This window comes from Pseudomonas sp. GW456-E7 (assembly GCF_059424105.1).
In genome coordinates this window covers 56,143-113,031 of record NZ_JBWKZB010000004.1, presented here as the reverse complement: position 1 = coordinate 113,031, position 56,889 = coordinate 56,143, and the positions used below count along the sequence as shown (strand labels likewise).

The window sequence follows — 56,889 nt, the reverse complement described above, 5'->3', positions numbered from 1 at the left end:
GCTTCGAACTCTACGGCCACTATCAAGCCTTGATGCCGTTCGCCTCCCTGGGCATGAACAACGACTTCGGCTGGAGCATCACCATGTTCCAGAACGACGACCTCGACCTGATCGCCGAGAAGGTCAACCCTGAAAATCCCAATCAGGTCTGGTATCGCGGCAAGTGGGTGGACATGGTCACCAGCGAACAGAAGATTGCGGTCAAGGGCCAGGAACCGGTGACGCTGGTGCTGCGCCAGTCGCCCCACGGCCCGATCGTCAACGATGCCTTGGGCAGCGGTGTCGGCAAGACCCCAATTGCCATGTGGTGGGCGTTTCTCGAAAGCCAGAACCCGATTCTGGACGGTTTCTACCAGCTCAACCGCGCCGACACCCTGGTCAAGGCTCGCAGTGCCGCGGCAAAAATCCAGGCACCGGGCCTGAACGTCGTATGGGCCAATGCCAAGGGTGACATCGGCTGGTGGGCGGCGGCGCAACTGCCGAAACGTCCGGCGGGTGTACGCCCATGGTTCATCCTCGACGGCAGCACCGCCGAGGCCGACAAGGATGGCTTCTACCCGTTCAGCGCCAACCCTCAGGAAGAAAACCCGGCGCGGGGCTACATCGTCTCGGCCAACTTCCAGCCAGTGTCGCCGACCGGCATGGAGATTCCCGGCTATTACAACCTTGCCGATCGCGGCCAGCAGCTCAATCGCCAGCTCAGCGACAAAGCCGTGAAATGGGACCTGGAAAACAGCCAGAAACTGCAGCTGGGCACTACCACCGCCTACGGCCCGCGCTTGTTGGCGCCGCTGCTGCCGGTGTTGCGCGAAATGGTGAGCGACCCCGCCGAACTCAAACTGGTGGAGCAACTGGCCCAGTGGAAAGGCGACTACCCGCTCGAATCCACCAGCGCCACGCTGTTCAACCAGTTGCTGTTCAACCTGGCTGACGCGACGATGCACGATGAACTGGGTAACGACTTTTTCGAAACACTGCTCTCGACCCGGGTGATCGACGCCGCGCTCCCCCGCCTGGCCGCCAGCGCCGATTCACCGTGGTGGGACAACCGCAGCACCCTCGGCAAGGAAACCCGCGCCGACACGGTGAAGACCGCCTGGCAAGCCAGCCTCGCCCACCTCAAGAGCACCCTCGGCGCAGACGCCTCGCAATGGCAGTGGGGTCGCGCGCACACCTTGACCCATGGTCATCCGCTGGGACAGCAAAAGCCGCTGGACCTGGTCTTCAATGTCGGCCCCTTCGCCGCACCCGGCAGCCATGAAGTGCCGAACAACCTCTCGGCGAAGATTGGCCCGGCACCCTGGCCCGTCACCTACGGCCCTTCGACCCGGCGCCTGATCGACTTCGCCGACCCGGCCCACAGCCTGACCGTCAACCCGGTTGGCCAGAGCGGTGTAGTGTTCGACAGTCATTATGATGATCAGGCTGAGGCCTATATCGAGGGGATGTATTTCCAGGCGCATCTCAATGATGAAGAGGTCACGGCCAATACGCGCAGTACGTTGAAGCTGTTGCCGGCGCGGGTGGCGCCATAGACTTTTGCTGACTGGACTGGCCCCTTCGCGAGCAGGCTCGCTCCCACAGGTTTTGCTGGTGTTCACGAAATTTGTGTTCAACAAGGATCCCTGTGGGAGCGAGCCTGCTCGCGAAGGGGCCCTGACAGACACCCAAAAAATCATTTCAAACCATCGCCGCAAAATTCAACCTGAACTGCTGCGGCGTCACCCCCAATCTGCGATTGAACACACTGCGCATGTGCTGGGCATCGCGAAATCCGCATTGATAGGCCACCGTCTTGAGCGGCGCACGAGTGCTTTCGAGCATCACCCGCGCCGCATCGACCCGTGCGCGTTCGACGAACTCGGCCGGGGTGATTTTCGCTTCCCTGGCAAACACCCTGGAAAAATTTCGCGCGCTCATGTTGGCTGCATTGGCCAGGTCAGCGATGGCTAAATCGCCCGTCAGGTTGGCCAGCACGTAATGCTGGACCATCGCCACCGCTGAGTCCGGTTCGGCGTGGGGCGTGAGGAACGGGCTGAACTGCGACTGCCCGCCCGAACGCTGGGTGAACACCACCAGCCGCTTGGCGACATTCAGTGCCACTTCCGGCCCGTGATCCCGGCCCAATAGATACAACGACAGATCGATCCCCGCCGTGACCCCGGCCGAGGTAAACAGGTCGCCGTCCTCAACGTACAGTCGATCCGCTTCCACCCGGGACGAGGGACACAGCGCCGCCAGATTCGATGCGTCCTGCCAATGCGTGGTGACCGTGCGCCCCTCCAGCAACCCGGCGCGGGCGAGCATGAACGCACCATTGCAGATCGAGCCAAACCGTTGCGCCCGCCCGCAGGCCCCGCGCAGCCAGGTGTCGAACGCCACGCCGAAACTCATGAACGGCAATTGCGGCCCGCCAGCCACCAACAACAAGTCGTACACCTCGAGCGCTTCGCTGAAATGCCGATGGGCATTGAGTGCCAAACCGTTGGAGCACGCCATCATCCCGTGCTCGACGCCGATCACCTCCAGCCGATAGTGATCCTGCGGGGCAAGGAATCGATTGGCCTCGGAAAACACATCCATGGGGCCGGTGACATCCAGCGACTGGACGCCGGCGAAGACCACGATGGCGATGGTTTTACTCATGACGTGAATCGCCTCCTTTGGATCTGATTGCACCTTCCCTTTGTAGGAGCGAGCTTGCTCGCGATGAAATCAAAGACGCCGCGGGGTATCAGGTTCCCCGCGTTATCGTTGACGACCATCGCGAGCAAACGGAGCGCCGCCCGGCTGCTCCTACAGGGTCTGCATGCACCCTAGCCAAACCAGGCGCAACAAGCGAGGTTGGCGCGATATGCATGCTCATTGGCCGGGATCGCAGCCATGGCGCGATTGTCCGGTTTCGGGGGGCGGAACAGACTGAAACCCTCAGCGCCACCCAGGCGTTCACGACGAGGAAAACTCCATGAGCACCACTATCGCCGGCATCAGGATCCCCGACAGCGCGCTGGCCAAGGCCACCACCGAATACATCCGTGACATCGAGTCGGACCTGCTCTACCACCACTCGCGTCGGGTATTCCTGTTCGGCGCCCTGAGCGGTGAGCGCAAGCAATTGGCCTACAACCCGGAGTTGCTGTACGTCGGCGCGATGTTCCATGACCTGGGCCTGGTGGAGGGTCACCGCAGCGACAACGAGCGCTTCGAAGTCGATGGCGCCAATGCGGCAGCCGCATTTCTCAAGCCTTACGGGCTGAGCGACGACGATATCGAGCAGGTCTGGCTATCGATTGCCCTGCACACCACACCGGGCGTTCCTCAACACTTGCGACCCACCGTGGCACTGGTAACGGCGGGTGTCGAGATGGACGTGCTGGGCATGGACTACGCGGCGTTCTCCAGCGTGCAGCGTGAAGCGGTGGTGCATGCGCACCCACGGGGCGAGGGGTTCAAGGAGTGCATCATCTGCGCGTTTGCCGATGGCTTGCGTCATCGTCCGCAGACTACGTTCGGGAATGTGAAAACGGATGTGCTGGTGGATCAGGAGCCGGGATTCAAGCCGATGAATTTCGTCGAGGTCATTCGCCAATCCCCGTGGATTGCCTGACCGCCAAAGAACCTGTGGGAGCGAGCTTGCTCGCGATGGCGGCATCACAGTCAACATCGATGTTGAATGTCAGTCCGCTATCGCGAGCAAGCTCGCTCCCACAGGGGGTCGGGTTGGCCACAAAGTTGTGGTCAACCCGATTTCAGGCTCAGGCCGCTTCCGGTGCCTGTGCGCGACGCACGTCCGGTTGCTTCCACGAATCGGCGGCCGCTTCTTCGATCGCTTGCTGGATCGCACGTTTGCGGCTTTCTTCGGCGCGACGGCTGAAGAACCAGACCAGGAAGGTCACGATCGACACCGCCAACAGGATCAGGCTGGCCACGGCGTTGATCTCGGGCTTCACGCCCAGACGTACCGCCGAGAACACTTCCATCGGCAGGGTCGTGGACCCCGGGCCCGACACGAAGCTCGCCAGCACCAGGTCATCCAGCGACAGGGCGAACGACATCATGCCGCCGGCCGCCAGCGACGGCGCGATCATCGGGATGGTGATCAGGAAGAACACCTTCCACGGCTTCGCGCCCAGGTCCATGGCCGCTTCTTCGATGGACAGGTCCAGCTCGCGCAAGCGCGCCGAAACCACCACCGCCACATAAGCGGCACAGAACGTGGTGTGGGCGATCCAGATGGTGACGATGCCGCGTTCCTGCGGCCAGCCGATCATCTGCGCCATGGCCACGAACAGCAGCAACAGCGACAGACCGGTGATCACCTCAGGCATCACCAGCGGCGCGGTGACCAGGCCACCGAACAGGGTACGGCCCTTGAAGCGCGTAATACGCGTCAGGACGAACGCCGCCAGGGTACCCAGTGCCACCGCCGCGACGGCCGTGTAGCAGGCGATTTCCAGCGAGCGCACCACCGAGCCCATCAGTTGCGAGTTGTCGAGCAGGCCGACGTACCACTTGATCGACCAGCCGCCCCACACCGTCACCAGTTTCGAGGCGTTGAACGAATAGATCACCAGGATCAGCATCGGCAGGTAGATGAACAACAGGCCCACTACCAGCATCAGGCTGGAGAAACGGAAGCGCTTCATTCTTTACCCTCCATTTCCTTGGCCTGACTGCGGTTGAACAGGATGATCGGCACAATCAGGATCGCCAGCATCACCACCGCCAGGGCAGACGCCACCGGCCAGTCACGGTTGTTGAAGAACTCTTGCCAGAGCACTTTACCGATCATCAGGGTTTCCGGGCCGCCGAGCAGTTCCGGGATCACGAACTCGCCCACCACCGGGATGAACACCAGCATGCAGCCGGCTATGATGCCGTTTTTCGACAGCGGCACGGTGATTTTCCAGAAGCTGTTGAAGGTGCTCGAACCCAGGTCGGACGCGGCTTCCAGCAGGCTCTGGTCATGCTTCACCAGGTTGGCGTACAGCGGCAGGATCATGAACGGCAGGTAGGAATAAACCACACCGATGTAGACCGCCAGGTTGGTGTTGAGGATCTGCAGCGGCTCGCTGATCCAGCCCATGCTCATCAGGAAACCGTTGAGCAGGCCGTTGTTGCTGAGGATGCCCATCCACGCATACACGCGGATCAGGATCGCGGTCCAGGTCGGCATCATGATCAGCAGCACCAGCACCGTCTGCACTTCCTTGCGGGCAACGGAGATGCCGTAGGCCATCGGGTAGCCGATCAGCAGGCAGAGAATGGTGCTGAACAGCGCCATCTTCAACGAGCCGAGATAAGCGGCGATGTACAGCTCGTCACCGGCCAGCATCGCGTAGTTGCCCAGGTTAAGCAGCAACTGCAGCTTCTGCTCGGCGTAGCTGTAGATTTCGGTGTAGGGAGGAATGGCCACGTCCGCTTCGGCGAAGCTGATCTTCAAGACGATGAAGAACGGCAGCATGAAGAACAGGAACAGCCAGATGAAGGGAACCCCGATGACCATCTGACGGCCACCGGGAATTATTCGATTGAGTCGACGCTTGAATTTGCGCATGTTCATGAGCGGAGCACCACGCCGCTGTCGTCTTCCCAGTACACGTAGACCTGATCACCCCAGGTCGGACGCTGCCCGCGACGTTCGGCGTTGGCCACGAACGACTGCACCAGCTTGCCGCTTGGCAGCTCGACGTAGAACACCGAGTGCCCGCCCAGGTAGGCGATGTCGTGCACCTTGCCGCTGGACCAGTTGTACTGGCAGGTCGGCATGTCGGCGGTGACCAGCAGTTTTTCCGGACGGATCGCGTAGGTGACCGACTTGTCCTGCACCGAAGTGCTGATGCCGTGGCCGACGTAGATCTGACGATCCAGGTCTTTGCAGGTAATGATCGCATGGCCTTCGGCGTCGTCGATCACTTCGCCTTCGAAGATGTTCACGTTACCGATGAATTCACAGACCAGGCGGCTGGTCGGGGTTTCGTAGATGTCGATCGGGCTGCCGATCTGGGCGATCCAGCCCAGGTGCATGATCGCGATGCGCTCGGCCATGGTCATGGCCTCTTCCTGGTCGTGGGTCACCATGACGCAGGTCACGCCCACGCGCTCGATGATCTCCACCAGCTCCAGCTGCATTTGCGAACGCAGCTTCTTGTCCAGGGCGCCCATCGGTTCGTCGAGCAGCAGCAGCTTCGGTCGCTTGGCCAGGGAACGGGCCAGGGCCACACGCTGACGCTGGCCGCCGGACAACTGATGCGGCTTGCGCTTGGCGTACTGGCTCATCTGCACCAGCTTGAGCATGTCGGCCACCCGCGCATCGACTTCGGCGGCAGGCAGTTTGTCCTGCTTGAGGCCGAACGCGATGTTCTGCGCCACGGTCATGTGCGGGAACAAGGCGTAGGACTGGAACATCATGTTGATCGGCCGCTCGTAGGGCGGCATGTCGGTGATGTCTACGCCATCGAGGAAAATGCGCCCCTCCGTGGGCCGTTCGAAACCTGCGAGCATGCGCAGCAATGTGGACTTGCCCGATCCCGAGCCGCCGAGCAGGGCGAAGATCTCGCCCTTCTTGATTTCCAGGGACACGTCGTCCACGGCAATCGTCTCGTCGAACTTCTTCGTGACCCGGTCGATTTTGACCAGCACCTGTTTAGGTTGCTGGTCGCCCTCGAGGGCTTTCTTATAGGCGCCGGAGGCAACTGCCATTTACGAAACTCCCAAAAAAAAGAGTGCAGGTCGCTCAAGGTGAGCCAACCTTGGATAGTTTGAGCCTTGAAGCTATTTACCCGACTTGACCTTGGTCCAGCTGCGGGTCATCAAGCGTTGAATATTCGGCGGTAACTCGACCGACACGTAGGTCTTGTCGAGCACCTCTTGCGGTGGATAAACCGCTTCATCGGTGCGAATGGACTGTTCCATCAGTTTGTCCGACCCGGGGTTCGGGTTGGCGTAGCCGACGTAATCACTGACCTGAGCGATGACCTCAGGCTTCAGCAAATAGTTGATGAAGGCGTGAGCCTGCTTGACGTTGGCCGAGTCCTTCGGAATCGCCAGCATGTCGAACCAGAGCGCACCGCCCTCTTTCGGGATCGAGTAGGCGATGTTCACGCCTTTCTTGGCTTCTTCGGCGCGGTTCTTGGCCTGGAAGATGTCGCCGGAGAAACCGATCGCCACGCAGATATCGCCGTTGGCCAGGTCCGCGATGTACTTGGAGGAGTGGAAGTAGGTCACGTAAGGGCGCACGGCAAGCAACTTGGCGGTGGCCTTTTCGTAATCCTTGGGATCAGTGCTGTTAGCGTTCAGGCCCATGTAGTTGAGCACTGTCGGCATCATTTCATCGGCGGAATCGAGGAACGCGACGCCACAACTTTGCAGTTTCTTGATGTTCTCCGGCTCGAACAGCACGCCCCACGAATCAATCGTATCGACGCCCAGCACAGCCTTGACCTTGTCGACGTTGTAACCGATGCCGTTGGTGCCCCACAGGTACGGCACGGCGTACAGGTTGCCCGGATCGTTCTGCTCCAGGCGCTTGAGCAGCACCGGGTCGAGGTTCGAATAGTTCGGCAGCTGCGACTTGTCGAGCTTCTGGAATGCCCCGGCCTTGATCTGTTTGCCGAGGAAGTGGTTCGACGGCACGACCACGTCGTAGCCGGTACGCCCGGCCAGCAACTTGCCTTCCAGGGTTTCGTTGGAATCGAAAACGTCATAAACCGGCTTGATCCCGGTCTCTTTCTGGAAGTCGGCCAGGGTGGTCTCGCCGATGTAGTCCGACCAGTTATAAATATGCACGGTACCGGCGGCCTGGACACTGACGGCAATCGTCAGCCCGGCGCCGACCAGCATGGCATTGCGCAACAAAGAAAAAATAGGCACGTGGAGGTCCTCTGAAATTAGTTGGGCCCAAGTTGCCCCGCGTTACATGACAACCGTGGTTGCCCGGCAACAAAACCGGCGCGCAACTTACCCTCGAAAAACCGTTCCAGCAAAACTTTTGTACAGATATCTGTAGGAGCGAGCCTGCTCGCGATGTCGTCAACGATGACGCGGGGTGCCTGACACCCCGCGGTGCTCTCCGGTTCATCGCGAGCAGGCTCGCTCCTACAGGGTTTTACTTATTTACCCGATTTGATCTTGGTCCAGCTGCGGGTCATGATCCGCTGGGTCGCGGCCGGCAAGTCGGCAATCGCGTACAGCTTGGCCAGCACGTCCGCCGGCGGGTAAACGCCCGGGTCGCTGGTGATGTCTTTGTCGACCAGCGCAGTTGCAGCCGCGTTACCGTTCGGGAAACGTACGGCGTTGGTGATTTCAGCCATGATTTCCGGCTTCTGCAGGAAGGTCATGAACTTGTAGGCGCCTTCGACGTTTTCGGCATCTTTAGGGATGGCGACCATGTCGTAGAAGCTGCCGGCACCTTCTTTCGGAATGTTGTAGCTGACCTTCACCTTGTCACCGGCTTCGGCAGCGCGGGATTTGGCCTGGTAAATGTCACCCGAGTAACCCACGGCCACACAGATGTTGCCGTTGGCCAGGTCGGAGATGTACTTGGAGGAGTGGAAGTAGGCGATCGAAGGACGGACCTTCATGATCAGCGCTTCAGCCTTGTCGATGTCTTCTTTCTTCTGGCTGTCGGTTGGCAGGCCCAGGTAGTGCAGCGCCACCGGAATCATCTCGGTTGGCGAGTCCAGCAGGCTGATACCACACGCTTTCAGCTTGGCGGCGTTTTCAGGCTTGAAGATCAGGTCCCAGGAATCGACCGGTGCGTCGGCACCCAGTGCCGCCTTGACCTTCTCGGCGTTGAAACCAATACCGATCGAACCCCACATGTACGGGAAGGCGTGTTCGTTGCCCGGGTCGCTCACGGAAACGGCCTTGAGCAGGTCGGTGTTCAGGTTCTTCCAGTTAGGCAACTTGGACTTGTCCAGCTTCTGGTAGACGCCAGCCTTGATCTGCTTGGCCAGGAAGTTGTTCGACGGTACGACGATGTCGTAGCCGGACTTGCCTGCCAGCAACTTGGCTTCCAGGGTTTCGTTGCTGTCGAAGACGTCATAGACAACCTTGATGCCCGACTCGTCTTCAAACTTCTTGACGGTGTCCGGTGCGATGTAGTCGGACCAGTTGTACACGTGCAGTACTTTGTCATCGGCCTGAACCGCGCCCGCCATCAAACCCATCACGGACATGGCAAGCAGAGTCTTGCCAGCGAGCTTTTTACCTAGTGCCTTCATGCGTAATGCTCCAAATTTTTCTTTTTTGAACCACTTGTTCAGCGACCGAACCCGGGCAACTGGAACCGCGGCTAGTCTGGCAAGATCCACATCGGTCTTTCAAGGAAACGGCCACGCTTTCTGACAGTTCTGAGCGAAAGTTCCTACTTCATATGCAGAACTTCGGACTTCCGCTCAGAGCCTAGCACTTAGCCCTGCAATGCACTCAGGGTCAGGTCAAGACACTTGCGAGCCTTGGTCACCAGTTCATCGATTTCCGCCGGTGTAATCACCAGTGGCGGAGCGATGATCATGGTGTCGCCGACGGCGCGCATGATCAGGCCGTTGTCGAAGCAGAACTGACGGCAGATCATGCCGACGCCCTTGCCCTCGTAACGCTTGCGCGTGGCCTTGTCCTGGACCAGTTCGATGGCCCCCAACAAACCGACCCCGCGAACTTCACCCACCAGCGGGTGATCGTTCAGTTCCCGCAGACGCTTTTGCAAATACGGTGCCGTTTCTGCATGGACGCGCTCGATAATTTTCTCGTCGCGCATGATGCGGATGTTTTCCAGCGCCACCGCAGCCGCCACCGGGTGACCGGAGTACGTGAAGCCGTGGTTGAAGTCGCCGCCTTCGTTGAGCACGTCCACCACTTCATCACGCACGATCAGGCCGCCCATCGGGATGTAGCCCGAGGTCAGGCCCTTGGCGATGGTCATCATGTCGGGCTTGAGGCCGTAGAAATCGCTGCCGAACCACTCGCCGGTACGACCGAAACCGCAAATCACTTCGTCAGCCACGAACAGGATGTCGTACTTGGCGAGGATTTCCTTGATGCGCGGCCAGTAGGTGTCTGGCGGAATGATCACGCCACCGGCGCCCTGGATCGGCTCGGCAATAAAGGCACCGACGTTGTCGACGCCGACTTCCAGAATCTTTTCTTCCAGCTGATTGGCCGCCCACACACCGAATTCTTCCGGGGTCATGTCGCCGCCTTCGGCGAACCAGTACGGCTGGGCAATGTGGACGATACCCGGGATCGGCAAGTCGCCCTGTTCATGCATGTACGTCATGCCACCCAGGCTCGCGCCGGCCACGGTGGAACCGTGATAGCCGTTCTTGCGGCTGATGATGACTTTTTTCTTCGGCTGGCCCTTGATCGCCCAATAGTGACGAACCATGCGCAGCATGGTGTCGTTGCCTTCAGAGCCGGAACCGGTGAAGAACACATGGTTCATGCCTTGCGGCGCGATGTCGGCGATGGCCTTGGCCAGTTCCAGTACCGGCGGGTGCGCCGTCTGGAAGAACAGGTTGTAGTAAGGCAGCTCGCGCATCTGCTTACTGGCGGCATCGGCCAGTTCATCGCGACCATAACCAATCGCGACACACCACAGGCCGGCCATGCCGTCGAGGATCTTGTTGCCTTCGCTGTCCCAGAGGTAAACGCCCTTGGCATTGGTGATGATCCGCGGGCCTTTCTCTTTCAGCTGCTTGAAGTCGCTGAACGGGGCCAGGTGGTGATCGTTGCTCAGGGTTTGCCATTCACGGGTTTGCGGGTTGTTGCTGGTCATGTGAATCTCCTAAAAAAAATCAGGTGAAGGCGCCGCTCAACTGCGGCGGCGCCCGGCGTATCAGACGGCAAAGAGCAGGAATTCCCTTTCCCACGAACTGATCACGCGCTTGAAGTTTTCATGCTCGGCCCGCTTGACCGCGACGTAGCCAGTGATGAAATTTTTGCCCAGGTAGCGCTCGATGATCGCGCTGTTTTCCATGCGCTCCAGTGCGTCTTCGATGGTCAGGGGCAGGCGCAGGTTGCGGCGTTCATAGCCACGCCCTACCACCGGCGCACTCGGGTTCAGGCCTTCGACCATACCGATGTACCCGCAGAGCAGGCTCGCGGCAATCGCCAGGTACGGGTTGGCATCGGCGCCCGGCAGGCGGTTTTCCACCCGACGGTTATTCGGCCCGGCATCCGGGACCCGCAGGCCCACGGTGCGGTTCTCTTCGCCCCACTCCACGTTCACCGGCGCCGAGGTATCGGGCAGGAAGCGGCGGAACGAGTTGACGTTGGGGGCGAACAGCGGCAACAGCTCGGGAATGAGTTTCTGCAAGCCACCGATGTGGTGCAGGAACAACTGGCTCATGGTCCCGTCTTCATTGGAGAAAATGTTCCTGCCGGTCTCGATGTCGATGATGCTCTGGTGCAAGTGCATGGCGCTGCCCGGCTCGCCGGTCATCGGCTTGGCCATGAAGGTCGCGGCCACGTTGTGCTTGAGCGCGGCCTCGCGCATGGTGCGCTTGAACACCAGGATCTGGTCGGCCAGGGACAGGGCATCGCCGTGACGGAAGTTGATTTCCATCTGCGCCGTGCCGTCCTCGTGGATCAGCGTGTCGAGGTCCAGGTCCTGCAGTTCACACCAGTCGTAGACGTCTTCGAACAGCGGATCGAACTCGTTCGCCGCTTCAATGGAGAACGACTGGCGACCGGTTTCCGGGCGACCGGAGCGGCCGATCGGCGGCTGCAGCGGGTAGTCCGGGTCGTCACTGCGCTTGGTCAGGTAAAACTCCATTTCCGGCGCCACGATGGGCTGCCAGCCTTTGTCGGAATAGAGTTTCAGGACTTTCTTGAGCACATTGCGCGGCGACAGCTCGATCGGGTTGCCTTGCTTGTCGTAGGTATCGTGGATAACGATGGCGGTCGGCTCGATGGCCCACGGCACCAGGTACACCGCACTCTGGTCGGGACGGCAGATCATGTCGATGTCGGCCGGGTCGAGCAGTTCGTAATAGATGTCGTCTTCGACGTAATCGCCGGTCACGGTCTGCAGCAGAACGCTTTCTGGCAGGCGCATGCCTTTTTCGGCGATGAATTTGTTGGTCGGCGAAATCTTGCCCCGGGTAATCCCGGTCAAGTCGGCGATCATGCATTCGACTTCTGTGATCTTGTGGTTTTTCAACCAATCGGTGAGCTGGTCGAGGTTGTTACTCATAAATGCCTCTAGGCTTGAGTTGTCTGACCCTTTTAAGGTCAGGCGTTGTTTGACGCATCGGCGTCGCGTTGTAGAGCGTTTGCGCGGCAGATTATCGTGTTTGCCAACACTGCCGCAGAGGCCGGGCGTGCAGAACCACGAGCGATGCCCCGAACGATGGTCAGGCCGCTATTGTGAATCGGTTCTATATTGAATGGAGTAACCGTAATGGGGGTGCCATCGCGACCGTCCAGAATATCGGACGGGGACGGTTGAACCGTCGCGGATGGGAGGATCACCGCAAGCGCCGAGACCACGGAACGGACGGTCGTGTCATCACTGATGTGATAAACATGCCGACCGAGCTGTCTTGAGCAGTCGGTGACGCCGATTATCGGCAGGCGAGACATGAAGCACCCCGGTATTATTGCTGTTATGGGTTTGATTCGAGCTTAGCCTTGTTCATTTTTTTACACAACACCCCCGTAAAAAATACAACACGGCCCGCTCAAGCCTGCGGGCGCCATAGAGGCCAAGGGCATAAAAACGCCCCAAAGTGCCTCAAAAAAGCCACACGGGTGCTTTTTTAGGGCAAAAAAGGCCTCGCTTGACTTCGGCATGCCGTTCGGGTTGACTGAAACCAGAAAAGATCAATGATTGATATTTTTAACAACAAAGGTGTTGCATCATGTCGGTACCCCCGCGTGCCGTTCAGCTTAACGAAGCGAACGCGTTCCTTAAGGAACATCCTGAGGTTCTGTACGTTGACCTTCTGATTGCGGATATGAATGGTGTGGTGCGCGGCAAGCGCATCGAACGCACCAGCCTCCACAAGGTTTACGAGAAAGGCATCAACCTGCCGGCCTCTCTATTTGCTCTGGATATCAACGGCTCGACGGTGGAAAGCACCGGCCTGGGCCTGGACATCGGTGATGCTGACCGAATCTGCTATCCAATCCCCGATACCCTGTGCAACGAGCCATGGCAGAAGCGCCCGACCGCGCAACTGTTGATGACCATGCACGAACTCGAAGGCGAACCCTTCTTCGCCGACCCGCGTGAAGTGCTGGCCAATGTGGTGCGCAAGTTCGACGAAATGGGCCTGACCATCTGCGCCGCGTTCGAACTGGAGTTCTACCTGATCGATCAGGAGAACGTGAACGGTCGTCCGCAACCACCTCGCTCGCCGGTTTCCGGCAAACGTCCGCACTCGACCCAGGTCTACCTGATCGACGACCTCGACGAATACGTCGACTGCCTCCAGGACATTCTGGAAGGTGCCAAAGAGCAAGGCATTCCGGCCGACGCCATCGTCAAGGAAAGTGCCCCGGCGCAGTTCGAAGTGAACCTGCACCACGTGGCCGATCCGATCAAGGCCTGCGACTACGCGGTCCTGCTCAAGCGCCTGATCAAGAACATCGCCTACGACCATGAAATGGACACCACCTTCATGGCCAAGCCTTACCCAGGCCAGGCGGGTAATGGTCTGCACGTCCACATCTCGATTCTCGACAAAGACGGCAAGAACATTTTTGCCAGCGAGGATCCCGAGCAGAACGCCGCACTGCGTCACGCGATCGGCGGTGTGCTCGAGACCCTACCGGCGCAGATGGCTTTCCTCTGCCCGAACGTCAACTCCTACCGTCGTTTCGGCGCACAGTTCTACGTGCCGAACTCGCCGTGCTGGGGCCTGGACAACCGTACCGTAGCGATTCGCGTGCCGACCGGTTCCGCCGATGCCGTACGCATCGAACACCGTGTGGCCGGCGCCGATGCCAACCCGTACCTGCTGATGGCTTCGGTCCTGGCAGGCGTGCACCACGGTCTGGTCAACAAGGTCGAACCTGGCGCTCCGGTCGAAGGCAACAGCTACGAGCAAAACGAGCAAAGCCTGCCGAACAACCTGCGTGATGCACTGCGCGAGCTGGACGACAGCGAAGTCATGGCCAAGTACATCGATCCGAAATACATCGATATCTTCGTGGCCTGTAAAGAGAGCGAGCTGGAGGAGTTCGAACACTCCATCTCCGACCTCGAGTACAACTGGTACCTGCATACCGTGTAAGCGGTTGCAGTAAACACAACGCCGCCGGCTGCTGAAGCCTGCGGCGTTTTTTTATGGGTAATTTCAGTTGGACCGAGTCGCCTGCTTCGCGAGCAAGCCCGCTCCCACACTGGAGCTGCGCTGTACACAAACTCATGTTCACCAAGGGCCAAATGTGGGAGCGGGCTTGCTCGCGAAGGCGTCCGGGCAGACAACACACAACCCGACTCGTACAATGCCCCCTGCCCCGCAGGAGACTCCAATGACACGCGTAGCCACCCCCCGCAAACCCCGCGCACGCAGCCAGGCCCGGATCGATTCGATACTCGATGCGGCCCGCACGCTGTTGGCCGCCGAGGGCGTGGCCAGTCTGTCGATCTACAGTGTCGCCGAGCGCGCGGATATTCCGCCCTCCTCGGTCTACCATTTCTTCGCCAGCGTGCCGGCATTACTCGAAGCCTTGACCGCCGACGTCCATGCGGCCTTCCGCGCCTGCCTGCAAGCACCCATCGATCATCACGCCCTCGGCAGCTGGCGCGACCTGTCACGCCTGGTGGAACAACGCATGCTCGACATCTACGCAGAGGACGCCGCCGCCCGCCAACTCATTCTGGCCCAGCACGGCCTGACCGAAGTCACCCAGGCCGACCGCCAGCACGACCTCGAACTGGGCGAGTTGATGCACAAGCTGTTCGATCACCACTTCGAACTGCCGACGCTGCCGGGTGATGTCGATGTGTTCGCCCTGGCCATGGAGCTTGGCGACCGGGTGTATGCGCGCTCGGTGCAGCAGCACGGGCAGATTACGCCGCGCATGGCCGAGGAAGGGATGCGGGTGTTTGATGCTTATGTGGGGCTTTATCTACCGCCATACTTGCCCAAGCGCGGCATTCCATCCTGATTTCTTGATTGGCCTTACTGGCCTGCTCGCGAAGGCCGCACCACCGATCCCGATGAATCACACGCACAAAAAAACCCGAAGGGCTCAAACCCTTCGGGGTTGTTGTTTACGCATGTGACTTACAACTTGGCGATCGACACCTCGGTGGATTTCACAAACGCAATCACTTCACTGCCCACCGCCAGTTCCAGCTCTTTCACCGAGCGCGTGGTGATCACCGAAGTGACGATGCCGGAAGCGGTCTGCACGTCGATTTCCGACAGCACGTCGCCGAGGACGATTTCCTTGATGGAGCCTTTGAACTGGTTGCGAACGTTGATGGCCTTGATAGTCATGATGTTGATTCCTGTCGTTGGGTAAGACTTGAGTTATTGAGCCCAGCGCAATTGCGTAGGCAAGGGTGAAACAGGTTCCGGCTCCGGTGGCTGGCCGGGCAGTGCCAGCACGCGATTGAGGACTTCGGTTTCCAGCGCCGCCAGCCGATGGGAGCCGCGCACTCGAGGGCGCGGCAGTTCCACGTGCAGGTCGAGGCCGACTTCACCGTCTTCGATCAGGATCACCCGATCGGCAATCGCCACCGCTTCACTGACGTCATGGGTCACCAGCAACACCGTAAAGCCGTGCTGCTGCCAGAGCCGTTCGATCAGTTGCTGCATTTCAATTCGGGTCAGGGCATCCAGCGCACCCAAGGGTTCGTCGAGCAACAGCAGGCGCGGCTGATGAATCAACGCACGGGCCAAAGCCACGCGTTGCTTCTGTCCACCGGACAACGCTGCCGGCCACTCGTTGGCGCGGTCGGCCAGGCCCACCGCGTCCAAGGCTTCAAGCGCTTGCGGCCGCCAGTTGCCCTTGAGGCCCAGACCGACGTTGTCGATGATCTTTTTCCACGGCAGCAAACGCGCTTCCTGGAACATCAGCCGCGTGTCCTCCCGCGCATCGCTCAATGGGGCGGCACCGGCGAGCAATTCACCACCGGTGGGCCGGTCAAGGCCGGCGAGCAATCGCAGCAAGGTGCTTTTGCCGCAACCGCTACGCCCCACCACGGCGACAAACTGGCCCGCCGGAATGTGCAGGTCGATCTCGCGCAGCACCTGCCGCGAGCCAAAGGTTTTTTGCAGCTTGCGTACCGCGAGCGGAATGCCGCGCAGCAGGCGTGGAGGTTGTTCCGCGATCATGCCGCACCTCCCTTGGCAACCTGATACGCCGGGTGCCAGCGCAACCACACACGCTCAAGTCCACGGGCCGCGAGGTCGGCCAGTTTGCCGAGCACCGCGTAGAGCAAAATCGCCAGCACCACCACGTCGGTCTGTAAGAACTCCCGGGCATTCATCGCCAGATAACCGATGCCGGAACTGGCGGAGATGGTTTCCGCGACGATCAACGTCAGCCACATGAAGCCCAGGGCGAAGCGAACGCCAACCAGAATCGAAGGCAGCGCCCCCGGCAGGATCACCTGCCAGAACAGGCTGAAGCCGGTCAGGCCATAGCTGCGTGCCATCTCCACCAGCGCCGGGTCGACGTTGCGGATGCCGTGATAGGTGTTGAGGTAAATCGGGAACAGCGTGCCCAGCGCCACCAGGAAAATCTTTGCCGACTCATCGATGCCGAACCACAGGATCACCAGCGGAATCAGCGCCAGGTGCGGCACGTTGCGGATCATCTGCACCGAACTGTCGAGCAAGCGTTCGCCCCACTTCGACAGGCCAGTGATGAAACCCAAGGTCAAACCGATGCCGCCACCGATGGTGAAGCCCAGCGCGGCACGCCAGCCACTGATCGCCAGGTGCGTCCAGATTTCGCCGCTGCGCACCAGGCTCACGCCAGCTTCGATCACGGCAACCGGCGCCGGCAGAATCCGTGTCGACAACCAGCCCGCCGACACACTCAACTGCCACACCGCCAGCAACAACACCGGCAACGCCCAGGGCGCGAGACTGTGGATGATTTTCTTCATGACCGCGCCTCAGCTCTGGGACGCGGCTTTGGGCAGAATGTCGTTGGCGACCATCTCGCCGAACGGACTCACGTAGCCCGCACTTTTCGGCAGTTCAGGACGCTCGACATCGAGGTGCGGGAACAGCAGTTCGGCGACTCGGTACGACTCTTCCAGGTGTGGATAACCGGAGAAAATAAAGGTGTCGATGCCGAGGTCCGCGTACTCCTTCACGCGGGCGGCCACCGTCGGGCCATCGCCCACCAGCGCCGTACCGGCACCGCCACGCACCAGGCCGACACCGGCCCACAGGTTCGGGCTGACTTCCAGCTTGTCGCGGCTGCCGCCATGCAATGCGGCCATGCGTTGTTGACCGACCGAATCGAAGCGCGCCAGCGACGCCTGGGCACGAGCGATGGTGTCGTCGTCGAGATGGGAGATCAGTCGATCCGCGGCTTTCCAGGCCTCATCGTTGGTTTCACGCACGATCACATGCAGGCGAATGCCAAAGCGCACGGTGCGTCCGAGCTTCGCGGCCTTGGCGCGGACCTGTTCGATTTTTTCCGCCACGGCGGCCGGCGGCTCGCCCCAGGTCAGGACCATTTCCACTTGTTCGGCAGCCAGGTCTTGCGCGGCATCCGAAGAGCCGCCGAAGTACAGCGGCGGGCGCGGCTGCTGGATCGGTGGATAGAGCAGTTTCGCGCCCTTCACGCTGATGTGCTGGCCGTCGTAATCAACAGTTTCGCCTTCCAGCACGCGGCGCCAGATACGGGTGAACTCCACGGAAGCCTGGTAGCGTTCTTCGTGGCTGAGGAACAGACCATCGCCGGCCAACTCTTCCGGATCACCGCCGGTCACCAGGTTGAACAGCGCGCGGCCGCCAGACAGACGATCCAGGGTCGCGGCCTGACGCGCCGCTACCGTCGGGGAAATGATCCCGGGGCGCAGGGCGACAAGGAATTTCAAACGCTGGGTCACCGGGATCAGCGACGCCGCCACCAGCCACGAATCTTCGCAGGAGCGGCCGGTGGGAATCAGCACACCGCCGAAACCCAGTCGGTCCGCCGCTTGCGCGACTTGTTGCAGGTAACCGTGGTCAACGGCGCGTGCGCCTTCAGCGGTGCCAAGGTAATGGCCGTCGCCGTGGGTAGGCAGGAACCAGAAGATATTGAGGCTCATGGAGTGGTCTCCTTGGGGGATAGAATTATTGGGCTTTCGCAACGGCTGCCGGCGGCGTCCAGATCACGTCTTTGATGCTCAATTGCTTTGGAATCAGCTTGAGCTGGTAGAAGGTGTCGGCGATTTTCTGCTGCGCCGCGACCACTTCCGGAGTCAGGAACAACGCGCCGTAGCCCTGGCGTTTCACCGAAGTGCGGGTGATGTCCGCCGACAGGCCGAGCAGTGGCGAGACTTGCTGGGTCACGTCTTCAGGATTGGCCCTGGACCACTCGCCGACCGCGCGCACTTCTTCCACCAGGGTCTTGATCACCTCGGGATTTTTTTGCGCGTAGGGTTTGGTCGCCAGGTAGAACTGATGGTTGTCGACGATGCCCTGGCCATCGCGCAGGGTGCGCGCTTGCAACTGTTGTTCGGCGGCGGCCTGGTACGGGTCCCAGATGACCCAGGCGTCGACACTGCCACGCTCGAACGCAGCGCGGGCATCGGCTGGCGGCAGGAATACGGTCTGGATGTCGGTGTACTTGAGGCCGGCGTCTTCCAGTGCACGCACCAGCAGGTAGTGCACGTTGGAGCCCTTGTTGAGCACGACCTTCTTGCCCTTGAGCTCTGCCACCGACTTGATCGGCGAGCCCTTCGGCACAAGGATCGCCTCACTGTGCGGCGCTGGCGGTTCGTAGGCGACGTAAAGCAGATCGGCGCCGGCCGCTTGGGCGAACACGGGAGGGGTTTCGCCGGTAACGCCGAAGTCGATGGAGCCGACGTTCAAGCCTTCCAGCAGTTGCGGGCCACCGGGGAACTCAGTCCATTGCACGTCCACGCCTTGGGCGGCGAGACGTTTTTCCAGGGTGCCCTTGGCTTTGAGCAGCACCAGGGTGCCGTATTTCTGATAACCGATTCGTAGCGTCTCGGCCTGGGCTTGAGTAATGGCGCCGAAGGTGACAGCCGCAGCAAACAGAGCGACCAGACCACGACGCAAAATGACAGGGCGCATGGCGCTCTCCTTTTTGCAGTTGGGTTTTGGCTGCACCTGCTTGCCCGTTGGCGGGCGAGTAAGGCCAGTACTTCAATTTTCGGGTGGGGCTAATGTTCAGTGGAGCTCATATGCTCCAGCGAGCACTCAACAAACGTTCATTCAACAGGTTCGGATCAAGCGGCTTGGGCCGTCGTGCCATGGCGCTGAGAAACAGCTCCAGCGATTCATTCAGCCGTTGCTCCAGCTCCGGCGCCAACTGCGCCAGGGCGCTGCCTTCGCCGTAAGCGATCTGGCTGTCGACGGCGAAAATCCCGTGGAGCATTTCCTGGGCTTTCAACGCCGACAGCACCGGCTTGAGCGCGTAGTCCACCGCCAGCATGTGGGCGATGCTGCCGCCGGTTGCCATCGGCAACACCACCTTGTGGCTCAGGGCGCGTTCGGGCAGCAGATCCAGCACGGTTTTCAATGCGCCGGAGAACGAAGCCTTGTACACCGGTGTAGCGATCAGCAGGCCATCGGCGTTTTCAATCTGCTGCAGCAGGTCAATGACCTTCGGGCTGTCGAAGCGTGCATGCAGCAAGTCTTCGGCCGGGAAGTCCCGTACCTGATAACTCACCACCTCCACGCCCTGTTCTTGCAACCAACGCTTGGAGCGGTCCAGCAGCACCCCGGAACGGGAGCGCTGACTGGGACTGCCTCCGAGTGAGACGACCAACATTCAGACGATTCCTTGAGCGGTGTTGGCGATTCGCGGTTTGCGATCTCGCTTCGATGGAGTGACCTTAACAGCAGATTCATATATCCATAAATCATATTTATTCATTTGGTTATGCTTTATAGAGATATACAAATCGACTTCATTCGGGCAAAAAAAAAGGCCGTCGAAACGGCCTGAAATCCCCTGCTCTGTGGGTATCTTGAAAAGATCGCAGCCTGCGGCAGCTCCTACAGGGATTGGCGGCGATCTTTTGATCTTCAACGGTTCGGCTGCGGCGTCAGGCGCAAGTAAGGCTTGACGGCACGATAGCCCTTGGGAAAACGCTGTTTGATTTCCTCTTCATCCTTGAGTGATGGCACGATCACCACTTCATCACCGTCCTGCCAGTTGGCCGGCGTGGCCACCTTGTAGTTGTCGGTGAGTTGCAGCGAGTCGATCACCCGCAGGATTTCATTGAAATTGCGCCCGGTGCTCGCCGGGTAGGTAATCGTCAACCGAACCTTTTTGTTCGGATCGATCACGAACAGCGAACGCACGGTCAGGGTGTCGTTGGCGTTGGGATGGATCAGGTCGTAGAGGTCCGAGACCTTGCGGTCGGCGTCATCCAGGATCGGAAAGTTGACCACGGTACTCTGCGTCTCATTGATGTCCTCGATCCATCTGTGATGCGACTCCACAGGGTCCACGGACAGTGCGATAGCCTTGACACCGCGTGCCGCGAACTCATCCTTGAGTCTGGCGGTGAAACCCAGTTCGGTGGTGCATACCGGCGTGAAATCCGCCGGATGGGAAAACAGCACGCCCCAGCTATCGCCCAGCCACTGGTGGAAACGGATGATGCCGGCGCTGGAGTTCTGTTCGAAATCGGGGGCGATATCGCCAAGTCTGAGACCCATGGTGCTGCTCCTTGTGAGTGCTTGATGGGTTCAACTGTGCCTGTGTTTTTTATCTATGAAAAAGAATAAATATCGATTTATTTAGATCATTAAGAAATATTAAAGATCTGTTCACTGGACGAGCACGCACAACCCGTCGAAGATCGACCACGAGGTTCGAGAAGGCCTTGAGTTGCTGCAAAGAGGGAACTTCAGGACGGGATTACGGGGGTGAACCCGTCCTGAACATGTAAAAGCCCCGCCCGGTGCAATACCGGGCGGGGCTTTTTTGCATCGGTTACGCGAGCGCTATTACAGCAGCGGAATCGAATAGCTGACGATCAGGCGGTTTTCGTCCTGCGAACGGGTGTTCGGCAGATCGGTGCGCCAGGTCGCGTTTTTCCACGCCAGACCCAGGTTCTTCAACGGACCTTCCTGCACCACGTAGGCAACACTCAGGTCACGCTCCCACTCGGAAGCACCGTTGGCCGCCTGGCCACCTTTGGCGTTGACGGTATCGATGCTGTCGCCGTGCAGATACACCAGACCCGCGGTCAGGCCAGGCACGCCGACCTTGGCGAAGTCGAACGAGTAACGTGCTTGCCAGGTTTTCTCGCCGGCACGGCCGAACTTCTGGATTTGCGAATCGGTGATGGTGTAGTTCGACGAACCGTCACCCTGATTCAGCCAAGGGAAGTCACTGCTGCCGTTGCTGACCTGGTAACCGCCACCGAAGGTATGACCGGCAACCGAATACAGGAACAGGCCGCTGTACAGGTTGTTGTCGACCTTGCCTTTGCCGTTTGGCGCGTTGTAGTTGCCAGTGGTGAAGTACAGCGGGTCGTGACCGTTGGCACCATCATCAGAGCTGTTGAAATAACGGAAATCCGACTTCAACACGCCCGGGCCGATTGCCCAGTTGTGAACCAGACCCAGGAAGTGCTGCTTGTAGAACTCTTCCAGCTTGCCGTAGTAGTACTGGGCCGTCAGGTCCTTGGTGATCTTGTAGTCGCCGCCGGCATAGATGAACTTGTTGCTGTCGCGGAACTTGGTACCGCGAGTGTTCGCACCGGAAATCGACATTTGATCGTTGTTGCTGGAGTTACGGCCTTTAACGGCTTCGATCTGACCACCGACCAGCGACAGGTCCTTGATCTCGGCGGAAGTGATCTGGCCACCCTGCCAGGTTTGCGGCAGCAGGCGACCATCGTTGGTCACGATTACCGGGTTTTTCGGCTGCAGGGTGCCCAGCTTCAGTTCAGTCTGGGAAACCTTGGCTTTGGCGGTCAGGCCCAGGCTGGAGAAATCATCTACCGCCTCGCCATTGGATTTGCTCGGGAAAACCGTGCCGCCGTAAGAGGTCGCCGTGGCGCCGTTGGTACCGCCGCCCGAATCCAGCTTGACGCCCAACAGGCCGATCGCATCGATACCGAAACCGACGGTGCCTTGGGTGTAACCGGAGATGAAACGCAGATCGAAGCCTTGGCCCCACTCTTCGTTTTTGTTGGGACCGGTACCGTCGCGGTAGTCGGTGTTGATGTAGAAGTTACGCAGCCCCAGTGTTGCCTTGCTGTCTTCGATGAAACCCGCGGCGTTTGCCTGCTGGGCCAATACCCCGACGGCCACAGCCATGGCCAAGGTGGACTTGTTCATGTTTCGCTCCTCTCGTTTCTAGTTCTGATGTTCCTGGTCCCGAATCGATTGCCCGGGATCCTGAATGCATAAATTCGCGGCAAACCGTCTAGGCCGGTCGTTTGGCGGGCCGCAGGATACATGGCCTTAAAGCCAAAAAGAATTTCTTTGGTTTTTTTAATATCACTGTGGAATATGACTTCCCACGGCAGATCCGAGGTATCGGCGGCAAGGCCGATTCCTGAAACTGATCAATTGTCGAGGGATGAAGCTGCCAAATCCGAGCTCAGGGATGAGTGTCGGACAGGCGCACTTTAAGCGGGATGAATAAAAACTAAAAAGAATAATAAATAATCAACAAAGATCATTATGGAATATAAAAATCAGCTCAAAAAAACCCCGCCAACCGGCGAGGCTTTTTCACAAGGCTTGTTACAGGAAGCTGTAGGTGTAGTTGAAGATCAGGCGAGTCTGGTCAACATCAGGGTTGTTGGAGACTTCACTGCCACGGTAGACGCCGTTACGCAGCGTTACGCCGAAACCTTTGAGTGCACCTTGCTGGATGGTGTAGTCGATCCGCATGTCGCGCTCCCACTCGGAGCTGTCAGGGCCGCTGCCGCTGGTAGCCTTGATGTCATCGCCGTGCAGGTAGGCGATCGACGTTTTCAGGCCCGGCACACCCAGTGCCGCGAAGTCATAGGAGTACTGGCCGAAAGTGGTGTTTTCACCGGCACGAACAAATCCGTTGATCATGGAGTCGGTGAACAGGTAGAAGCTGGCGCCGCCGTTCCCTTCCGGACGGCCATTGCCATCGACCACGTTGCCTTGGTTCAAGTAGACAAAACCACCGTCATCGCTGACGCGTTGATGACCGAGCAGGAAGGCGTTGCCACCCAGGGTGTAGGTGAACATGGCGCTCCAGGTCTTGTTATCGACCTCGCCCGGGTTCTTGGCGAAACCGTTGTTGTTGTTGAAACGGAAACCCGGATCACCGTTCCTGCCGTCGGAGCTGCTGTCGAAGTAACGAATATCCGTCTTGAAGGACTGGTTGGCGCTGATCGGTAGCACGTGGATCAAGCCCAGGAAATCCTGCTTGTAGTAGTCCTTCAGATTCGAGTGGTAGTACTGCAGGGTCAGGTCCTTGGTGACCTTCCAGTCAGCACCACCGTAGTAGAACTTGTTGCTGCCCTCTGTACCGCCAGCCACGGCCAGGCCGGTGGAGTTCGAAGAGGCGCGACCTGCCGAATGCTCCAACTGACCTGCGTTGAAGGTCACGTTGTCGATTTCTTTCGAAGTGATGGTGCCGCCGTCAAAGGTCTGTGGCAGCAGACGGCTGTCGTTCGCGACCAGGATCGGCAAGTTGGGTGCCAGAGCGCCACCCAGGTGGGCTTCGGTCTTCGAGAAGCGCGCCTTGACGTTAGCGGCTGCACGGCTCCATTCGGACACGGCCGAACCATCGCTGTCGCTTGGGAAGAAGGTGTTGTTGTCTGGGTGGTGACCCTTGCCGCCGTCCAGGTGGATACCCAGCAGTGCCTGGGCGTCGATACCGAAACCGACGGTGCCTTGGGTGAATCCGGACAGATAATCGAGTTTCAGGCCTTCTGCGGACTCTCTCTGATCCGCACCGCCTTCACGGTTATCGTTGTTGTAATACATGGTCCGGGAACTGATGGACGCCTTGCTGTCTTCCAGGAAACCTGCGGCGCCTGCCTGCTGCGCCAAAACCCCAACGGCCACGGCCAAAGCCAAGGTGGACTTGTTCATTGTGTAGCTCCTCTCGATTCTAATTCTTGTATTCCTGGTCTCGAGTCGTCGCCCGAAATCCTAAGATGCGCGATTAGCGCCAGACCGTGACCCACAAGTCAATCGTAACCATGTGTGTCTACGACCATAGTCTAACCCCCCGTTTTTTGGTCCCTGCAGGGTCATGAATTCGTCATGAACCTGAAAAGAATTACCCGATTCTTTTCTAATACCGTTTAGGAATTTAGCTCCCAGCTCCCCGCCACCCCCTGAATATAGGGTTTGGCTCATAAGCTAATTCCTAATCGGTATTTATTTTTGCTTTTTTAGATCGCTTAGTTTTTGACGCAATTCGGAAACAAATCCTTTACCGAAAGGCGGCCCCATGACGACCAAACGCGCACTATCCGGATCAATTGTTACAGTTTGTGTATCACTCGCACTTTCCTTCACCGCTCAGGCGGCGAACCTCACCGTCGGTTATCAAACCGGAATCGACCCCAGCAAAGTCCCCCAGGCAGAGGGTCTTTATGAAAAAACCATCGGCCAGCCCATCGACTGGCGGCGCTTCAACAGCGGCCCGGAAGTGGTCACGGCGATTGCCTCGGGCGATGTGCAAATCGGCAATCTCGGCTCCAGCCCACTGGCCGCTGCCGCCTCGCGCAATCTGCCGATTGTCGCGTTCATCGTCTCGGCCCAGATCAATGCCGCCGAAGCGCTGGTCGTGCGTAACGGCAGCGGCATCGAAAAACCGCAAGATCTGATCGGAAAGACCATCGCAACACCGTTCGTTTCAACCTCCCACTACAGCCTGCTCGGTGCGCTGAAGCACTGGGGCCTGGATGGTTCGAAAGTCAAAGTGGTGAACCTTCAGCCAGCAGAAATCGCGGCGGCCTGGAAGCGTGGTGATATTGACGGAGCGTTTGTCTGGTCGCCCGCACTGGGGGAAATCCGCAAGACTGGCAAGACCCTGACCGACGCTGCACAGGTCGGCCAATGGGGCGCGCCAACCTTCGAAGTCTGGGTAGCGCGCAAGGATTACGCAGAGAAGCACCCAGAGGTGGTGGCCAAATTCGCCAAGGTCACCCTCGACTCCTTTGCTGATTACGCCGCGCATAAAGCCAACTGGACGGTCGACTCGGAGCCCGTTCAGAAAATCGCCAAACTGACCGGTGCCAACGCCGCCGACGTGCCGGAGTTACTGGCCGGTTCCGCATTCCCGGATGCCAAGGCGCAACAGAGCACCGCGCTGCTGGACGGCGGCACGGCCAAGGCCATTGGCGAGACGGCGAAATTCCTGAAGGATCAAGGGAAGGTAGAGACGGTGCTGCCGGACTATTCGCCGTATGTCAGCGCGAAGTTTGTCCAGGAGTAACACAAGGTTCCTGTAGGAGCTGCCGCAGGCTGCGATCTTTTGATCTTGAAAAGCAGAATCAAAAGATCGCAGCCTGCGGCAGCTCCTACAACCTCAAAGGGCTTTTTCGAAGATCTTCGAATTACGCTGATAGTTGTACAGCGACGCCCGCGCCGACGGCAGCCGGTCGACGCTGCTGGGTTCGAAACCACGCTCGCGGAACCAGTGCGCGGTGCGGGTGGTGAGGACGAACAAGGTTTTCAATCCCTGCGCCCGTGCGCGGGTTTCAATACGCTCCAGCAGCTCATCACCGCGACCGCCATGGCGGTACTCCGGATTCACCGCCAGACACGCAAGTTCACCCGCGTCCGAATCGGCAATCTGATACAGCGCCGCACAGGCGATGATCATGCCTTCGCGTTCGACCACGCTGAACTGCTCGATTTCGCGCTCCAGCACCTCGCGGGAACGGCGCACCAGGATGCCCTGCTCTTCCAGCGGACTGATCAAATCCAGCAAACCACCGACGTCTTCAATGGCCGCTTCGCGTACCACTTCGAACTGTTCCTGGGCCACAAGGGTGCCGCCGCCGTCGCGAGTGAACAGCTCGGTCAGCAACGCACCGTCTTCGGCGTAACTGACGATATGGCTGCGGGCCACGCCGCCACGGCAAGCCTCGGCAGCGGCATCGAGCAACTCTGCCTGATAGTTACTGCCCAGGCGTTGCAGATGCGCCGGCACTTGCTGCGGACGCAGTTCGCGCACCAGGCGCCCGTGTTCATCGATCAGGCCCAGGTCGGCGCCGAACAGCAGCAGCTTGTCCGCACCCAGGTCGATGGCCGCGCGGGTGGCGACGTCTTCGCAGGCCAGGTTGAAAATCTCGCCGGTCGGCGAATAGCCAAGCGGCGAAAGCAGCACGATGGAGCGCTCGTCCAGCAGACGGTTGATGCCCTTGCGGTCGACCCGGCGCACTTCGCCGGTGTGGTGATAGTCGACGCCTTCAAGCACGCCGATCGGCCGTGCCGTCACCAGGTTGCCGCTGGCCACCCGCAGGCGCGAGCCCTGCATGGGCGACGAAGCCATGTCCATCGACAGGCGAGCCTCAATGGCAATGCGCAACTGGCCGACCGCGTCGATCACGCACTCCAGGGTCGCGGCATCGGTGATACGCATGCCGTGATGGTAATGCGGGGTCAGGCCGCGGGCCGCGAGGCGCGCTTCGATTTGCGGCCGGGAACCGTGGACCAGCACCAGGCGCACGCCCAGGCTGTGCAACAGCACCAGGTCGTGGACGATATTGCCGAAGTTCGGGTGTTCAACGCCGTCGCCGGGCAGCATGACGACAAAGGTGCAATCGCGGTGGGCGTTGATGTAAGGCGAAGCGTGACGAAGCCAATTGACGTATTCGGGCATGAACCTGGGCCTGTAATAAATAGCAGCCGAAAAAAGGGCGAAACTGAAAACGCACAGCGGGCTGATGGTTATCGTCGGAACAGGCTTGGCGACACGCGCGCTCTCCTCATGAATACGGGTTGGGACATCGGCAATTTATACGGCTTGTCAGGCAAATCACAGCCCCTGTAGGAGCGAGCTTGCTCGCGATGGACTTCAACGATTACGCGACCTGTCTGAATGGACGCGTGGCCCTTGCGTTCATCGCGAGCAAGCTCGCTCCTACAGGGCCTCAGTTTGGGCCGGTGTCAGGCAATAGTGTTCGATCAGCTGCCTTAATAGATGCACCGTAGGCTGCAAACGTGACATTTCGAGGTATTCCCCCGGCTGATGGGCGCAAGCGATATCACCCGGGCCAAGCACCAGCGTTTCACAGCCAAGGCGCTGAAGATAAGGTGCTTCGGTGCCGAACGCCACTGCTTCGGCACTGTGACCGGTGAGCTTTTCGGCAAGGCGCACCAGCTCGGCGTCCTCGGCCTGTTCGAACGACGGCACGTCGGGGAACAACGGCGCGTAATCGATCTTGACCTGATGCCGCTCGGCAACCGGCTTGAGCTTCTGCAGGATCTCGGCGCGCAGGACCTTGGGGTCCATGCCGGGCAGCGGTCGCAAATCGAATTCCAGCGAACACTGGCCGCAGATGCGGTTGGGATTGTCGCCGCCATGGATGCAGCCGAAGTTCATCGTCGGCATCGGCACGCCAAACTGTGGATTGCGGAATTCGCGCTGCCACAACAAGCGCAGGCCCCGCAGTTCGCCGATGGCATCGTGCATGGCCTCCAGGGCGCTGTGGCCCAGGCGCGGGTCGGAAGAGTGACCGCTCTGCCCGAGGATGTCGATGCGCTCCATCATGATGCCTTTGTGCATGCGGATCGGCTTGAGCCCGGTCGGCTCGCCGATCACCGCCGCCCGTCCCAGCGGCCGCCCCGCTTCGGCCAGCGCGCGGGCACCGGACATCGAGCTTTCTTCATCGCAGGTGGCGAGAATCAGCAATGGTTGTTTGAACGGCTGATCGAGCAGCGGGATGACCGCCTCGATCGCCAGGGCGAAAAAGCCCTTCATGTCGCAACTGCCCAGGCCGACCCAACGACCGTCGACTTCCGTCAGCTTCAGCGGGTCGGTTTGCCACAGCGCACCGTCGAACGGCACGGTGTCGCTGTGCCCGGCCAGCACCAGGCCGCCGGGGCCGGAGCCGAAACTGGCCAGCAGGTTGAACTTGCCAGGGTTGACCTGCTGGATCTCGCAGGTAAAACCCAACTCACCGAGCCACGTCGCCAGCAGATCGATGACCGGGCGGTTGCTTTGATCGAGTCTGGGTTGGGTGCAACTGACAGACGGCGCGGCGATCAGCGCAGCGAACTGTTCTTTCATCGACGGCAATGGCATCGCTGACTCCCGGCACCCGAATTGAGGTTCATCATAGAACCAACCGATGACAGGAATAAACCGTCTCGGCGCGTACTAACCTTGAGTCCTGTACACTGCACGACCTTGGCAGCCACACATTCCCCCGGCTGCGCTCCCGATCCTGGATTTTCCGGCCATGCAGAAAGAAACCGAAATCAAACTCCGCGTCAGCCGCGAAACCCTCGCCGCCCTGCGCGAGCACCCCTTACTGAAAAAACGCAACAAAAGTGGCTGGGAACGCCGTGAGTTGATGAATCAGTACTTCGACACCCCAGAGCGCGATCTGGCCCAGGCCAAAGTCGCCCTGCGCCTGCGCAAGGATGGCGAAGAAGTGATCCAGACCCTCAAGACCCGCGGCCAGAGCGTCGCCGGCCTGTCGGTGCGTAACGAGTACGACTGGAACCTGCCCAAAGCCAAGCTCGACCTGAAGAAACTCGACGGCGAATGCTGGCCCGAGGAACTGGCCGAGCTCGACAAGAAGACCCTGAAGCCGATCTTCACCACCGACTTCGTCCGCGAACGCGCGGAAATCGCCTGGGGCCGCGGCAAGACCAAGGTGGTCATCGAAGCCGCCCTGGACCTTGGCCACGTAGTGGTCGGCAAGCAGAAAGAAGAAATCTGCGAGCTGGAGCTGGAGCTGCGCGAAGGCGAGCCGGCCGCATTGCTGGAGCTGGCCGCCGAGCTGGCCGAGAAACTGGCGCTGATGCCATGCGATATCAGCAAGGCCGAGCGCGGTTATCGCCTGTACGACGCCCACAGCTATTCGTTGAGCCTGCCGGCGCCGCAGATCACGGCCGAAACGCCGCTGGACGACGCGTTCGCCGCGCTGAGCTGGCACTTGCTCGGCAGCAGCCAGCGCCTGGCCGAGCAGTATCGCTTCAACGGTCACTGGCGCCTGTTGCAGGACTGGGTCGAGTGCCTGGCCGAAATGCGCGCGCTGATCAGCAGCCTGGGTCAAGCCGCACCCCGTCAGTCCACTCACGATCTGCGCATCGCCCTTGATGCCTTGCTGGAAGACTGGCGTCCGCTGGTCCAGGCCGGCCTGGACGATGAAGACGTGCGCAAAGCCGCGCCCGAGCAGTTCCTTGAAGAACTCGAAGACCCGCGCTGGGGCCTGTTCTCCCTGACCACCTCACGCTGGCTGCTGGCCCGCACCTGGGCCGCCGACCGCAACACCCGTGGCAATCGCCAGGGCGCTGCGCAACTGGGCAGCTGGTTGCCACGCCTGCTGGGCGAAGAAGCCAACTCGCTGCAATTGCAACGCTATCAGCAACAACCGGAAGACCTGGCCGAGCAACTGCCGCGCATCGAACGCATCCAGGTCTGGCTGCACCATGCGCGTAACGTGCTGGAGATCCCGGAAATGGATCGCCTGTACGGCGAGCTGAACAAACTGGCGCAACTGGCCAACGAATCGATCACCGACGAAGTCCTGGATGCGCGCAAGCAGCAGGCGATTGCGGTGTATCAGAACCGTGCCTGGAAGATGCTGCTGCGTCTGTAATACCGTCATCGCGAGCAAGCTCGCTCCCACAAGGGTTGTGGTGTACGCATTTCCCCTGTGGGAGCGAGCTTGCTCGCGATGAGGCCAGCAGACTCACCACAAAATTCAGACCGGCAAACTGGTAGTCGACTTGATCTCCGACAACGCCACGATCGAGTTGACCTCCTGAATCCCCGGCACCATCGACAGCTTCTCGAAGAAGAAGCGCTCGTACGCCTCGATGTCCGCCGTGACAATCCGCAGCAGAAAATCCACCGACCCCATCAGCACGTAACACTCCAGCACCTCCGGAAAGCCGCGAATCGCCTCGGTGAATTCGGTGAAGTTCGAACGCCCGTGGGCATTGAGTTTCACCTCCGCGAAGATCTGCGTGTTCAGGCCGATTTTCTTGCGGTCGAGCAAGGTCACCTGGCCGCGAATGATGCCCTCCTCCTTCATCCGCTGGATCCGCCGCCAGCAAGGCGATTGCGAGAGCCCCACCTGCTCGGCGATCTGCGCGCTGGAGAGCGAAGCGTCCTCTTGCAGCAAGGCGAGGATCTTGCGGTCGTAGCTGTCCAGCTCGCTCTGCATAAAAAAACCTTTAATTTCTGTATATGTGAATTGATTAAGTCTGCATTCCTGCCATTGGGCCAATCATAGAGAAGAAATACCCGGCACAGGATGTAAATATTTCTCCAGTAATTCTGGAGCCTGACCATGCCGTATCTCGAAGCCGTGAACACCCCACCTGCCCGCGCCGATGTCTGGAACGTCAGCAATGCCCATTGCCGGGCTCACTATCAAATGCTGGCCGAGGCCGAACCGGACCTGCTGTGTCGCGCCCTCAATCTGTTCGCCTTGCAATTGCTCACGCCGGAACAGGTCAACGTGCAGCGCCAGGACGACTGGCTGACCATCGAGATCGTCATCGACGGTTTGAGCTGGCACCGCGCGCAAGTGATCGCGGAAAAACTTCGTAACCTGATCTGCGTCTGCTCGGTAGAGCTGCAGGAAGCTGACTCCGCCTGGGCCGAAACGGTACAGGCGGCGGGCTGAAAAACGCCGAAACGGCTTCGTCGGGTAGTGGCCCAGCGGTCAGCCGGGCCACGGCTATCCTTTGCGCACTGTCGTTCAAAAGGAGCCCGCATGTCCGTACAACTCGCCTTTCAGGACCGCTGGCTGGATCTCAATGATGTGCTGCGCGAACTGGTCGCGCAGGGCTTTATCAGCCAGGATTCGGCCGAACACGCGCTCAATGCCCGCCGCCGCAACGCCACCCACGGCCAAATGCATCCGCTGGAGTTCATCGCCAGCCAACAGTTGGGCGACCTCAGCCGCCCCGGCAAACTGCTGGACCTGGAAAGCCTGACCCTGTGGCTTTCCCGGCAGGCCGGGCAGCCTTATCTGCGCATCGATCCGTTGAAAATCAACGTCGCGGCCGTGACCCCGCTGATGTCCTATGCCTTCGCCCAGCGTCACAAGATCCTCGCGGTAGCGATCGACCGTGATGCAGTGACCGTGGCCAGCGCCCAGCCTTATGTCAGCGGCTGGGAGGCTGACCTGACCCACGTGCTCAAATTGCCGATCAAGCGCGTGGTGGCCAACCCGGTGGACATCCAGCGCTTCAGCGTCGAATTTTTCCGTCTGGCCAAATCGGTCACCGGGGCCAACAGCGCCGACCCGCACGTCAGCACCCTCGGCAATTTCGAACAGTTGCTCAACCTCGGCGCCAGCGACCAGGAGCCGGACGCCAACGATGCCCACATCGTCAACATCGTCGACTGGCTGTTCCAGTACGCGTTCCAGCAACGCGCCAGCGACATCCACATCGAGCCCCGTCGCGAGCAAGGCACGGTGCGCTTTCGCATCGACGGCGTGCTGCACAACGTCTACCAGTTCCCGCCCCAGGTCACCATGGCCATCGTCAGTCGCCTGAAAACCCTGGGGCGCATGAACGTCGCGGAGAAACGCAAACCCCAGGACGGCCGTGTGAAAACCAAGACCCCGGACGGCGGCGAAGTTGAACTGCGTTTGTCGACACTGCCCACCGCCTTCGGCGAAAAAATGGTCATGCGGATCTTCGACCCGGACGTCCTGCTCAAGGACTTCGACCAACTCGGTTTCTCCACCGACGACCTGCGCCGCTGGCAGGACATGACCCGCCAGCCCCACGGCATCATCCTCGTCACCGGGCCGACGGGGTCGGGCAAGACCACCACCCTCTACACCACCCTGAAAAAACTGGCGACGCCGGAGGTCAACCTCTGCACCATCGAAGATCCGATTGAAATGGTCGAGCCGGCCTTCAACCAGATGCAGGTCCAGCACAACATCGACCTGACTTTCGCCGCCGGCGTGCGTGCGCTGATGCGACAAGACCCGGACATCATCATGATCGGCGAGATCCGCGACCTCGAAACTGCGGAGATGGCGATCCAGGCGGCGCTCACCGGGCACCTGGTGCTGTCGACCCTGCACACCAACGATGCGCCCGGCGCCATCAGCCGCCTGCTGGAACTCGGCGTGCCGCATTACCTGATCAAGGCCACGGTGCTTGGCGTCATGGCCCAGCGACTGGTGCGAACCCTGTGCCCGCACTGCAAGGCGCCGCTGGTGCTGGGCGAAGATGACTGGCAAACCCTGACCCGCCCCTGGCAGGCCCCGCTGCCAGGCAATGCCCAGCGTGCCGTCGGTTGCGTGGAGTGTCGCGACACCGGTTATCGCGGCCGTGCCGGGGTCTACGAAATCATGCAACTCAGCGATGGCATCAAGGCGTTGATCAGTCCCGATACCGATCTGCTGGCCGTGCGGCGCCAGGCATTCAAGGAAGGCATGCGCAGCCTGCGGCTGTCGGGGGCGCAAAAGGTCGCCGCCGGGCTGACAACCATCGAGGAGGTTCTGCGCGTGACGCCCCAGAGCGAGCAGAACTGAACCCGGCTGTTCTTATCCGCCATCGGCACCGCTACACTCCAACGATTGCTACTCCACAGATCCACACATCAACAAGGAATCGTTATGCAGATCGGTAGTGTGCTTTTGCTTTTTGTCGGCCTGGTGGTCGCCATTCTGTTCATGGGCTTCAAGGTCGTGCCCCAGGGTTTTGAATGGACCGTCGAGCGTTTCGGGCGCTACACCAACACGCTCAAGCCGGGGCTGAACGTGATCGTTCCGGTGATGGACCGCATCGGGCGCAAGATGAATGTGATGGAAAGCGTGCTGGATATTCCGCCGCAGGAAGTCATCACCGCCGACAACGCCACGGTGCAAATCGACGCCGTGTGCTTCTTCCAGGTGGTCAACACGGCCCAGGCAGCCTACGAGGTGAACAACCTCGAGCACGCCATCCGCAACCTGTTGCAAACCAACATCCGCACGGTGCTCGGCTCGATGGAGCTCGACGCCATGCTCAGCCAGCGGGACGGCATCAACGAAAAACTGCTGCGCACCGTCGATGAAGCGACCGCGCCGTGGGGCATCAAGATCACCCGGATCGAGATCAAGGACATCAGCCCACCCGCCGACCTGATGGCGGCGATGAGTGGGCAGATGAAAGCCGAGCGGATCAAGCGTGCACAGATCCTCGAAGCCGAAGGCCTGCGTGCCGCAGCGATCCTGACCGCCGAAGGCAAGAAGCAGGCGCAGATCCTCGAAGCCGAAGGCAGCCGGCAGGCCGCCTTCCTGGAGTCCGAAGCCCGGGAGCGGCAAGCCGCGGCAGAAGCCCAGGCCACCAAGGTGGTGTCCGAAGCGATCGCCAGCGGTAACGTGCAAGCGGTCAACTACTTCGTGGCGCAGAAGTACATCGACGCGCTGGGCATGTTGGCTTCGGCCAACAACAGCAAAGTGATCCTGATGCCGCTGGAGGCCAGTTCGATGATCGGCGCGGTGGGCGGCATTGGCGAAATCGTCAAAGCCACTTTCGATAACAAGAAAGCCTGAGGCGCGCCATGTGGGCATTTTTGCAGCATCTTTCATTCTGGGACTGGTTGGCGCTGGGCACGGTGCTGTTGATTCTTGAAGTGTTCGGTGCCGGCGGCTACCTGCTGTGGATCGGTATGGCAGCGGCTGCCGTGGGCGTCTTGACCTTCTTCCTGCCGGGTCTGTCGTGGGAATGGCAATTTCTGTTGTTCGGCCTGCTGTCGATCGCCACCGCCTTGTACTGGTGGCGGCGTCAGCACACGGCGACTCGCCTGAGCGATCAGCCGCACCTGAACCTGCGTGGTCAGGAGCTGATCGGCAAGACGTTCGTGGTGCATGAAGCAATTGTCGACGGTCGCGGCAAAATCAAGGTGGCCGATGGCGTGTGGATGGCCCGCGGGCCGGACGTTGCCATTGGCAGCCGCGTGCGGGTGGTCGGCCAGCAAGGCGCGATCCTGTTGGTCGAAGCGGCGGAATAGGCAGCCACGGAACTCGATTGGGGGTTGGCAATCCAACCGCGTAGTCAACCCAGTGGAGTCACCCTGTCATGCGTTTCAAACTTGCTGTCGCTACCGTCGCGCTGTTGTCCCTGCCTGTCGGTTCGGCGATGGCCGATACTTTTTGGCGTAACGTTCTTACGTCCGGTGCAACCACCGGTTCGAGCTATCTGACATCCAAGGATCACAAACTGGTCGTCGCGGCCCAGGACGATGCCAGCAGCTTCGTCGCCAGCGACGGCAGCATCCGCGGTCCGTACCTGGAAGCGGCCATGCAGAAAGTCCGCGCCGACAACCCGGGCCTGCAAGCCACGGACATGGAGTTGGCGAATGCGATCCTGGCGAAGAATGCCGTGGCTTCGGAATAAGCGTTGCGAATGAAAAATGCCGCTCACATGAGCGGCATTTTTTTGCCCGGCGAACACAAATCCCACGTTCACCGAGCTTCCCTGTGGGAGCGGGCTTGCTCGCGAAGGCGTCGTGTCAGCCACATTTATGCTGATTGACACACCGGCTTCGCGAGCAAGCCCGCTCCCACAGGGGTTATGTGCAGCCTGAAATGTCAGCGGTAGTCATCCACCGGCACACACGCGCAAAACAGGTTCCGGTCCCCATACACATTGTCCACCCGGTTCACCACCGGCCAGTATTTGTGAGCCTTGGTATGCGCGTCCGGCGTGACGGCTTGCTCGATGCTGTACGGCCGCGCCCATACGCCGGTGATATCGGCCAACGTATGCGGCGCACCTTTCAACGGGTTTTCTTCCGCCGGCCAATTACCGTTCTGCACCTCGTTGATTTCCGCGCGGATGCTCAGCATTGCGCCGATAAACCTGTCCAGCTCCGCCTTCGATTCACTTTCGGTCGGTTCGACCATCAGCGTCCCCGGCACCGGGAACGACATGGTCGGAGCATGGAAGCCGTAGTCCATCAGGCGCTTGGCGACGTCCTCTTCGGTGATGCCGGTCAACGTCTTGAGCGGTCGCAGGTCGAGGATGCATTCGTGGGCTACCCGTTCATTACGCCCGGTGTAGAGCACCGGAAAGGCACCGGACAAATGCCGCGCCAGGTAATTCGCAGCCAGGATCGCCACTTCGCTGGCGTCCGCCAGTTGCGGCCCCATCATGGCGATGTACATCCAGCTGATCGGCAGAATGCTTGCGCTGCCCCAGGGCGCCGCGCTGACGGCGCCATTTTGCGGCTGCGGCCCGTCGATCGGCACCACCGGATGGTTGGCCACGAACGGCGCCAGATGTGCCCGAACACCAATCGGCCCCATGCCCGGACCGCCGCCACCATGGGGAATGCAGAAGGTCTTGTGCAGGTTCATGTGCGAGACATCGGCGCCAATATCCGCCGGCCGCGCCAGCCCGACCTGGGCGTTTAGGTTGGCGCCATCCATGTACACCTGACCGCCGTGATGGTGGATCACCTCGCAAATTTCACTGATGCCTTCCTCATACACACCATGAGTCGAAGGATAGGTCGCCATCAGGCAGGCGAGTTTGTCGGCGGCCTGTGCGGCTTTTTCCTTGAGGTCATCCAGGTCGACATTGCCCGCCTCGTCACACTCGACGATCACCACGCGCATCCCGGCCATTTGCGCCGACGCGGGATTGGTGCCGTGCGCCGACGAAGGAATCAGGCAGATATCGCGGCCGCCCTGTTGTCGGCTCTCATGGTATTTGCGGATCGCCAGCAGCCCGGCGTATTCGCCTTGGGCACCGGAGTTGGGCTGCATGCAGATGGCATCGAAACCGGTGATCGCGCACAACCAGCGCTCCAGTTCCTCGATCATCAGCCCGTACCCGACGACCTGCTCTTTCGGCACGAACGGGTGCAGGTTGGCGAACTGCGGCCAGGTGATCGGGATCATCTCGCTGGTGGCGTTGAGTTTCATGGTGCAGGAGCCCAGCGGGATCATCGATTGATTGAGCGCCAGGTCCTTGTTTTCCAGTTGCTTGAGGTAGCGCAGCATCTCGGTTTCGCTGTGATGGGCGCTGAACACCGGATGACGCAGATAAGGTGAAGTTCGCAGCAACCCTTGGGGAATTCCGCCAGGCAGGACTTCGGCATCCAGGTCCTCGATACTGAGCCCGTGATCGGCCCCCAGAAACACGTCGAACAGCCTCTCCACGGTGGTTTCGTCGCAGACCTCGTCGAGGCTCAAGCCCAGTTGGCCGCGCCCGAGAATGCGCAGGTTGATCTGCGCGGCCCGGGCACTTTCGATGATCGCGGTCTGGGTGCCGCCGACTTCCAGCGTCAGGGTGTCGAAGAAGTGCCGGTTGACCCGGGTGATACCCTTGCGCTCAAGCCCGGCGGCCAGGATGCAGGTCAGCCGGTGAACCCGCTGGGCGATCCGCTTGAGCCCTTCCGGGCCGTGGTAGACCGCATAGAAACTGGCGATATTGGCCAGCAGCACCTGGGCCGTGCAGATGTTGGAGTTGGCCTTCTCCCGGCGGATGTGTTGTTCGCGGGTTTGCAGGGCCATGCGCAGGGCGGTGTTGCCCCGCGCATCTTTGGAAACACCGATGATCCGCCCGGGAATCGCCCGTTTGTACTCATCGCGGCTGGCAAAAAATGCCGCATGCGGCCCGCCGTAGCCCATGGGCACGCCAAATCGCTGGGACGAGCCGAACACCACATCGGCGCCCAGTTCACCCGGCGGGGTCAGCAACAACAGACTCAGCAAATCCGTGGCGACACAGGCCAGGGCCTGTTGCGCGTGCAGGTGATCGATCAGTGGCCGCAGGTCGTGGATCTCGCCGTGGGTGTCAGGGTATTGCAGCAGCGCACCGAACACCTGGTGCTGCTTCAAGTTATCCACAGCATCGACGATCAGCTCGAAGCCGAAACCTTCGGCGCGGGTCTGCACCACGGAAATGGTTTGCGGGTGGCAGTTTTCGTCGACAAAGAACAGATTGCTTTTGGACTTGGCGACCCGCTTGGCCAGGGCCATGGCTTCCGCCGCGGCAGTGGCCTCATCCAGCAGCGAGGCGTTGGCCAGTTCCAGGCCGGTCAGGTCGATGGTCAATTGCTGGAAGTTCAGCAGCGCTTCGAGCCGCCCTTGGGCGATCTCCGGTTGATAGGGTGTGTACGCGGTGTACCAGCCGGGATTTTCCAGCACGTTACGCAGAATGACCGCCGGTGTGAGGGTACCGTGGTAGCCCATGCCGATCAGGCTGGTCCAGACCTGGTTCTGCTCGGCATAACCACGCAGCTTGGCCAGCGCAGCCTCCTCATCGAGCGCCGGGGGCAGGTCCAACGCCCGGTTGAGGCGGATGCCCGGCGGCACGGTTTGCTCGATCAACTCGACCCGGCTGCCCAGGCCAAGGCTGTCGAGCATCGCCTGTTGCTCGGCGGCATCGGGTCCTAGGTGGCGGCGCAGAAAGGCATTGGGGTCGTGTAACTGGCTCAGGGACGGCAACTGGGACATGACGGGCTCTCTCTTGACTGGCGCTCAGCGTCGATGCAACACGGTCAAACCAGCATAGCAGTCGATCTCCGCGTGGATGGCGTGGCGTCGTCAGTCAAACCGGCTCCGCCACCCCGGTGACGCACAATATCGATCTGGATCAACTGGAAGCGGCGATCACTCCGCGCACCAAGGCCATTGCGGTGTAACTCGCCGGATTGCCCGTGGACATGACGCGTCTGTACGCACTGGCGAAGAAGCACAACCTGCGAATCGTCGAGGATGCGGCCCAGGCACGGGCGACTTTCATGGAGCAGATGCAGGCTTTGGGTGTCGGGATCGGCTATCACTACCCGCCGATTCACCTGTTGAGCCTTTACCGCGAGCGCGGTTTCAAGAAGGGCATGTTCCCGGTCGCCGAGCGGGTCGGCCGGCTGATTGTCTCGCTGCCGATGTTCACCGTGATGAGCAAAGCCGATGTCGAGCGTTCGGTGGCGGCGGTGAAAGCCGTCTTGCGGTCTTGACTCGGCCTTTGTAGGAGCTGCCGCAGGCTGCGATCTTTTGACTTTGATTTTAAAAACAACATCAAAAGATCGCAGCCTGCGGCAGCTCCTACAGGGGCGAGCATTACTCGCCGATGGCGGCCTTGTAGCCGGCGGCATCCAGCAGTTTTTCCAGATCGGCGGTGTTGCTTGGCTTGAGCTTGAAGATCCACGCGCCATACGGATCGGAGTTGAGCAGCTCAGGCTCAGCACTCAGCGCTTCGTTGACCGCGATCACTTCACCGGCAATCGGGGAGTAGATATCGGAAGCGGCTTTAACCGATTCAACGACACCCGCCTGATCTTCAGCGGCAAACACGTTGCCAACTTCGGTCAGTTCGACGAACACCACATCACCCAGCGCTTCCTGCGCGTGATCGCTGATGCCCACGGTGACGGTGCCATCGGCTTCCAGACGTGCCCATTCGTGACTTTCGGCAAAACGCAGGTCGGCAGGGATATTGCTCATGTTCTGTGTCCTCAGGAAATTGTCAGCGGTCGTTAACCGCTGGAAAAGATTAGATCAAGGTTTTGCCGTGGCGTACGAAGGTCGGTTTGACCACCCGGACCGGGTACCACTTGCCACGAATTTCCACTTCAGCGCGGTCGGCAGTTGCCATTGGCACGCGCGCCAGTGCTATCGACTTGCTAAGCGTAGGAGAGAAACTACCACTGGTGATCTCCCCTTCGCCAACATCAGCGATGCGCACGACCTGATGAGCGCGTAAAACACCGCGTTCCTCAAGGACCAGACCGACCAGTTTGTGCTGTACACCAGCAGCTTGCTCGGCTTCCAGGGCCTTGCGCCCGATGAACTGCCGGGTGGCAGGTTCCCAGGCGATGGTCCAGGCCATATTGGAGGCCAGGGGTGAAACATCCTGCTGGATGTCCTGACCGTAAAGGTTCATGCCGGCTTCGACCCGCAAGGTATCCCGCGCGCCAAGACCGATGGGAGAAATCCCGGCACCGACCAGATCATTGAAGAACCCGGGCGCCTGATTCGCCGGCAGAATGATTTCCAGGCCGTCTTCGCCGGTATAACCGGTGCGCGCGATGAACCAGTCACCATCGGGCAGGCCTTCGAAGGGCTTGAGGAGCTGGATCAGGTTGCCGCGGGACTGGTTGACCAGCTCGGCAATTTTTTGCCGGGCGTGAGGGCCCTGGATGGCCAGCATCGCCAACTCGGAACGCTCGCGAAGCTGCACGTCGAAACCGTCGAGATGCGCTTGCATCCAGGCCATGTCCTGATCGCGGGTGGAGGCGTTGACCACCAGGCGATAGCCCTCGTCGAGACGGTAGACGATCATGTCGTCGACGATGCCGCCTCGCTCATTAAGCATGGTGCTGTACAACGCACGGCCGGGGCTGTGCAGGCGTTCGACATCATTGGCCAGCAAATGCTGAAGCCAGGCCTTGGCCTGGGAGCCGCCGACGTCGATAACGGTCATGTGGGATACATCGAAGACACCGCAATCGCGGCGCACCTGATGGTGTTCCTCGACCTGCGATCCATAATGCAGAGGCATGTCCCAACCGCCAAAATCGACCATCTTTGCGCCGAGCGCGAGATGAAGGTCATACAGAGGCGTACGCTGTCCCATGGGTTTCTCCTTCCGGGCGTGGCGAAGGTGCGGGCAAGTGCTGCACGGACTGAATGCCTTGAAACAAAAGGCCTTTAGCCGATTTCAGCTACCTGGTCTGTCAGACGGACCGCACCGAATGCCGCGCATTGTAGCCGCAAGGTGTAGGACTGACACCTAGCTGTTTCGATGCGCTGAGCGCCGGATCAATCCGATGACCGGCAGCAACCCGACCAGCACCAGGGTCAACGCTGGCAAAGATGCCCTCGCCCATTCTCCTTCGCTGGTCATTTCAAAGATCCGCACCGCCAGCGTGTCCCAGCCAAACGGGCGCATCAGCAGGGTCGCGGGCATTTCCTTGAGCACGTCGACGAACACCAGCAGCGCCGCGCTCAAGGTGCCGGGCAACAACAACGGTAGATACACTTTGAAAAACAGTCGCGGCCCACTGACGCCAAGACTACGTGCCGCTTCGGGCAAAGATGGCCGTATACGCGCCAGGCTGCTTTCCAGTGGCCCGTAGGCCACCGCAATGAAGCGCACCAGATAGGCTAGCAACAATGCTGACAGACTGCCCAGCAGCAGCGGCTTGCCCGCGCCACCGAGCCAGCTCGAGAGCGGGATCACCAGCTCGCGATCCAGGTAACTGAACGCCAGCATGATCGACACCGCCAGCACCGAACCCGGCAAGGCGTAACCCAGGTTGGCCAGACTGACCCCGGAACGAATGACCCGGGTGGGCGCCAGGCGTCGGGCAAACGCCAGCAACAAGGCGACGCTGACGGTGATCAACGCCGCCATCGCCCCCAGGTACAAGGTATGGACGATCAACCCGGTGTAGCGCTCGTCGAGATCGAAGCGTCCGCGCTGCCAGAACCACACCGCCAATTGCAGCATCGGGATAACGAAAGCGCAGGCAAACACCAGGCCGCACCAGGTCGAAGCCGCCAGCGCCTTGAAGCCCCGCAGGTGATACAGCGCCTTGACCCGTGGCCGCTCGTTGCCCGCCCGGTTGGCCCCGCGGGCACGCCGCTCGCCGTAGAGCACGAGCATCACCACCAGCAGCAACAAGCTGGCCAGTTGCGCGGCGGAAGACAGGCTGAAAAAACCGTACCAGGTCTTGTAGATGGCCGTGGTGAAGGTATCGAAGTTGAACACCGACACGGCGCCGAAATCCGCCAGGGTTTCCATCAGCGCCAATGCCACGCCCGCACCGATGGCCGGTCGCGCCATGGGCAATGCCACGCGCCAGAACGCTTGCCAGGGCGATTGACCCAGGACCCGCGCCGCTTCCATCAGGCCTTTGCCCTGGGCGAGAAAGGCCGTGCGGGCCAGCAGATACACATAGGGATAGAAAACCAGCACCAGCACCACAATCACCCCGCCCGTGGAGCGCACGCGCGGCAGCCGCAGACCGCTGCCGAACCATTCGCGCAGCAGCGTCTGCACGGGCCCGGCAAAATCCAGCAGGCCGACGAAGACGAAGGCCAGCACATAGGCCGGAATCGCGAAGGGCAGCATCAATGCCCAGTCCAGCCAGCGCCGGCCGGGGAATTCGCAAAGGCTGGTCAGCCAGGCAAGGCTGACCCCCAGGACTGTCACGCCGACACCGACACCTAGCACCAGGGTCAGGGTATTGCCCAGCAAGCGCGGCATCTGTGTATCCCATAGATGGGACCAGATCTGTTGATCGATGGTTTGCCAGGAAAGCAGCAGGACGCTCAGGGGCAACAGGACCAGCGCAGCGATGGCGAAGACGACGGGATACCAGCGGCGTTGGGCGGGGTGGGCCAAGGAAAAGCTCTCTGGATAAATCAACGAAATGTACGTGAAACGCGAAAAGATCGCAGCCTTCGGCAGCTCCTACAGGTTGGTGATCACCCTGTAGGAGCTGCCGAAGGCTGCGATCTTTTGCTCTTTAAACCAGCAGGCTCAGTTCCAGCCAGCCTTGTCCATCAGGCGAATCGCCTCAGCCTGGCGCTTGCCGGCAATTTCCACAGGCAAGGTATCAGCGATGAACTTGCCCCATGCGGCGACTTCAGCCGATGGCTGCACGGCCGGGTTCGCCGGGAACTCCTGGTTCACGTCGGCAAAGATCTTCTGCGCTTCAGGGGTGGTCATCCACTCCACCAGGGCCTTGGCCGCTTCCGGGTGTGGCGCGTGTTGTGTCAGGCCGATACCCGACAGGTTGATGTGTACGCCACGGTCGGCCTGGTTCGGCCAGAACAGCTTCACCGGCAGTTCCGGCTTCTGCTTGTGCAGACGGCCGTAGTAGTAGGTGTTGACGATGCCGACATCGCACTGGCCGGCATTGATCGCTTCGAGCACGGCGGTGTCGTCGGAAAATACGTCAGTGGACAGGTTCTTGACCCAGCCCTTGAGGATTTCCTCGGTCTTCTCGGCGCCGTGCACTTCGATCATGGTCGCGGTCAGGGACTGGTTGTAGACCTTCTTCGCCGTACGCAGGCACAGGCGGCCTTCCCATTGCTTGTCGGCCAGTGCTTCGTAGGTGGTCAGTTCGCCCGGCTTCACGCGGTCAGTGGAATAGGCAATGGTCCGCGCCCGCAGGCTCAAGCCGGTCCAGGCATGGGAGGCGGCCCGGTACTGCAGCGGAATGTTGGCGTCGATGGTTTTCGAGGTGAACGGCTGGAGGATGCCCATCTGCTCGGCTTGCCAGAGGTTGCCGGCATCGACGGTCAGCAGCAGGTCGGCCGGCGTATTCGCGCCCTCGGCCTTGAGCCGCTGCATCAGCGGCGCTTCCTTGTCGGTGATGAACTTCACCTTCACGCCGGTCTTGGCGGTGTAGGCATCGAATACTGGCTTGATCAACTCGTCGATACGCGAGGAGTAGACCACCACCTCGTCAGCGGCCTGGGCGGCGGTGCTGCCGATCAGGGTCAGGGCCAGTGCAGTCAGTAGACGCTTCGGTGCCAACATGGGAGCGGTCTCTCGATTGAAAAATGAGGTCAAATGATAAGGACTCACATTTAGCTTCTCAATCGAAGCTGTTCGCGGAGGAGTTACCAGATGTTGCGCCGCCTGGAATTCGTGGTGCTTGTGCTGTCGCCTTCGCGGGCAAGCCCGCTCCCACAGGTTTTTTGGTGTACACAAATTTGATGTTTCACACCGGTCACTGTGGGAGCGGGCTTGCCCGCGAAGAGGCCAGTAGCCTCGATGCAGAACTCAGGGCTTGGCCAGCGCCGGAAGATCCCCGGTCAACCCCAGAGCTTCACGCACGAACAAGGCCTTGGCTTCCGGCATCTTCTCAACCATTTTCAACCCGGTATTACGCAACCAGCGCACCGGCAACGGATCCGCCTGGAACAAGCGCTCGAAGCCTTCCATCGCCGCCATCAGTGCCAGGTTGTGGGGCATGCGACGACGCTCGTAACGGCTGAGGACTTTCACATCCGCCAGGCGTTCGCCACGGGTTGCCGCTTGCAGCAACACTTCGGCCAGCACGGCGGCATCGAGGAATCCGAGGTTCACACCCTGCCCGGCCAACGGGTGAATGGTGTGGGCCGCGTCGCCGATCAACGCCAGGCCTTCCGCCACATAACGCTTGGCATGCCGCTGGCGCAGGGGCACACACAGCCGCGGGTCGGCGCTGAGCACTTCACCGAGTTGCCCCTCAAAGGCTCGCTCCAGTGCCTTGCAGAAACCCTGGTCATCCATCGCCATCAAGCGTTCGGCTTCGCCGGGTGTGGTCGACCAGACGATCGAGCACCAGTCCCGTTCGCCGTCGCGCTCCAGCGGCAGAAACGCCAACGGACCGTTGTCGGTGAAGCGCTGCCAGGCCGTCATCTGGTGCGGCTTGGCGCAACGCACACTGGTGACGATGGCATGGTGCAGATAATCCCATTCGCGGGTCGCGACCCCGGCCAGGCGCCGCACGGCCGAGTTGGCGCCATCCGCCGCGATCACCAGCGGCGCGCGCAGGGTGCGGCCATCGGCCAGGGTCAGCAGCCAGTCATCGCCGGAGCGGCGCATCTGTTCCAGCCGTGCATTGGCCAGCAAGCCCAGGTCACAGTCGTGCAGACGCTCGAGCAAGGCATCCTGGACCACTCGGTTTTCGACGATATGCCCCAGCACCTCGGCATGCACGCTGGTCGCCGAGAAGTGGATTTGCCCGGTGCCGCTGCCATCCCAGACCTGCATGTCGGTGTAGGGGCTGCTGCGCCGCCCGGCGATGCCGTCCCAGACGCCAAGGCGTTCGAGGATCCGCTGGCTGGCAGCCGACAAGGCGCTTACGCGTGGCTCAAACGCGGCCTGGGCGTTGAAGGGTTTGACACTCATGGGGCTGCCGTCCAGCAGCAGGACTTCCAGCCCGCTGTTCTGCAACGCCAGCGCCAGGGCGCTGCCGACCATTCCGGCCCCGACAATCAGCAGATCTGCGCGCATTTCCATGCTTTAAGCCTGTCTCTCTTGCGGCTTGAGCCGCACGTAAAGGGTTTTTCCGACCCGCGCCACCAGATGGCCGGCGCCGTCATGAATGTCGACCTGCAAGTGCGGCAGGTTTTTTATCGATCGTGCCTTGCCAAATCGGCGGGTCAGCCGGCTATGCATCCGGTCGCGTCCCCAGCCCCATCGCCTGCCGGGCAAACCAGCGTTTGGCCGGTGGCAGCAGGTCGAGGCCGAGCAAGCCGATGTTGCGGCCCAGGGACACCAGCGGCTGGGTACTGCCGAACAGGCGCGTGACCTGATCGGAGAAGCCCACGGTGAGGTCCTGGTCTAGACGCTGATGTTCGCGATAGGCCTGCAAGGTGGCAAAGTCGCCCAAGGGTTTTTCGCTGGCGAGCAAGGCATCGGCCAGGGCCTGGGCATCGCGCAGGGACAGGTTGAACCCCTGGCCGGCAATCGGATGAAGGCTGTGCGCCGCGTTGCCGAGCACCGCCAGATGCGGGCGCACCTGTTCCTCGGCCTCGACCAGTGTCAGCGGATACAGGTGACGTGCACCAACCTGCTTCAACGTACCGAGGCGATAACCGAAGACGCCCTGCAACTCACTGAGGAAACTGCGCTCATCGAGGGCCGCCAGGCGTTGCGCGTCCATGCCCAGGCGAGTCCAGACCAGTGCGCAGCGGTTTTCCGGCAGCGGCAGCAACGCCATCGGGCCTTCGTCGGTGAAACGCTCGAAGGCCATGCCGTTGTGGGCCTCGCTCGGGGTGATGTTGGCGATCAGCGCGCTCTGGTTGTACGGACGCTTGCGGATGCCGATCCCCAGTTGCTCGCGCAGACCGGAGCGACCGCCATCGGCGAGCACCGCGAGGTCGCATTCCAAGGTGGTTTCATCGTTGAGGGTCAGGCGATAGCCATCGGTCAGCGGCTCCATGCGGGTGACTTCCGCCGGGCAACGCCAGCTGATCACGTCCTTGTCCAGGCCTTGCCACAGGCATTGGCCGAGCCAGGCGTTTTCAACGACATAACCCAGCGCTGGAACACCCTCTTCCATCGCCGACAACCGCGCCGTCGAGAATCGACCACGGTCGGAAACATGAATCTGCTTGATCGGCTCGGCGCGGCGCGAAACTTCCTGCCAGATGCCCAGGCGTTGGTAAATCTGCCGCGAGCCAAAGGACAGCGCCGAAGAACGGGCATCGTAACTCGGTTGATACGTATCCCCCGGGGCGAACGGCTCGATCAGCACAATCTTCCAGCCTCGGGCCTTGGCGCCGGCCTGCAAGGCCAGCGCCAGACTCGCACCGACCAGCCCGCCACCGATGATTGCCAGATTGACTCGACTCATGCCGCTTGTGTCCGTGCTTGCGCCATCAGGGCCTCGATTTCGCTGACGGTTTTCGGCACGCCGCCCGTCAATATTTCACAGCCGGTTCTGGTGACCACTACGTCGTCCTCGATGCGCACGCCAATGCCGCGCCATTTCTTCGCCACGCTCTGGTTGTCCGGAGCAATGTAGATCCCCGGCTCCACGGTCAACGCCATGCCGACCTCCAGTACGCGCCACTCGCCGCCGACCTTGTATTCGCCGACATCGTGCACATCCATGCCCAGCCAATGACCGGCGCGGTGCATGTAAAACGCCTTGTAGGCTTCGCTGGCGATCAACTCGTCGACGTCGCCCCGCAGCAGCCCCAGCTTGACCAGCCCGGCCGTGATGACCCGGACTGTGGCCTCGTGCGCTTGATTCCAGTGTTTGTTCGGGGCGATTTCGGCAAAGGCGGCTTCCTGGGAGGCCAGGACCAATTCGTAAATCGCTTTCTGTTCCGCTGAATACTTGCCGCTGACCGGAAAGGTCCGGGTGATGTCGCTGGCGTAGCAGTCGATCTCGCACCCGGCGTCGATCAGCACCAGGTCACCGTCCTTGAGCAGCGCGTCATTCTGCTGGTAATGCAGGATGCAGCTGTTGCGCCCCGCCGCGACGATCGAGCCGTAGGCCGGCATCTTCGCCCCGCCCTTGCGGAATTCGTAATCGAGCTCGGCTTCCAGGCTGAATTCGTGCAACCCGGCGCGACAGGCCTGCATTGCCCGTACGTGCGCCTGGGCAGAAATCCGCGCCGCCTCGCGCATCACTTTCACTTCTGCCGCCGATTTATACAGGCGCAAGTCGTGCAGCAGATGATCCAGGGCAACGAATTCGTTCGGCGGCTGGGCACCGAGGTTGGCCTTGGAACGGATCACGTTGATCCATTCCATCAGGTGGCGGTCGAATTCGGGGTTGCTGCCCATGGCCGAGTAGACCCGGTCACGACCTTCGATCAGGCCCGGCAGGATGTCGTCGATATCGGTGATGGGGAAGGCGTCATCGGCGCCGAAGTCGCGAATCGCACCTTCCTGCCCGGCACGCAGGCCGTCCCACAATTCGCGCTCGGCGTTGCGCTCGCGGCAGAACAGGATGTATTCGCCATGCACGCGCCCCGGCATCAGCACCAGTACGGCCTGGGGCTCGGGAAAACCGCTGAGGTACTGGAAGTCGCTGTCCTGACGGTAGACGTGCTCGACGTCGCGGTTACGAATGGCCACCGCGGCGGCGGGCAGGATGGCAATGCTGTTGGGTTCCATCTGCGCCATCAGGGCCTTGCGGCGACGGCTGTATTCCGATTTCGGGATGTGGATCATGGGCAGATGGCGTTCCCTGGCAAACGATTAGTGCAGCGACGGTTTGGCGGCGGCCGGCACGTCTTTCTTGGTCTCGGAGAACAGCAGCAGTGGCGCGACGCGCAGGTACTCCATGACTTCCATATAGTCGTTTTCGCCGTCGTCGGACTCTTCCAGCGCGTCTTGCACCTGGGAAATGGCCGCCAGATCCTGCAACACTTCGGTGGCCTCGGTGCTCAGGGCGCTGCTGTCACGGCAGTTCAGGCCGAAACCGCTGAGGAAACCCTGGCACCATTGGCCCAGGGCGGCGGCACGCTCGGTGAGCGGAGCGTCGTCGGTCGGCAGCAGCAGAACGACGGTCACGTCATCGCCGGTGAGCTCGCCTTTTACCATCTCTTGCAGGCCGATCAGGGCGTTGCGAACGTTGTCCTGCGGCTCGCTTTCGAGCAGTTCGGCGGCGTCGATCAGCCAGCCTTCGGCGTCGAAACCGGCACCGGCGCAGCTGCGGCCGAGCAACAGGCCGTGCAGTTCGGCAGGCGAGACGTTGTGGCCGCTGGAAGTCAGCAGGGTGGCGAAGCCTTGGTACGGGGAATTCTGAATGGTCATGGGCAGCTAGGCGCCAGACGGCGCTATGTCTAGAATGAAGGCCTTGTATCCTACATCGACTACCCCTGTAGGAGCGAGCTTGCTCGCGATGAACCCGAGAACGCCGCGGATTGTCAGGGACCCAGCGTTATCGTTGGCGACCATCGCGAGCAAGCTTGCTCCTACAGCCACCACCCATCAGACAGTGAAGACAATGGAAGACACCGACCTGCAAGCGCTGATGGCCAGACTCGAACTGCTGATTACCCGAGTCGAGCAACTTAAGAGTCAAAACGGACTCTTACTAGCTCAGGAAAAGACCTGGCGCGAGGAACGCGCGCATCTCATTGAAAAAAACGAAATCGCCCGGCGTAAGGTCGAGTCGATGATTTCGCGCCTCAAGGCCCTGGAGCAAGACTCATGAGTTCAAGCAATAGCGTCACCGTGCAGATTCTCGACAAAGAGTATTCGATCATCTGCCCTCAGGAAGAGCGCAGCAACCTGGTCAGCGCCGCCCGTTATCTGGACGGCAAGATGCGCGAGATCCGCAGCAGCGGCAAAGTCATCGGCGCCGACCGTATCGCCGTGATGGCTGCGCTGAACATCACCCACGACCTGCTGCACAAGGAAGATCGCCCGGATGTTCAGGTCAGCGGCTCGACCCGTGAGCAGGTTCGCGACCTGCTCGATCGCGTCGATCTGGTCCTGGCGACCGATCCGGACGTCACCAAAGGCTGATTCGCGTCGCCGCTTGCGGTATACTGCCCTCACTCCCTGGGGTGTTTGCCAGTTGGCGATGTCCCTGAGCCGATTTGCTATACCCTGGAGGTTGCACGTTGGGCTGGTGTGCATGTCCGCTAGACGGAAAGCCTTAAAGCCTACTGCATCTTCCACCTTGAACTTTCGGGTTCAAGGGCTAAGTCGACAGCGACACATTCGGGGAGCCTGATTCCAGTCCAATGCCGGTTTAAATACCGGCATTGGCGTTTTTATAGATCCGCTATTTACAGTTACGCTTCATGTACCTGACCAGCGAAGCCCGAATCCATGACCGAACCTGCGCTGCTTCTCCGCCCGCAACTTCGACGCATGCTGCGCAAAGCCCGTCGCGCACTGACACCCAGTCAGCAGCGCCAGGCCGCTCGCGGGCTGTACAGGCAATTGGCCCAGCAACCGCTGTTCCGCCGCGCCAGACACATCTCCCTCTATCTGCCGACCGACGGTGAAATTGATCCGCGCCTGTTGCTGCGTGCCGCGCAGCGCCGGGGCAAGGCCACCTATCTGCCGGTGCTGAGTGCCTGGCCGCGAACCAAAATGGTGTTCCAGCGCATCCGGCCAGGGGAAAAACTCAAACCCAACCGCTTCCGCATTCTCGAACCACGGGCCAACCTCGCCCGGCAGCGCAGGATCTGGGCGCTGGACCTGGTGTTGTTGCCATTGGTGGGGTTTGACGATGTTGGCGGACGCCTGGGGATGGGCGGCGGTTTCTATGATCGGAGCCTGGCTTACCTGGCGCGCCGCAATGACTGGCGCAAGCCGACGCTGTTGGGGCTGGCCCATGAGTGTCAAAAGGTGGAGCGATTGGCTCAGGCGAGCTGGGATGTGCCGCTGCAGGGCACGGTGACAGACAAGGCCTGGTATTACGCAGGCTAGGCGCCACTTCGATCAGCGACGCAGGGACAACAGGATCAGCGCTTGAAAGCTGTCGACTGTTGCTGCAATTGGGCGAGCTCGACCGGCGCATCGGTCTTGCTGGCCCACAGGCTTTGGGCATAGCCAGTGGTCACGACGCCAAGGCCAAACAAAATGACCAAAATCCATAGTAAATCCGGTTTGCGTTTCATCGATTGCCCCCCAAAGGCAGATCTACACGATGACAGCAGCGGTTTCCGTTTGTAGGCCGTGCAGCAGCGTCAAGCTTTAAAGGCCGGCATTTTGCGACAACGTGAACCGCTGCGCAAATGCTGACGTCAACCGACTGTCGGTTTGTCATAAAATTGCCGAAAAGCGGCTCAATCACCCCGCAAGGAGCAAAAAGACATGGCCTATTGGCTGATGAAATCCGAGCCCGACGAACTCTCGATCAAGGGGCTGGAAAAACTCGGCAAAGCGCGCTGGGACGGGGTTCGAAACTACCAGGCACGCAACTTCCTGCGGGCCATGGCCGTAGGGGATGAGTTCTTTTTCTATCATTCCAGCTGCCCGGAGCCGGGCATCGCCGGCATCGGCAAAATTGTCGAAGCCGCGTATCCGGACCCGACGGCGCTGGAACCTGAAAGTCATTACTACGACCCAAAGGCAACGGCGGAGAAAAACGCCTGGAGCGCGATCGATGTCGCCCATGTCGAGACGTTTGCCCGGGTGCTGAAACTGGATTACCTGAAACAGCAGACTTCGCTGGCCGAGATGCCGCTGGTGCAGAAAGGTTCGCGGCTGTCGGTGATGCCGGTGACGCCGGAGCAGTGGGCGGCGGTGATATCGCTCAAGCCGTAAGGTTCTCGGTGCCCATCCAAATGCCATCGCGGGCAAGCCCGCTCCCACAGTGGCTTCTGGTGCTCACAAAATTTGTGTTCACCGCTAATCCTTGTGGGAGCGGGCTTGCTCGCGAAGAGGCCGGTACAGGCGCCAGAAGCCTTATTGAATGATCAGGTTGTTAAACAAAAGATCCTCAACCACCGGCTTGCCGGTTTCGTCATTCATCACCTGCTGGGTCTGCTTCAGAGCTTCCTGACGCAGCTTTTCCTTGGCCTCGACATTGTTCATGGTCTCGGTGGTCTGCTGGGCGAACAGCGCGACCAATTGATTGCGGATCAAGGGTTCATTGGCCTTCACCGCCTTGGCAGCCTCGTCACCGGTCACCCGCAACGCCACATCGGCCTTGTAGACTTTCAGTTTCGGCGTGCCGTCCAGCCCGTAGTTCCCCACGAAGGGTGGGCTCAGGGTGATGTAACTGACCTTCGGAGCCGTATCTTCTTTGGCTTCTTCGGCCACCGCTGCCACAGGCAGGGACAGGGCCAGCAACAACATGATCCACGCTTTCACAATTCACTCCTTATCCGGTTTGCGGCCTAGCATAACGACCCGCCATGCAAGCACAAGCTTATGGCTGACTATCAGGGCCGGGCATGCTCGTTGACCCTTCGACCCACACACCTAAACTTATCGGCCATCACTCCCAAAGGAATAGCCCTGATGAAAGCCGTGCTGTGCAAAGCCTTCGGCCCTGCCGAATCGCTGGTGCTGGAAGACGTCGCCAGTCCTGTCGCGAAGAAGAATGAAATCCTGCTGGACGTGCACGCCGCCGGGGTCAATTTCCCCGACACGCTGATCATCGAGGGCAAGTACCAGTTCAAGCCGCCCTTCCCGTTTTCCCCGGGTGGCGAAGCGGCCGGCGTGGTCCGCGAAGTCGGCGAGAAGGTCAGCCACCTGAAAGTCGGTGACCGGGTCATGGCCTTGACCGGCTGGGGCAGCTTTGCCGAACAGGTCGCCGTGCCAGGCTACAACGTGTTGCCGATTCCGCCCTCCATGGACTTCAACACCGCTGCCGCCTTCAGCATGACCTACGGCACCTCGATGCACGCCCTCAAGCAGCGCGGCAACCTGCAACCGGGCGAAACCCTGCTGGTGCTGGGTGCTTCTGGCGGTGTCGGCCTGGCGGCGGTGGAAATCGGCAAAGCCATGGGTGCCCGGGTGATTGCCGCGGCCAGCAGCGCGGAAAAACTCGCCGTGGCCAAGTCCGCCGGTGCCGATGAACTGATCAACTACAGCGAAACCAGCCTCAAGGACGAAATCAAGCGCCTGACCGACGGCCAGGGCGCCGACGTGATCTACGACCCGGTGGGCGGCGACCTGTTCGACCAGGCCATCCGCGCCATCGCCTGGAACGGCCGCCTGCTGGTGGTCGGCTTCGCCAGCGGGCGCATCCCCGAACTGCCGGTCAACCTGGCGCTGCTCAAAGGCGCGGCGGTGCTCGGCGTATTCTGGGGCTCCTTCGCCCAACGCCAACCGCAGGACAACGCCGCGAACTTCCAGCAACTGTTTGGCTGGTTTGCCGAAGGCAAATTGAAACCACTGGTGTCGCAGGTGTATCCACTGGGCAATGCGGCGCAGGCGATCAATGATCTTGGCCAGCGTAAAGCCGTCGGGAAAGTGGTGGTGCAGGTTCGCTGACCCCGGCAAAGGGCCCGGACCTCTGGGTCCAGGCTCTTTCCCTACAGTAACTGGCGGATATCTTCCGGCAAAAACCTTACATACCTGGAACCCGGGTTGTTCGAGCATTGCCTGATAATGATCGGCACCTTCCTGTTCATTTCAGCGATCAATGACAGACGCCGTTCGGTCGGCAGTGTTGCCGTGGAAAACGCGTTCGACAGATAAGCCCGGATGTAATGGAAGGCGGCGGAATCAATCCACTCGTGCTCCGGGGCTCGCGCCAGTGCCTCATTGAGATCGCGGCATCTCAATGCCTTGAGCCGCTGGTTGAGATGCAGCGGTAGATACACATCGAACCCGAATATTATCGGCGCAATGACTTCCTGCTCCTCAGGCTTGCCACCCTCAACGGTCCATGGCTTGAACCGCCACTGCGCTATGGCGACTCGGGCCGCCTCGGCGAAATCAGGGTGATCGCTTTGCAAAATGCTCACCTTGCTGACCGCGCCGTTGGCATGCGCCACGAACCTGACCCGGACATTACCGGTGATTCCAGCCCGGTGCAGCGCCGGTGGGTAAATCGGCTTGGGGTTGTTTTCCGGTATCAGGAACACCTCACCTGCGTTGCTTGCAACAGACCAGACAAACAGCAGCACCACGAACACAAACCACCGCATCCTCCTCTCCCTCGCACCTGAAACGCCAAAATTGGCTGTGCGGCCAAGGTTAAAGCTCAAGGGTGCGGCACTGAAGGTCACGGCTTCCGGTAACAGAGCAGGACATTTCCCAAAGAATTGCCCTACCCGGGATGGATCAGTCGCGTAAAACATGGGTGGGTAATGCTTCCTACAACGCCCTTCACTTTCACCTGAGCGACATGTTCATAAAGGAATGCGCGATATCCAACATTTCCGCTGTTTTGCCGATGAGAACCGGTGCTATTTTCGGTAACGAAACTGTAACATTCGTAACCGCAGTCAAAACAAGAAATCTGGAGCTCTTGAATGTTTGCTTTCTTTCGTCCTGCCGCACATCAGGCTCCATTGCCTGAAGAAAAAATAGACAGCACCTACCGACGCCTGCGCTGGCAGATCTTCGCCGGCATCTTCATTGGCTATGCCGGTTACTACCTGCTGCGCAAGAACTTCTCCCTGGCCATGCCCTACCTGATCGACGAGGGTTACTCCCGCGGTCAGCTGGGTCTGGCGATGTCCGCCATCGCGATTGCCTACGGCCTGTCGAAGTTCCTCATGGGCCTGGTGTCCGACCGGTCCAACCCGCGTTTCTTCCTGCCGTTCGGCCTGCTGGTGTCGGCTGGGGTCATGTTCATTTTCGGTTTCGCGCCCTGGGCGACGTCCAGCGTGACCATGATGTTCATTCTGCTGTTCATCAACGGCTGGGCGCAGGGCATGGGTTGGCCGCCGAGTGGCCGGACCATGGTGCACTGGTGGTCGCAGAAGGAACGTGGCGGCGTGGTGTCGGTGTGGAACGTGGCGCACAACGTCGGCGGCGGCCTGATCGGCCCGCTGTTCCTGATCGGCATGGGCCTGTTCAATGACTGGCATGCGGCGTTCTACGTGCCGGCAGCGGTGGCACTGGCGGTTGCGGTGTTTGCCTTTGTGACCATGCGCGACACCCCGCAATCGGTTGGCCTGCCGCCGATCGAGCAGTACAAGAACGACTACCCGGAAGGCTACGATGCCAGCCACGAAGAGGAATTCAGCGCCAAGGAAATCTTCGTCAAATACGTGCTGCGCAACAAAATGCTCTGGTACATCGCCCTGGCCAACGTCTTTGTCTATCTGCTGCGCTACGGCGTGCTGGACTGGGCACCGACCTACCTCAAGGAAGCCAAGGGCTTCACCGTGGATAAAACCTCGTGGGCGTATTTCTTCTACGAGTGGGCAGGTATCCCGGGCACCCTGCTGTGCGGCTGGATGTCGGACAAGATCTTCCGTGGCAACCGCGGCCTGACCGGCATGGTGTTCATGGCGCTGGTGACGGTCGCGACGCTGGTTTACTGGCTCAACCCGGCCGGCAACCCGATGATCGACATGATCGCGCTGCTTTCCATCGGCTTCCTGATCTACGGCCCGGTCATGCTGATCGGCCTGCAGGCGCTGGAGCTGGCTCCGAAGAAAGCGGCCGGCACGGCGGCGGGCTTCACCGGCCTGTTCGGTTACCTGGGCGGTTCGGTCGCGGCCAGTGCAGCGATGGGCTACACCGTGGACCATTTCGGTTGGGACGGTGGTTTCGTGCTGCTGGTGGGCGCCTGCCTGCTGGCGATGGCCTTCCTCGCCCCGACGCTACGCCACAAACAAGTCGCCAGTCAGGGCCGCGAAGCACTCGCTTGATCAGCCTTTGATTTACAGCGCTTGAGCCGCGCCTCCAGATTCCGGTCTGGCATGGCGTGGCTACGCAGGGCGTGCGCGGTCTGCTCGACATAATCGCGAGTGGTGCCGTAACGCCCGCAAGCGTTTTCGAACACATGGCTCAGCACATGGTCCGGCAGGTTACCGGCATAGCTGGGCAGATGTCGCTCCAGCACAAACCCCAAGGCCTGAACCTGGCTGCCATCTTCGAGTCGGCAGTTGAGCCAGTGCGGGCGGTAGGAAGGAAATGGCATCTCGCGCTGCCAAAGTGCGTACAGCGACGCTTCGAGTTGCTCTTCGGGCAATCGATAGGCGAAACCGCTGCAAGAGCCACCGCGATCCAGGCCGAACACCAGGCCGGGCATTTCCGGAGTGCCGCGATGTTCGTGAGACCACAGGTACAACCCGCGATGGTAGCCATGCACCCGGCCGCGAACCCGCTCAACCGCCGTGCATTCAGGCCGCCAGATCAGCGAGCCATAGGCAAACAGCCACACCGGCCCACCCTTGTGACGGGCCATGGTCGACTGCATCGAGCTGAGCAATTGTTCGTGGGTGAGCTGCGGCCCCAGATCGAGCCGCGGAGGGTAAGCCAGATTCAAAAAAGCAGATTCGATGGCGCTCATGGCGAATAGCGTTCAGCTCCCCGCGGGTGAAGAATTACTTAATAGAACGCACGGCTGTAACAATAAGGCACATAAGTTTTAAGGCAATTTGAATGCCATGGCACAGTTCTTAATGGGTTGCCTGCGTGACATATAACCTACCGATATTTATTAAAGTTTATAAATATCGATAGGCTATATACGGAGTTATATACCTGTGGGAGCGAGCTTGCTCCGGGCGGCGTTCCGACGATGGTCGTTAACGATTACGCGGGAGGTCTGGCTACCCGCAGTGTTCTTGAGTCCATCGCGAGCAAGCTCGCTCCTACAGGGGGGCAGCGTCAGGAGCGAGGGGCGTACGCAAACACGTCGGCGCGCATCTGGTGGGCGTCCATTCCCGCTTCCACCAGCGCATCCAGCGTGCCGTAGACCATGGCCGGCGAGCCACTGGCGTAGACATGCAGGGCCTTGAGATCGGGAAAGTCTTCACAGACCGCTTCATGCAACATGCCACAGCGCCCTTCCCAACCGCATTGATCGCTGACGACCTTGTGCAGGAACAGGTTGGGCAATTTCAGCCATTCGTTCCAATGCTCGACTTGATAAAAGTCTTCTGGACGACGCACGCCCCAATACAAATGCACCGGATGCTTGAAACCCGTGGCCCGGCAATGTTCGATCAGGCCGTGGATCTGACCCATGCCGGTGCCGGCGGCGATCAGCACGAGAGGACCGTCCGGCAACTCCTCCAGGTGGGTATCGCCAAACGGCAACTCGACCCGCACCATGCTGTTGCGCTGGAGCTGCTCGATCAGGCTCAGCGCACTGGATTCGCGCGCCAGTACGTGGATTTCCAGGTCGCGCCCCGCATGCGGTGCCGAGGCAAGGGAGAAGGCGGACTTTTCGCCATTCTCGCGTTCGATCATCAGGTACTGGCCGGCGTGGTAGCGCGGCGGTTTGCCGGCCGGAGCCCGCAGACGCACGCGCCAGGTATCGCCGCCCACGTCCTTGCACTCAATGACCTGACACGACACGCTGCGCACCGGCAGTTCTCCCAAGGCGAGCACGCCATCCCACAGCACAATGCAGTCTTCCAGCGGCTCCGCAATGCAAGTGTAGAACTCGCCATGATCACGCACATTGCCGGCCTGCTCGACCCGACCTTCCACCAGCAGCGCCGCGCACACGTGGCAATTGCCGTTGCGGCAACTTTGCGGGCATTCGTAGCCCAGTCGTCGCGCGCCATCGAGAATCCGCTCGCCGGGCAATATCTCAAGCACTGCTCCGGAGGGCTGCAAGGTTACACGCATCAATCTATTCCTAACTGATTCCAGATGGCATCGATCCGCTGGGTCACCGCATCGTCCTTGACGATGACACGGCCCCACTCACGGGTGGTTTCGCCCGGCCATTTATGCGTGGCATCAAGGCCCATTTTCGACCCCAGGCCGGACACCGGCGAAGCGAAGTCCAGGTAGTCGATCGGCGTGTTGTCAATCATCACCGTGTCGCGCTTGGGGTCCATGCGCGTGGTGATGGCCCAGATCACGTCGTTCCAGTCCCGGGCGTTGATATCGTCGTCGGTGACGATAACGAACTTGGTGTACATGAACTGTCGCAAAAACGACCAGACACCCAGCATTACCCGCTTGGCATGGCCCGGGTACGACTTTTTCATGGTCACGATGGCCATGCGGTAAGAGCAACCTTCGGGTGGCAGGTAGAAATCGGTGATCTCCGGGAACTGCTTCTGCAGGATCGGCACGAACACTTCGTTCAGCGCGACGCCGAGGATCGCCGGCTCATCCGGCGGACGACCGGTGTAGGTGCTGTGGTAGATCGGCTTGATCCGGTGGGTGATGCGCTCGACGGTGAACACCGGGAAGCTGTCGACTTCGTTGTAGTAACCAGTGTGGTCGCCGTACGGGCCTTCATCGGCCATCTCGCCCGGATGGATCACGCCTTCGAGGATGATTTCGGCGGTGGCCGGCACTTGCAGGTCATTGCCGCGGCATTTCACCAGCTCGGTGCGGTTACCGCGCAACAGGCCGGCGAAGGCGTATTCGGAAAGGCTGTCGGGTACCGGGGTCACGGCGCCGAGGATGGTCGCCGGGTCTGCGCCCAATGCAACGGCAACAGGAAAGGGTTGGCCCGGATGCTTTTCGCACCACTCGCGATAATCCAGCGCACCGCCACGGTGGCTCAGCCAGCGCATGATGACTTTGTTGCGGCCAATCACCTGCTGGCGGTAGATACCGAGGTTCTGTCGGTCCTTGTTCGGCCCCTTGGTGACGGTCAGGC

General features: G+C 60.5%; 53 protein-coding genes, 1 other RNA gene and 2 pseudogenes (2 of these 56 cut by a window edge). 19 read left to right on the top strand and 37 right to left on the bottom strand.

Features of this window, described 5'->3' with window-relative positions:
* Window positions 1–1,535, top strand: the 3' portion of a protein-coding gene (locus AC07YV_RS04715) for a penicillin acylase family protein (protein WP_102699614.1). 865 nt of this gene lie to the left of the window's left edge; only the last 1,535 of its 2,400 coding nucleotides appear in the window; the start codon falls outside the window, past its left edge; its stop codon occupies window positions 1,533–1,535.
* A 145-nt stretch (window positions 1,536–1,680) separates the two neighbouring features.
* Here the strand turns inward: AC07YV_RS04715 and AC07YV_RS04710 are convergent, their stop codons facing one another.
* Window positions 1,681–2,646, bottom strand: coding sequence for a GlxA family transcriptional regulator (locus tag AC07YV_RS04710; RefSeq protein ID WP_102699615.1), 966 nt, complete (start codon window positions 2,644–2,646; stop codon window positions 1,681–1,683).
* 319 nt (window positions 2,647–2,965) lie between these two features.
* Between AC07YV_RS04710 and AC07YV_RS04705 the strand changes: the two genes are divergently transcribed.
* Entirely contained in the window at window positions 2,966–3,607 is a 642-nt protein-coding gene (locus AC07YV_RS04705) for an HD domain-containing protein (protein ID WP_102699616.1), read from the top strand.
* Window positions 3,608–3,755: 148 nt separating this feature from the next.
* Here AC07YV_RS04705 and AC07YV_RS04700 read toward each other — a convergent pair whose 3' ends face one another.
* From AC07YV_RS04700 to AC07YV_RS04665, 8 genes are all read right to left on the bottom strand, one after another.
* Window positions 3,756–4,646: an ABC transporter permease subunit gene (locus AC07YV_RS04700; protein WP_015097268.1), complete on the bottom strand. Its 891-nt coding sequence runs from the start codon at window positions 4,644–4,646 to the stop codon at window positions 3,756–3,758.
* Window positions 4,643–5,524, bottom strand: coding sequence for an ABC transporter permease subunit (locus AC07YV_RS04695; protein WP_173900802.1), 882 nt, complete (start codon window positions 5,522–5,524; stop codon window positions 4,643–4,645). The genes AC07YV_RS04700 and AC07YV_RS04695 overlap by 4 nt, the downstream gene beginning before the upstream one ends.
* Before the next feature lie 35 nt (window positions 5,525–5,559).
* Entirely contained in the window at window positions 5,560–6,702 is a 1,143-nt protein-coding gene (locus AC07YV_RS04690; protein ID WP_095964263.1) for an ABC transporter ATP-binding protein, read from the bottom strand.
* A gap of 72 nt (window positions 6,703–6,774) precedes the next feature.
* Entirely contained in the window at window positions 6,775–7,872 is a 1,098-nt protein-coding gene (locus AC07YV_RS04685) for a polyamine ABC transporter substrate-binding protein (protein ID WP_102699618.1), read from the bottom strand.
* Window positions 7,873–8,111: 239 nt separating this feature from the next.
* Window positions 8,112–9,224 (bottom strand): polyamine ABC transporter substrate-binding protein, encoded by a 1,113-nt coding sequence (locus tag AC07YV_RS04680; RefSeq protein WP_007976361.1) that lies wholly within the window; start codon window positions 9,222–9,224, stop codon window positions 8,112–8,114.
* Window positions 9,225–9,412: 188 nt separating this feature from the next.
* Entirely contained in the window at window positions 9,413–10,777 is a 1,365-nt protein-coding gene (locus AC07YV_RS04675) for an aspartate aminotransferase family protein (protein ID WP_102699619.1), read from the bottom strand.
* Window positions 10,778–10,837: 60 nt separating this feature from the next.
* A complete protein-coding gene (locus AC07YV_RS04670) occupies window positions 10,838–12,196 on the bottom strand; it encodes a glutamine synthetase family protein (protein ID WP_102699620.1) in 1,359 nt (452 codons plus the stop codon).
* A gap of 38 nt (window positions 12,197–12,234) precedes the next feature.
* Window positions 12,235–12,585: a hypothetical protein gene (locus AC07YV_RS04665; protein WP_102699621.1), complete on the bottom strand. Its 351-nt coding sequence runs from the start codon at window positions 12,583–12,585 to the stop codon at window positions 12,235–12,237.
* 278 nt (window positions 12,586–12,863) lie between these two features.
* Between AC07YV_RS04665 and AC07YV_RS04660 the strand changes: the two genes are divergently transcribed.
* Both AC07YV_RS04660 and AC07YV_RS04655 read left to right on the top strand, forming a co-directional pair.
* On the top strand, window positions 12,864–14,240 hold the full coding sequence (locus tag AC07YV_RS04660) for a glutamine synthetase family protein (RefSeq protein WP_007976355.1): 1,377 nt from the start codon (window positions 12,864–12,866) through the stop codon (window positions 14,238–14,240).
* Window positions 14,241–14,481: 241 nt separating this feature from the next.
* A complete protein-coding gene (locus tag AC07YV_RS04655) occupies window positions 14,482–15,120 on the top strand; it encodes a TetR/AcrR family transcriptional regulator (RefSeq protein ID WP_102699622.1) in 639 nt (212 codons plus the stop codon).
* Window positions 15,121–15,239: 119 nt separating this feature from the next.
* On the opposite strand, the gene AC07YV_RS04650 is transcribed toward AC07YV_RS04655, so the two are convergent.
* The 9 genes from AC07YV_RS04650 to AC07YV_RS04610 form a co-directional block, all read right to left on the bottom strand.
* Window positions 15,240–15,455: a TOBE domain-containing protein gene (locus AC07YV_RS04650; protein ID WP_007967989.1), complete on the bottom strand. Its 216-nt coding sequence runs from the start codon at window positions 15,453–15,455 to the stop codon at window positions 15,240–15,242.
* A 33-nt stretch (window positions 15,456–15,488) separates the two neighbouring features.
* Window positions 15,489–16,295 (bottom strand): aliphatic sulfonates ABC transporter ATP-binding protein, encoded by an 807-nt coding sequence (ssuB, locus tag AC07YV_RS04645; protein WP_102699623.1) that lies wholly within the window; start codon window positions 16,293–16,295, stop codon window positions 15,489–15,491.
* Complete coding sequence (gene ssuC, locus AC07YV_RS04640) at window positions 16,292–17,074, bottom strand: aliphatic sulfonate ABC transporter permease SsuC (RefSeq protein ID WP_007976348.1); 783 nt, start codon at window positions 17,072–17,074, stop codon at window positions 16,292–16,294. Before ssuC ends, ssuB begins: the two co-directional genes overlap by 4 nt.
* Before the next feature lie 9 nt (window positions 17,075–17,083).
* On the bottom strand, window positions 17,084–18,232 hold the full coding sequence (ssuD, locus tag AC07YV_RS04635) for an FMNH2-dependent alkanesulfonate monooxygenase (RefSeq protein ID WP_102699624.1): 1,149 nt from the start codon (window positions 18,230–18,232) through the stop codon (window positions 17,084–17,086).
* A 25-nt stretch (window positions 18,233–18,257) separates the two neighbouring features.
* Complete coding sequence (locus tag AC07YV_RS04630; RefSeq protein ID WP_102699625.1) at window positions 18,258–19,223, bottom strand: sulfonate ABC transporter substrate-binding protein; 966 nt, start codon at window positions 19,221–19,223, stop codon at window positions 18,258–18,260.
* A 106-nt stretch (window positions 19,224–19,329) separates the two neighbouring features.
* Complete coding sequence (gene ssuE / locus AC07YV_RS04625; RefSeq protein WP_102699626.1) at window positions 19,330–19,923, bottom strand: NADPH-dependent FMN reductase; 594 nt, start codon at window positions 19,921–19,923, stop codon at window positions 19,330–19,332.
* Window positions 19,924–20,180: 257 nt separating this feature from the next.
* Entirely contained in the window at window positions 20,181–20,819 is a 639-nt protein-coding gene (locus AC07YV_RS04620; RefSeq protein WP_015097285.1) for a peroxiredoxin, read from the bottom strand.
* A 291-nt stretch (window positions 20,820–21,110) separates the two neighbouring features.
* Window positions 21,111–22,451: an OprD family porin gene (locus tag AC07YV_RS04615; protein ID WP_102699627.1), complete on the bottom strand. Its 1,341-nt coding sequence runs from the start codon at window positions 22,449–22,451 to the stop codon at window positions 21,111–21,113.
* A gap of 411 nt (window positions 22,452–22,862) precedes the next feature.
* Window positions 22,863–24,194 carry an OprD family porin gene (locus AC07YV_RS04610; protein WP_102699628.1) on the bottom strand — a complete coding sequence of 444 codons (1,332 nt, stop codon included), beginning with the start codon at window positions 24,192–24,194 and terminating at the stop codon, window positions 22,863–22,865.
* Window positions 24,195–24,558: 364 nt separating this feature from the next.
* Between AC07YV_RS04610 and tauA the strand changes: the two genes are divergently transcribed.
* Entirely contained in the window at window positions 24,559–25,548 is a 990-nt protein-coding gene (tauA, locus tag AC07YV_RS04605) for a taurine ABC transporter substrate-binding protein (RefSeq protein ID WP_102699630.1), read from the top strand.
* A 93-nt stretch (window positions 25,549–25,641) separates the two neighbouring features.
* On the opposite strand, the gene argA is transcribed toward tauA, so the two are convergent.
* Window positions 25,642–26,940, bottom strand: a complete 1,299-nt coding sequence (gene argA, locus AC07YV_RS04600; protein WP_007978929.1) for an amino-acid N-acetyltransferase — start codon at window positions 26,938–26,940, stop codon at window positions 25,642–25,644.
* Between the two features lie 261 nt (window positions 26,941–27,201).
* The gene (gene argE / locus AC07YV_RS04595) at window positions 27,202–28,365 is read right to left on the bottom strand and encodes an acetylornithine deacetylase (protein ID WP_102673504.1); all 1,164 of its coding nucleotides are present in this window, start codon (window positions 28,363–28,365) and stop codon (window positions 27,202–27,204) included.
* 157 nt (window positions 28,366–28,522) lie between these two features.
* Between argE and AC07YV_RS04590 the strand changes: the two genes are divergently transcribed.
* The gene (locus AC07YV_RS04590) at window positions 28,523–29,890 is read left to right on the top strand and encodes a CYTH domain-containing protein (protein ID WP_102669321.1); all 1,368 of its coding nucleotides are present in this window, start codon (window positions 28,523–28,525) and stop codon (window positions 29,888–29,890) included.
* Between the two features lie 105 nt (window positions 29,891–29,995).
* On the opposite strand, the gene AC07YV_RS04585 is transcribed toward AC07YV_RS04590, so the two are convergent.
* Window positions 29,996–30,460, bottom strand: a complete 465-nt coding sequence (locus tag AC07YV_RS04585) for an Lrp/AsnC family transcriptional regulator (RefSeq protein WP_102699631.1) — start codon at window positions 30,458–30,460, stop codon at window positions 29,996–29,998.
* A 126-nt stretch (window positions 30,461–30,586) separates the two neighbouring features.
* On the opposite strand from AC07YV_RS04585, the gene AC07YV_RS04580 reads away from it, so the two are divergent.
* From AC07YV_RS04580 to AC07YV_RS04560, 5 genes are all read left to right on the top strand, one after another.
* On the top strand, window positions 30,587–30,925 hold the full coding sequence (locus AC07YV_RS04580) for an ACT-like domain-containing protein (RefSeq protein ID WP_102699632.1): 339 nt from the start codon (window positions 30,587–30,589) through the stop codon (window positions 30,923–30,925).
* Window positions 30,926–31,015: 90 nt separating this feature from the next.
* Window positions 31,016–32,800, top strand: a complete 1,785-nt coding sequence (tfpB, locus tag AC07YV_RS04575) for a type IV pilus assembly ATPase TfpB (protein ID WP_102699633.1) — start codon at window positions 31,016–31,018, stop codon at window positions 32,798–32,800.
* An 84-nt stretch (window positions 32,801–32,884) separates the two neighbouring features.
* The gene (locus tag AC07YV_RS04570) at window positions 32,885–33,805 is read left to right on the top strand and encodes an SPFH domain-containing protein (RefSeq protein WP_102699634.1); all 921 of its coding nucleotides are present in this window, start codon (window positions 32,885–32,887) and stop codon (window positions 33,803–33,805) included.
* A gap of 8 nt (window positions 33,806–33,813) precedes the next feature.
* Window positions 33,814–34,263, top strand: coding sequence for an NfeD family protein (locus AC07YV_RS04565; protein WP_102699635.1), 450 nt, complete (start codon window positions 33,814–33,816; stop codon window positions 34,261–34,263).
* A gap of 68 nt (window positions 34,264–34,331) precedes the next feature.
* Entirely contained in the window at window positions 34,332–34,649 is a 318-nt protein-coding gene (locus AC07YV_RS04560) for a DUF2388 domain-containing protein (RefSeq protein WP_007978921.1), read from the top strand.
* Between the two features lie 194 nt (window positions 34,650–34,843).
* Here AC07YV_RS04560 and gcvP read toward each other — a convergent pair whose 3' ends face one another.
* On the bottom strand, window positions 34,844–37,717 hold the full coding sequence (gcvP, locus tag AC07YV_RS04555) for an aminomethyl-transferring glycine dehydrogenase (RefSeq protein ID WP_102699636.1): 2,874 nt from the start codon (window positions 37,715–37,717) through the stop codon (window positions 34,844–34,846).
* Window positions 37,718–37,830: 113 nt separating this feature from the next.
* Between gcvP and AC07YV_RS04550 the strand changes: the two are divergent.
* Window positions 37,831–38,220: pseudogene (locus AC07YV_RS04550) on the top strand (DegT/DnrJ/EryC1/StrS family aminotransferase); the annotation flags it as partial.
* Window positions 38,221–38,323: 103 nt separating this feature from the next.
* Here the strand turns inward: AC07YV_RS04550 and gcvH are convergent.
* From gcvH to AC07YV_RS04505, 9 genes and pseudogenes are all read right to left on the bottom strand, one after another.
* Window positions 38,324–38,707 (bottom strand): glycine cleavage system protein GcvH, encoded by a 384-nt coding sequence (gene gcvH / locus AC07YV_RS04545; protein WP_102699637.1) that lies wholly within the window; start codon window positions 38,705–38,707, stop codon window positions 38,324–38,326.
* A 49-nt stretch (window positions 38,708–38,756) separates the two neighbouring features.
* The gene (gene gcvT, locus AC07YV_RS04540) at window positions 38,757–39,839 is read right to left on the bottom strand and encodes a glycine cleavage system aminomethyltransferase GcvT (protein ID WP_102699638.1); all 1,083 of its coding nucleotides are present in this window, start codon (window positions 39,837–39,839) and stop codon (window positions 38,757–38,759) included.
* Between the two features lie 156 nt (window positions 39,840–39,995).
* Window positions 39,996–41,612: an ABC transporter permease gene (locus AC07YV_RS04535; protein ID WP_102699639.1), complete on the bottom strand. Its 1,617-nt coding sequence runs from the start codon at window positions 41,610–41,612 to the stop codon at window positions 39,996–39,998.
* 138 nt (window positions 41,613–41,750) lie between these two features.
* Window positions 41,751–42,755, bottom strand: coding sequence for an extracellular solute-binding protein (locus tag AC07YV_RS04530; RefSeq protein WP_102699640.1), 1,005 nt, complete (start codon window positions 42,753–42,755; stop codon window positions 41,751–41,753).
* A 246-nt stretch (window positions 42,756–43,001) separates the two neighbouring features.
* Entirely contained in the window at window positions 43,002–44,219 is a 1,218-nt protein-coding gene (locus AC07YV_RS04525) for a 2-octaprenyl-3-methyl-6-methoxy-1,4-benzoquinol hydroxylase (protein WP_173900803.1), read from the bottom strand.
* Between the two features lie 9 nt (window positions 44,220–44,228).
* A pseudogene (locus AC07YV_RS04520) lies at window positions 44,229–44,339 on the bottom strand (tetrameric acyl-CoA thioesterase); the annotation flags it as partial.
* A 37-nt stretch (window positions 44,340–44,376) separates the two neighbouring features.
* Entirely contained in the window at window positions 44,377–45,564 is a 1,188-nt protein-coding gene (gene ubiH, locus AC07YV_RS04515; RefSeq protein WP_218500977.1) for a 2-octaprenyl-6-methoxyphenyl hydroxylase, read from the bottom strand.
* On the bottom strand, window positions 45,561–46,895 hold the full coding sequence (pepP, locus tag AC07YV_RS04510) for a Xaa-Pro aminopeptidase (protein WP_102699643.1): 1,335 nt from the start codon (window positions 46,893–46,895) through the stop codon (window positions 45,561–45,563). Before pepP ends, ubiH begins: the two co-directional genes overlap by 4 nt.
* Before the next feature lie 27 nt (window positions 46,896–46,922).
* The gene (locus AC07YV_RS04505; RefSeq protein ID WP_095964285.1) at window positions 46,923–47,480 is read right to left on the bottom strand and encodes a YecA/YgfB family protein; all 558 of its coding nucleotides are present in this window, start codon (window positions 47,478–47,480) and stop codon (window positions 46,923–46,925) included.
* A 193-nt stretch (window positions 47,481–47,673) separates the two neighbouring features.
* Here AC07YV_RS04505 and AC07YV_RS04500 point away from each other — a divergent pair, with 193 nt between their 5' ends.
* The 4 genes from AC07YV_RS04500 to AC07YV_RS04485 all read left to right on the top strand — a co-directional run bounded on the left by AC07YV_RS04500 (window position 47,674) and on the right by AC07YV_RS04485 (window position 49,112).
* Entirely contained in the window at window positions 47,674–47,883 is a 210-nt protein-coding gene (locus AC07YV_RS04500) for a TIGR02449 family protein (protein ID WP_007982902.1), read from the top strand.
* Complete coding sequence (locus AC07YV_RS04495) at window positions 47,880–48,197, top strand: cell division protein ZapA (RefSeq protein WP_007978902.1); 318 nt, start codon at window positions 47,880–47,882, stop codon at window positions 48,195–48,197. The genes AC07YV_RS04500 and AC07YV_RS04495 overlap by 4 nt, the downstream gene beginning before the upstream one ends.
* Before the next feature lie 30 nt (window positions 48,198–48,227).
* A non-coding RNA gene (ssrS, locus tag AC07YV_RS04490) (6S RNA) lies at window positions 48,228–48,406 on the top strand.
* Between the two features lie 100 nt (window positions 48,407–48,506).
* Window positions 48,507–49,112, top strand: a complete 606-nt coding sequence (locus AC07YV_RS04485; protein ID WP_102699644.1) for a 5-formyltetrahydrofolate cyclo-ligase — start codon at window positions 48,507–48,509, stop codon at window positions 49,110–49,112.
* A gap of 35 nt (window positions 49,113–49,147) precedes the next feature.
* Here AC07YV_RS04485 and AC07YV_RS04480 read toward each other — a convergent pair whose 3' ends face one another.
* A complete protein-coding gene (locus AC07YV_RS04480; protein ID WP_007978897.1) occupies window positions 49,148–49,303 on the bottom strand; it encodes a hypothetical protein in 156 nt (51 codons plus the stop codon).
* A gap of 196 nt (window positions 49,304–49,499) precedes the next feature.
* Between AC07YV_RS04480 and AC07YV_RS04475 the strand changes: the two genes are divergently transcribed.
* Window positions 49,500–49,952, top strand: coding sequence for an EVE domain-containing protein (locus AC07YV_RS04475; RefSeq protein WP_102699645.1), 453 nt, complete (start codon window positions 49,500–49,502; stop codon window positions 49,950–49,952).
* A 141-nt stretch (window positions 49,953–50,093) separates the two neighbouring features.
* On the opposite strand, the gene AC07YV_RS04470 is transcribed toward AC07YV_RS04475, so the two are convergent.
* A complete protein-coding gene (locus tag AC07YV_RS04470) occupies window positions 50,094–50,501 on the bottom strand; it encodes a flagellar basal body-associated protein FliL (RefSeq protein WP_102699646.1) in 408 nt (135 codons plus the stop codon).
* 150 nt (window positions 50,502–50,651) lie between these two features.
* Here AC07YV_RS04470 and AC07YV_RS04465 point away from each other — a divergent pair, with 150 nt between their 5' ends.
* The gene (locus AC07YV_RS04465; protein ID WP_102699647.1) at window positions 50,652–51,629 is read left to right on the top strand and encodes an NADPH:quinone oxidoreductase family protein; all 978 of its coding nucleotides are present in this window, start codon (window positions 50,652–50,654) and stop codon (window positions 51,627–51,629) included.
* A 41-nt stretch (window positions 51,630–51,670) separates the two neighbouring features.
* Here AC07YV_RS04465 and AC07YV_RS04460 read toward each other — a convergent pair whose 3' ends face one another.
* Window positions 51,671–52,288 (bottom strand): energy transducer TonB, encoded by a 618-nt coding sequence (locus AC07YV_RS04460; protein ID WP_102699648.1) that lies wholly within the window; start codon window positions 52,286–52,288, stop codon window positions 51,671–51,673.
* A 327-nt stretch (window positions 52,289–52,615) separates the two neighbouring features.
* Between AC07YV_RS04460 and glpT the strand changes: the two genes are divergently transcribed.
* On the top strand, window positions 52,616–53,965 hold the full coding sequence (gene glpT, locus AC07YV_RS04455; protein ID WP_015097309.1) for a glycerol-3-phosphate transporter: 1,350 nt from the start codon (window positions 52,616–52,618) through the stop codon (window positions 53,963–53,965).
* On the opposite strand, the gene AC07YV_RS04450 is transcribed toward glpT, so the two are convergent.
* The 3 genes from AC07YV_RS04450 to ubiD form a co-directional block, all read right to left on the bottom strand.
* Complete coding sequence (locus tag AC07YV_RS04450; RefSeq protein ID WP_007978886.1) at window positions 53,941–54,609, bottom strand: gamma-glutamylcyclotransferase; 669 nt, start codon at window positions 54,607–54,609, stop codon at window positions 53,941–53,943. The genes glpT and AC07YV_RS04450 overlap by 25 nt on opposite strands.
* 320 nt (window positions 54,610–54,929) lie before the next feature.
* Window positions 54,930–55,898: a CDP-6-deoxy-delta-3,4-glucoseen reductase gene (locus tag AC07YV_RS04445; protein ID WP_095964290.1), complete on the bottom strand. Its 969-nt coding sequence runs from the start codon at window positions 55,896–55,898 to the stop codon at window positions 54,930–54,932.
* Window positions 55,898–56,889 carry the 3' portion of a 4-hydroxy-3-polyprenylbenzoate decarboxylase gene (gene ubiD / locus AC07YV_RS04440; RefSeq protein ID WP_102699649.1) on the bottom strand. Its footprint extends 475 nt past the window's final position, so 992 of the gene's 1,467 nt are visible here — the last part of the coding sequence; its start codon lies beyond the right edge, outside the window; its stop codon occupies window positions 55,898–55,900. The genes AC07YV_RS04445 and ubiD overlap by 1 nt, the downstream gene beginning before the upstream one ends.

Coding starts and splice junctions, on each gene's coding strand:
- AC07YV_RS04710 (WP_102699615.1), bottom strand. CDS start 2,646: ATGAGTAAAACCATCGCCATCGTGGTCTTCGCCGGCGTCCAGTCGCTG.
- AC07YV_RS04705 (WP_102699616.1), top strand. CDS start 2,966: ATGAGCACCACTATCGCCGGCATCAGGATCCCCGACAGCGCGCTGGCC.
- AC07YV_RS04700 (WP_015097268.1), bottom strand. CDS start 4,646: ATGAAGCGCTTCCGTTTCTCCAGCCTGATGCTGGTAGTGGGCCTGTTG.
- AC07YV_RS04690 (WP_095964263.1), bottom strand. CDS start 6,702: ATGGCAGTTGCCTCCGGCGCCTATAAGAAAGCCCTCGAGGGCGACCAG.
- AC07YV_RS04680 (WP_007976361.1), bottom strand. CDS start 9,224: ATGAAGGCACTAGGTAAAAAGCTCGCTGGCAAGACTCTGCTTGCCATG.
- AC07YV_RS04675 (WP_102699619.1), bottom strand. CDS start 10,777: ATGACCAGCAACAACCCGCAAACCCGTGAATGGCAAACCCTGAGCAAC.
- AC07YV_RS04670 (WP_102699620.1), bottom strand. CDS start 12,196: ATGAGTAACAACCTCGACCAGCTCACCGATTGGTTGAAAAACCACAAG.
- AC07YV_RS04665 (WP_102699621.1), bottom strand. CDS start 12,585: ATGTCTCGCCTGCCGATAATCGGCGTCACCGACTGCTCAAGACAGCTC.
- AC07YV_RS04660 (WP_007976355.1), top strand. CDS start 12,864: ATGTCGGTACCCCCGCGTGCCGTTCAGCTTAACGAAGCGAACGCGTTC.
- AC07YV_RS04655 (WP_102699622.1), top strand. CDS start 14,482: ATGACACGCGTAGCCACCCCCCGCAAACCCCGCGCACGCAGCCAGGCC.
- AC07YV_RS04650 (WP_007967989.1), bottom strand. CDS start 15,455: ATGACTATCAAGGCCATCAACGTTCGCAACCAGTTCAAAGGCTCCATC.
- ssuB (WP_102699623.1), bottom strand. CDS start 16,295: ATGATCGCGGAACAACCTCCACGCCTGCTGCGCGGCATTCCGCTCGCG.
- ssuC (WP_007976348.1), bottom strand. CDS start 17,074: ATGAAGAAAATCATCCACAGTCTCGCGCCCTGGGCGTTGCCGGTGTTG.
- ssuD (WP_102699624.1), bottom strand. CDS start 18,232: ATGAGCCTCAATATCTTCTGGTTCCTGCCTACCCACGGCGACGGCCAT.
- AC07YV_RS04630 (WP_102699625.1), bottom strand. CDS start 19,223: ATGCGCCCTGTCATTTTGCGTCGTGGTCTGGTCGCTCTGTTTGCTGCG.
- ssuE (WP_102699626.1), bottom strand. CDS start 19,923: ATGTTGGTCGTCTCACTCGGAGGCAGTCCCAGTCAGCGCTCCCGTTCC.
- AC07YV_RS04620 (WP_015097285.1), bottom strand. CDS start 20,819: ATGGGTCTCAGACTTGGCGATATCGCCCCCGATTTCGAACAGAACTCC.
- AC07YV_RS04615 (WP_102699627.1), bottom strand. CDS start 22,451: ATGAACAAGTCCACCTTGGCCATGGCTGTGGCCGTCGGGGTATTGGCC.
- AC07YV_RS04610 (WP_102699628.1), bottom strand. CDS start 24,194: ATGAACAAGTCCACCTTGGCTTTGGCCGTGGCCGTTGGGGTTTTGGCG.
- tauA (WP_102699630.1), top strand. CDS start 24,559: ATGACGACCAAACGCGCACTATCCGGATCAATTGTTACAGTTTGTGTA.
- argA (WP_007978929.1), bottom strand. CDS start 26,940: ATGCCCGAATACGTCAATTGGCTTCGTCACGCTTCGCCTTACATCAAC.
- argE (WP_102673504.1), bottom strand. CDS start 28,365: ATGCCATTGCCGTCGATGAAAGAACAGTTCGCTGCGCTGATCGCCGCG.
- AC07YV_RS04590 (WP_102669321.1), top strand. CDS start 28,523: ATGCAGAAAGAAACCGAAATCAAACTCCGCGTCAGCCGCGAAACCCTC.
- AC07YV_RS04585 (WP_102699631.1), bottom strand. CDS start 30,460: ATGCAGAGCGAGCTGGACAGCTACGACCGCAAGATCCTCGCCTTGCTG.
- AC07YV_RS04580 (WP_102699632.1), top strand. CDS start 30,587: ATGCCGTATCTCGAAGCCGTGAACACCCCACCTGCCCGCGCCGATGTC.
- tfpB (WP_102699633.1), top strand. CDS start 31,016: ATGTCCGTACAACTCGCCTTTCAGGACCGCTGGCTGGATCTCAATGAT.
- AC07YV_RS04570 (WP_102699634.1), top strand. CDS start 32,885: ATGCAGATCGGTAGTGTGCTTTTGCTTTTTGTCGGCCTGGTGGTCGCC.
- AC07YV_RS04565 (WP_102699635.1), top strand. CDS start 33,814: ATGTGGGCATTTTTGCAGCATCTTTCATTCTGGGACTGGTTGGCGCTG.
- AC07YV_RS04560 (WP_007978921.1), top strand. CDS start 34,332: ATGCGTTTCAAACTTGCTGTCGCTACCGTCGCGCTGTTGTCCCTGCCT.
- gcvP (WP_102699636.1), bottom strand. CDS start 37,717: ATGTCCCAGTTGCCGTCCCTGAGCCAGTTACACGACCCCAATGCCTTT.
- gcvH (WP_102699637.1), bottom strand. CDS start 38,707: ATGAGCAATATCCCTGCCGACCTGCGTTTTGCCGAAAGTCACGAATGG.
- gcvT (WP_102699638.1), bottom strand. CDS start 39,839: ATGGGACAGCGTACGCCTCTGTATGACCTTCATCTCGCGCTCGGCGCA.
- AC07YV_RS04530 (WP_102699640.1), bottom strand. CDS start 42,755: ATGTTGGCACCGAAGCGTCTACTGACTGCACTGGCCCTGACCCTGATC.
- AC07YV_RS04525 (WP_173900803.1), bottom strand. CDS start 44,219: ATGCGCGCAGATCTGCTGATTGTCGGGGCCGGAATGGTCGGCAGCGCC.
- ubiH (WP_218500977.1), bottom strand. CDS start 45,564: ATGAGTCGAGTCAATCTGGCAATCATCGGTGGCGGGCTGGTCGGTGCG.
- pepP (WP_102699643.1), bottom strand. CDS start 46,895: ATGATCCACATCCCGAAATCGGAATACAGCCGTCGCCGCAAGGCCCTG.
- AC07YV_RS04505 (WP_095964285.1), bottom strand. CDS start 47,480: ATGACCATTCAGAATTCCCCGTACCAAGGCTTCGCCACCCTGCTGACT.
- AC07YV_RS04500 (WP_007982902.1), top strand. CDS start 47,674: ATGGAAGACACCGACCTGCAAGCGCTGATGGCCAGACTCGAACTGCTG.
- AC07YV_RS04495 (WP_007978902.1), top strand. CDS start 47,880: ATGAGTTCAAGCAATAGCGTCACCGTGCAGATTCTCGACAAAGAGTAT.
- AC07YV_RS04485 (WP_102699644.1), top strand. CDS start 48,507: ATGACCGAACCTGCGCTGCTTCTCCGCCCGCAACTTCGACGCATGCTG.
- AC07YV_RS04480 (WP_007978897.1), bottom strand. CDS start 49,303: ATGAAACGCAAACCGGATTTACTATGGATTTTGGTCATTTTGTTTGGC.
- AC07YV_RS04475 (WP_102699645.1), top strand. CDS start 49,500: ATGGCCTATTGGCTGATGAAATCCGAGCCCGACGAACTCTCGATCAAG.
- AC07YV_RS04465 (WP_102699647.1), top strand. CDS start 50,652: ATGAAAGCCGTGCTGTGCAAAGCCTTCGGCCCTGCCGAATCGCTGGTG.
- AC07YV_RS04460 (WP_102699648.1), bottom strand. CDS start 52,288: ATGCGGTGGTTTGTGTTCGTGGTGCTGCTGTTTGTCTGGTCTGTTGCA.
- glpT (WP_015097309.1), top strand. CDS start 52,616: ATGTTTGCTTTCTTTCGTCCTGCCGCACATCAGGCTCCATTGCCTGAA.
- AC07YV_RS04450 (WP_007978886.1), bottom strand. CDS start 54,609: ATGAGCGCCATCGAATCTGCTTTTTTGAATCTGGCTTACCCTCCGCGG.
- AC07YV_RS04445 (WP_095964290.1), bottom strand. CDS start 55,898: ATGCGTGTAACCTTGCAGCCCTCCGGAGCAGTGCTTGAGATATTGCCC.